A 57,671-nucleotide genomic window follows, 5' to 3' on the forward strand; every position below is an offset into this window, starting at 1 on the left:
TTGAGCTGGACGAACTCCGGGCCCATCTGGACCTTGGCCTTGATCCAGTCCGGCTTCCGCTCCACCGGGACAGCAGAGTTGCGCTGTTCAACGCGCAAAAGCTTCCGGCCTTCAGGTGCCAATGTCACAGTAGAGCTCCTTCGGGGGTAGCGATCAGGGCGTCTTCATTCTTGCGCAGTTCTTCGGTGATTCTGGAAACGAGGTCAGCCGGGGAGACGTCATAACCGGTTTCCTGGGCGATGGTTGTTACGCCGGCATCTGTTATGCCACAGGCAATGATCTGCGTGTACGGGGCGAGATCGTTGTTGCAGTTGATGGCGAACCCGTGCATGGTGACGCCCTCATGGACACGGATGCCGATGGCGGCAATCTTCCTGTCCGGGCCCTTCGCGTCTGCTGCGATCCACACCCCTGCCCGGCCCTTGATCCGCACGGCCTGGATGCCGTAGTCGGCAAGGACATTGATGATGACGGATTCGAGGCGTTCGACGTAGTCGCGAATCCCCGCCCGGTTCTTCAGCTTGATGATGGGATAGCCCACCAGCTGGCCGGGGCCATGCCACGTGAGCTTGCCGCCGCGGTCCACCGGGACCACCGGCGTGCCATCGAAGGGCCGTTCGTGATCCTCCGTCCGTTTACCGGCCGTATAGACCGGGGCGTGTTCGAGGAGGAGTACAGTGCTCGGGGCCTTTCCGGCGACGACGTCGTCGTGGAGTTCGCTCTGGATGGCCCAACCGCGGGTGTAGTCGACGAAGTCCGGAGCAAGACCCAGCTGTGAAAACTCAAGAGTCATGGCATCCAGCTTAGACCTTGGGCGCCCACGCACCCGGTTTAGTGCTTAAGCTCACCGTGCACTCCCGGGCCCTGGGGCAGGGCGCCTGGTGACCCTGTGGATAACTTCTGCGCGCCGCGCCGGATTCGACTAAACATGGGTCATGGAAGATTTGCAGGGGATAACGGCCTCCGGTTATGCCGTAGGGCGGTTGCTTGGCCGCGGCGGCAGTTCCTCTGTCTGGTTGGTTCGGGAGGAACGGAGCGGACGGGAGTTCGCCCTGAAGTACTTCCGTCCGCCCGCCCGCAGGTCGTCCCGGGGAACCGCGATGACGGAAGAAGGTATCCGGCGGGAGATCCGCATCCTGTCCGTCCTGGATCATCCGCACCTCATCAAGGCCTACGACACTGTGGCGTTGGCCGGCGCGGAAGGCCCTGCCGCACTGATCATGGACTACGCACCAGGCGGCTCCCTCGCAGGCCTGATCGCTGCCAGGGGAAAACTCAGCGTGGGGGAAACAGTGACGGTGCTGACGCCCATCGCCCAGGCCCTGGCGTATTTGCATGGTACGGGGTTCACCCATGCCGACGTAGCGCCGGGCAACGTCCTGTTCACCGCCCACGGCAAACCGATGTTGTCCGACGTCGGCATCGCCCGGATGCTGGGTGATCCCGGCTCCGCAGCCGGTGCAGGCACACCCGGATTTCTGGATCCCGCGCCGGTGGACGCGGTTCGGGCCGGCCTTCAGCCCGAACGTGACGTCTATTCAGTGGCCGCGCTCGGCTGGTTCTGCCTCACCGGCTTGCCTCCGCAGCGGACGGCGGACCGGCCGCCCTTGTCCCTCCTGCTTCCGGAGGTCCCACGGGAGCTCGCGGCCGCCTTGGAGTCCGGGCTGAACGAGGACCGGCGGCTCCGGCCTACCGCTGCCTCCCTCGCCACAGCCGTGTACCGGAGCGCATCACCCCTGCCGCTGGACCTGGCGCCTGCAGTCCACCCCACAGTCCTGCCGGAACTGGTAACCCGCCTGCAGGCACCAAATCCACGAGGGCTCGGAGAGCGGGTCAACGGGTTGCGGCGCCGGCTGACGACGTCGAAATGGTCAGGCCCGTTCGTTGCTGCGGGAAAGCTGCCCTTCAGTGAGTCGAAGGGAGTCATGCCTCCGGCCCACCCTGGGGACCAGGGGAAAGGACGGCACGCTTCGCCGCGGGGTAGGCGGCAGGTGCGGCGGACCGCTCTTGCCGGTGCCACCGCTGCGGCAGTTGCTGCAGCCTGGTGGCTGTCCGGTGCGGGGGTCACCGCCGCCGGACCAGATTCCCCTGCAGGAACGGCTGCCGGGGCAACCACAGCCGGCGTCCCCGAACTTTCTCCTGCGGAAACACCCCAGCAAGCCGAACCTGTGGAGGCAGCCAGGCAGCAGGCGGCATCACCCGTTCCCGCCGTGGCGGTCCACGGCCTCGCGGTGCTGAGGTCGCTGGCCCTCAGCACGGGCAAGCTGGAACTCATCGATGAGGTGAACCAGCATGGCTCGGCTGCGGCGGCAGCAGATAGTGCGATCAGCGGGCGGCTGCGTCAAACCGGCCGTGTCCTGTCCGGATTCTCCACCACCTTGTCACAAGTGCAGGCGGAGGAGGGCGGAACCGAAGCCGGCGCCCTGGTTGCCGTCACCTCGGCCTCGTCCGCCTATGAGGAAAAGGATGCCCAGGGCAATGTGACGGCAAGGGGAGAGGCCGGCGCCGAACAACGGCTTCGCCTGGTACTGGTCCTTGTAGACGGCAGATGGCGGATCAGCGACATCCTTCCCGGCACCTGATGCCCGGCGCTGAAGGGAAGGCAGGCAGGCTCCTACTCCTTGCCGGCAACCCACTGCGCGGCCTGGGCGAGCGTGGGATGCTGCCAGGTGAAACCGGCAGACGAGAGCAGATCGGGTTCCATGCGCTGGCTGGCGAGGAGCAGTTCGTCGGCAAGATCGCGCATCACCAGGCGCAGGACCGGGGCCGGAACCCTCAGCGCGGCGGGGCGGTGCAACGCCTTGGCCAGCGCAGCCACCAGGGCGTTCATGTCTGTCTCCTCGGGGGCGCAGAGGTTCACCGGCCCGGACAGCGGGGAGTTCAGCAGAAAAAGGAAAGCTGCCGAAACATCGGGCAAGGTTATCCAGGGCCAGTACTGGCGGCCGTTACCGAGCGGCCCGCCAACCCCCAGCCGGATCAAGGGGAGCAGCCTGCCCAGCGCACCGCCGGAACGGCTGAGGACCACCGCCGTCCGCGGCAGCACCACCCGAACACCCGGGGGAGCGGTGGCGGCTGCCGTTTCCCACTCCCCGCAGATCCGGGCGAGGGTGCCGGCTCCCTGCGGCGCGTTTTCCCGCAGTACCGTGTTGCCGGCGTCGCCGTAGTAATTTGCGCCGGACTGGCTGATGAAGACAGGGGGCGGGGAATCGAGTTGGCGCATGGCCCGGGTGAGCGTCCGCGTGGAGTCCAGCCGCGAGCTGAGAAGTTCATCAATGCGCCTGCGGGTCCACGGCCTGTCCCCGATGCCGGCTCCCGAGAGATTGACGACGGCGTCGGCTCCGGCCAATGCCTTCGGGTCAAGTTCTCCGGCGGCCGGGTTCCACCGGACTTCAGTTGACGATGCCGGCCCGCGCCGAACCAGGGACACGACGTCGTGGCCGGCATCGCGGAAGGCGGCCGACATGTGGGTACCGATCAGACCGGAGGCGCCGGCGATAACTATGCGCATGGGGTCCATCACACCACGGCGGACGCAGCGCAGGCACCTCCACCAGGGGTAACCGGGGGTTGACTATGATCAAACGATGACCTCTTCGAGCTACTTCCGTTACCCGCACCTGCACGGCGATCTGGTCACTTTTGTGGCCGAGGACGACGTGTGGATTGCGCCCCTGGGTGGAGGGCGCGCCTGGCGTGTCTCCTCGCTCCAGCTGCCCGCCCGCAATCCCCGCTTCACCCTGGACGGACAGAGGCTGGTATGGACAGTGGTGCAGGGAACAGCACCGGAGGTGGTGTCCGCGGCAGTGAACGGCGGCGACTACCGGCAGCTCACCTACTTCGGCCACAGCACCACCCGGGTAAAGGGCTTCACTGCTAAAGGCTCCGTCGTAGTCACCAGCGCCTTCCGCCAGGCTGAAAGCCGCCACACGCACGCCTACAGTGTCCCGCTTGAGGGCGGCTGGGCCGAGGAACTGCCCTTCGGCCCCGTGGAGTCGGTAGCCTTTGGCCCCGAAGTGGGCGATGAGCGCCCGGTAGTAGTGGGCAGCGTGCTGTCACGCGAACCCGCGTGGTGGAAGCGCTACCGCGGAGGCACCGCCGGGAAGCTCTGGCTGGACAACGACGGTAACGGTGAATTTGAACGCCTGCTGCCAGAGCTTGACGGCAACCTCGCTGATCCAATGTGGGTGGACGGCCGCATCGCATTCCTGTCCGACCACGAGGGGTACGGCAACCTGTACTCGGTCCTCCCGAATGGAAAGGACCTGCGCAGGCACACGGACCACGAGGATTTCTACGTTCGGCATGCCGCCTCCGACGGAAAGCGCATCATCTTTGAGTCCGCGGGTGAGCTCTGGGTTCTTGCCGATCCTGGTTCCGACCCCGTACGGCTGGACATCACGCTGGGCTCTGCTTCCCAGTCGCGGCGCCCGGCGCTGCTGAACACCAGCAAGCACCTTGCCGCGGCAGTCCCGGACGGCGCCGGGGCGGCCAGTGCGGTCGAAGCGCACGGCACCATCCACTGGCTGCGGCACAAGGACGGGCCTTCCCGCATCATCGAAGCAACACCGGGCGTCCGTGCCCGCCTCCCCAGGCCGCTCGGCAACGGGCGGCTGGCCTACGTGGCGGACCACGACGGCGTCGAGGCGCTGTACATCAAGGACGTTGCCGCGCCGGTGCCCGGCAGAACAACGGAAGCAGGCGTCGTCGGGACATCCACCCCCGCCGGAGAGCCGGGCAGCGGTACTGCTTCAGGACCCGGACAGGAGGAAGCCGCCGTCGCCTTGCCGCAGCCTGTTCCGGCCGCAGGGGCTGCGGTCCTGGCAGGAGCCGGTCCTGCTGCCGCCGTCAGGGATGACCAGCAGGCCGACGTCGCCCCGGAGGACGCACCCTCAGTTGCCGCGGCTTCGGCTCCCGCAGCAGCAACCCGGATCGCATTTCCCCGCCCCACCCGCACCAGCTCCCTCGAGGCCAGCCCGGACGGCGGGTGGCTCGCACTGGGTACGTCCTTCGGCGAGGTGTACGCGGCCAACACGCGGACCGGGGAACTGACACTGGTGGCCAGCATCGGTGAAGGCACCGTTACGGATCTGGCCTGGTCGGCGGACTCCCAATGGCTGGTCTGGTCCGAACCCGTGACCTCCTTCGGTTCCCGCAGCCGGCTGCGGCTGGCCAAGGTAACGGATCCCGGCTCCGGCCTGGTGGACGTTACCGATGGCCGCTTCTGCGACACCTCGCCGGCCTTCACCCCGGACGGCAAGTTCCTGGCGTTCCTCTCCAACCGCAGCTTCGACCCCGTCTACGACGGGCACTCCTTTGACCTTTCCTTCCCCAGCCCCATTAAGCCGTACCTGGTGGCGCTGGCCGCTGACACGCCGTCACCGTTCGGTCCCTCGGTTGATCCGGACGCGGGGGAGGACCAAGCGGGCGACACAGCCGGGGAACCGAAGCAGGAAGCTTCGGCAGCAGCGCCGGAGGTCAGGGTGGACCCGGAAGGACTCGCCCACCGTGTCATCGGCGTCCCCGTGCCCCAGGGCAACTACACGTCCCTGAAGGCAGCCGACGGCGCACTGCTGTGGCTCGATTGGGCCCTCGCCGGAGTCACCGGCGACGGCAAGGCCAGCCAGGACGACAAGGATGCCCGCCCCAGCCTTGCCCGCTTCGATCTCGCCCGGCGGAAACAATCCACGCTGGTGGAGTCGCTGGACAGCTTCCGGCTCTCCGGCGACCGCACCAAAGTAGTGCTGATTTCCGACAAGCAGGTCAGCGTTGTACCGGCGGACAAGAAGGCTGACGAGGAATCCGGCGAGCTGGTCAAGGTGGACCTTGGCCGGATCCGGGTGATGATGGACCCGCTCAGCGTGTGGGGCCAGGCCTTCGACGAGGCATGGCGCCTGCAGCGCGACTTCTTCTGGACTGAAGACATGGCAGGGCAGGACTGGGAGTCCATCTACAAGCGCTACCGTCCGCTCGTTGACCGGCTGGGTTCCCACGACGACCTGGTGGACCTGCTGTGGGAACTGCACGGTGAACTGGGCACCTCCCACGCGTACGTCCGGCCCGCACCCGTCACGGAGAACGGTAGCCATGGCCAGGGCCGGCTCGGGGCTGACCTTGTCCTGACAGCGGCTGGCTGGGAGATCACCCACATCCTGGCCGGCGAGTCATCCGATCCCCTCGCAACGTCGCCCCTGACCCGGCCGGGCGTCGGTGCCAAGGCCGGAGATATCCTGCTGGCAATTGATGGCGTTCCGTTGTCCGCGACTGTGACCCCGGCGATGCAGCTGGTGGGGGCGGCCGGCCGGCCGGTGGAGCTGACACTCCTCAATGGCGGAGCGCACGGCGACAGCGCCGGCAGGCAGCGGCGGGTCGCCGTCGTACCCGTCAAGGACGAGGAGCGCCTGCGGTACCAGGAATGGGTTGCCTCGAACCGACGGACCGTGCGGGAGGCCTCGGGAGGCACCTTCGGCTACCTTCATATCCCGGACATGATGGCGAACGGCTGGGCCCAGCTCCACCGCGACCTCGACACCGAAACCGCGCTGGACGGCCTCATCGTGGACGTGCGGCGCAACCGCGGCGGGCACACCTCCCAGCTTGTGGCTGAGCTGATCGGCCGTAAAGTCACCGGCTGGAGCATGCCGCGGGCAGAGAAGCCACGGACCTACCCGCACCACGCGCCGCGCGGACCGGTCATCATCCTTGCCGATGAGTTTGCCGGATCTGACGGCGATATCATCACCCAGGTGTCAAAGCTGCGCGGCATCGGTCCCGTGATCGGAACGCGCACCTGGGGCGGCGTGGTGGGCATCGACAACAGGTTTGCCCTGGCAGACGGCACGGGTGTCACCCAGCCGCGGTACGCCACCTGGTTCGGCGGCGGTGTGGGCTGGAGCGTCGAGAACTACGGGGTGGACCCGGACATTGAGGTCACCTATCCGCCGCACGCCTACGCTGCCGGACGCGATCCGCAACTGGAATACGGCATCGGGGCGCTCAAAGAGATGGTGCAGGAGCTTCCCACCGACCGCCCGCCGGCACGCGAAGGCTACCGCCGGCTGCGCCCTGCGCCGCTCCCACCGCGCGGACAGGGCAAGTAACCCCACCAGCACGAAAAAGCCCTGCCGGGCCGGAAATGGCCAGGCAGGGCTTTTTAGCGTCTGCGCCTCAAAGCGGATCAGGCTTCGAGCGTGGCGTCCAGGGTGATGTCGATGCTGGCAAGGGCGCCGGAAACGGGGCAGCCGACCTTGGCTTCGGCAGCGATCTTCTGGAACTCGTCTTCGGAAATTCCCGGGATCCGGGCGGACATGGTCAGGTGGCTGCCGGTGATGCCGGTGCCCGGCACGAAGGTGACGTCAGCCTTTGTGTTCACTTCCTCCGGCGCGTGGCCGGCCTGCGCAAGGGCGTGGCTGAAGGCCATGGAGAAGCAGGCTGAGTGGGCTGCCGCGATGAGTTCTTCCGGGCTGGTCTTGCCGCCGGCAGCCTCGGTGCGGGCCTTCCACGTGACGTCGTACGTACCCAGGCCGGAGCTGTCCAGCGTGGTGTTTCCGGAACCTGACATCAGGTCGCCGTTCCATACTGTGTGCGCGGTGCGTGTTGCTGCCATAACCACTCCTCAAGTCGATTTGAACCGGGGCAGGCTGCTGCCAGGACCCCGCCGCTACCCATCCTAGGGATTCGGCACTCCGGGTGCACGGGTTGTCCGCTGTCAGAGGATTGTGACCATGGCGTTAAAAGGCCGACGGCGACGCCCCCGCAGTGAGGGAGCGTCGCCGTCGTTAGGTCTCCAGCGGGGGAACTACTGCCAGATGGTGGCGATCGCGATGTTCAGGAGCGCGAGTCCGCCCACACCGTGCGCCAGGCCGGGGCTGACGGCCTCGCCCTTCTTGTACTTCCGGCGTCCGATGAAGGCCAGGACGCCGACAACCACGGCAATGACGAGCTTGATGCCCAGCTTTGCGTAGTTGGCGTCCATGTCCAGGGCCGGAATGAGGCCCATCAGGATGACACCGGTGAGCAACTGCGTCATGGCGCCGTCGAACTGGCGGGGGTGGACGGTGGGCTTTTTCATCTGCCCGATCCAGATACCCACGATCATGGCCGCGCCGACGATGTGCAGGAAAACCACAATGTTATAAACGATGTTCATGGGACCAGTGTAGCCAGAGGTTCTACAGCTTGTAGTAGTTTCAGGATCATCCGATGGCCTGGCGCCTCCATGGTTCTAAACGCATGGTTGTTAAACGCCGACGGCGGTGCAGGCCTTGCGCTGGTCTCCCACCGCAGCCTGCACCGCCGTCGAACGTTCTAGTGCGTTACAGCCCCAGGTCTGCCTCGAAGGCGCCTTCCTCAAGGCGCGCCTTCAGCGTCTGGAGGAACCGGCCCGCGTCGGCGCCGTCCACCAGGCGGTGGTCGTACGTCAGGGACAGGTACATCATGGAACGGATGGCGATCGAGTCGTCACCGTTCTCGTCGGCAACAACCACGGCGCGCTTCACGATGGCGCCGGTGCCCAGGATGCCCACCTGCGGCTGGTTGATGATCGGGGTGTCGAACAAGGCTCCCACCGAACCGATGTTGGTGATGCTGAACGTGCCGCCGGACAGCTCGTCAGGGCCGATCTTGCCGTCACGCGTGCGGCCTGCAACGTCGGCGATCTTGCCGGCCAGTCCGGCGAGGTTCAGGTTGCCGGCGTCGTTGATGACCGGGACCAGCAGGCCCTTGTCCGTGTCCACGGCGATCGCCAGGTGCTCGGCGTTGTGGTAGGTGATCTCCTGCTTGTCCTCGTCGTAGGCAGCGTTGAGCTTGGGGTGCTGCTTGAGTGCCTCGGCCACGGCCTTGGCGATGAACGGGAGGAAGGTCAGCTTGACGCCGTTCTGGGCCTGGAACGAGTTCTTGGCACGGGCACGGAGCTTGGCGACCTTGGTCATGTCCACTTCGTGGACCTGGGTCAGCTGGGTGGAGATCTCGAGGGATTCGCGCATGCGGCGGGCGATGACCTGGCGGATGCGCGGAGCCTTCTGCGTGGTGCCGCGCAGTGAGGAAACAGCGGCGTTGGACGCTGCCGGTGCCGATGCGGCGGGCGCTGCTGCAGGGGCTGCGGCGGGTGCAGCCTTGGCTTCGGCGGCTGCCATAACGTCCTGCTTGCGGATGCGTCCGCCCACGCCGGTGCCCGAGAGCGAAGCGATGTCCACGCCGTGCTGGTTGGCAAGCTTGCGGACCAGGGGAGTAACGTAGCCGGATTCGGATCCGCCGTTGGAGGCCGCGGCCTGCGCAGTGGCAGGCGCTGCGGCAGGCGCTGCCGCGGGGGCGGGTGCAGCCTGCGGTGCCGGTGCTGCCTTCGGGGCTTCCTGGGCCGGTGCAGCCTGCGGGGCAGGTGCGGGTGCTTCAGCCTTGGGGGCTTCCTGGACCGGTGCCTCGGTGGACGGTGCTTCGGCAGGGGCAGCGGCCGCGCCTGAACCGATAACAGCCAGGACGGAGCCGACCTCTGCCGTTTCGTCCTCGTTGACGCGGATTTCCTGAAGAGTACCGGCTACCGGGGACGGGATTTCGGTATCAACCTTGTCGGTGGAAACTTCCAGGAGCGGCTCGTCCACCTCTACGGAATCGCCCACGGCCTTCAGCCAGCGGGTGACGGTGCCTTCGGTGACGCTTTCGCCCAGCGCCGGGAGTGTGACTTCGTGCCCTTCGCCGCCGGCTGCAGGTGCCTCCTGGGCGGCTGCCGGTGCTTCCCGGGCGGGTGCTTCCTGTGCAGGAGCCTGCTCGGCCGGGGCGGCCGCTTCTTCTGCCGGAGCTGCTGCGGGTGCTTCTTCGGCGGGGGCGCCGCCACCGGAGCCGTCGCCGATGCGTACCAGGGGAGCGCCGACCTCGGCGGTCTCGTCCTCGGCAACCAGGATTTCCTCAATCACGCCAGCTACAGGAGAGGGGATTTCAGTGTCTACTTTGTCGGTGGATACCTCGAGCAGCGGCTCGTCCACCTCTACCCGGTCACCTACCTGCTTGAGCCAGCGGGTGACGGTTCCTTCGGTGACGCTCTCACCGAGGGCGGGCAAGTTAACGGATTCAGACATGTCGTCCCCGTTCTCCTTATTGATCTTTAGTGCGGATGATTGCTGCCTTGTTGGAAGCCTAGTGCACCCGGCATTCCGTGCCGGGTGCACCAGGCCCTGTGGTGCGTGGGGAAACTAGCCGTGAAGCGGCTTGCCCGCGAGTGCCAGGTGGGCTTCGCCCATGGCCTCGTTCTGGGTGGGGTGTGCGTGCACCAGCTGGGCCACATCCTCGGGGTAGGCTTCCCAGTTCACGATCAGCTGGGCTTCGCCGACCTGCTCGCCCATCCGGGCGCCGATCATGTGGACGCCCACCACGGGGCCGTCCTTCTGGCGGACCAGCTTGACCAGACCTGAGGTGCCCAGGATGGAGCTCTTGCCGTTGCCGGCCAGGTTGTATTCCTGGGTCTGCACCTGGTCCTCGCCGAACTTCTCCTTGGCAGCCTTTTCGGTGTAGCCAACGGTAGCGATTTCGGGATCCGAGTAGGTGACCTTGGGGATGTTGATGTCCTCAACGATCACCGGCTTCAGGCCGGCGATTTCCTCGGCCACGAAGATGCCCTGCTGGTAGCCGCGGTGGGCCAGCTGGACACCGGGGACGATGTCGCCGACGGCGTAGATGTTGCCGACGCCGGTGTGGAGGCGCTCATTGGTGATGACGAAGCCGCGGTCGATGGTGATGCCCGCTTCCTCGTAGCCGAGGTTAGCGGTGACGGGGCCACGGCCGACGGCGACGAGCAGCAGGTCCGCTTCGAAGGTCTTGCCGTCCACGAGGGTGACCTTGACGCCGTCGTTGTTCTGCTCAACGCCCTGGAAGAACACACCGGTGGAGAACTTGATGCCGCGCTTCTTGAAGGCGCGCTCGAAGTTCTTGACGATGGTGGCGTCCTCATTGGGAACCAGCGAGGGCAGGCCCTCCACGATGGTGACGTCCACGCCGAAGGACTTCCAGACGGAAGCGAACTCGACGCCGATGACGCCGCCGCCAAGGATGATGGCGCTCTTGGGGATGGAGTCCATGGTCAGGGCCTGGTCGGAGGTGATGACCTTGCCGCCGATTTCCAGGCCGGGGAGGGTGCGGGAGTAGGACCCGGTGGCCAGGATGATGTTCCTGCCCTTGTACGCGGTGCCGTTCACCACAACGGTGTCGGTGCCCTGCAGCTTGCCTTCACCCTCGATGACGGTGATGCCCTTGGACTTGATGAGGCCCTGGAGGCCCTTGTATTTGCCGGCGACGATGCCGTCCTTGTACGCGTTGACGGCAGTGATGTCGATGCCGTCAAGGGTGACGTTCACGCCGTACTTGGCGGAGTCACGGGCGTGGTCGGCGAGCTCTGCAGAGTGCAGCAGCGCCTTGGTGGGGATGCAGCCGTTGTGGAGGCAGGTGCCGCCCAGCTTTGCCTTCTCCACGAGGCCGACGGTAAGGCCAAGCTGTACGGCCCGCAGTGCGGCGGCGTATCCGCCGCTGCCTCCACCGAGTACCAGGATGTCGAATTCTTGCGCAGTTGCCTGATCGGCCACTTAAACGCTCCCTCGCGTGAACGATGACGCGTTCTCCGCGCATCATCTGGTCTTGGAACTTGCACTGCCGTGATTATGCCAGCAGGCCCGTTCTCTTGCATTTGTGACTACCGTGGTTCACCTTAGCGAACCACTTATCCATGCTCCACCTTGGCGCCGCGTTTGTGGAGCGCTTGTGTCCAGTGTCACGCGGCCCTGCGGCACAGGGAACATTCCCGTGCCGCAGGGCACCCGTGGCTGCCGGACTCACCGGTGGTATCAGGCCGCGGCGGCGAGAATGTCCTCTACATAGGCCACCAGGGTCCGGACGGTGCAGCCCGTTCCCTGCTTGTGGGTGTAGCCGTACGGGCTGCCGTTGTTGAAGGAAGGCCCGGCGATGTCGATGTGGGCCCAGGGGATCTGTTCCCCGTCCTTGCCCTTACCCACGAACTCGCGCAGGAAAACAGCGGCCGTCATCATGCCGCCGTGGCGTTCGCCGATGTTGGCCAGGTCCGCCACCTGCGAGTCGATGCTGGGGCGCAGTTCCTCGGGCAGCGGCATGGGCCATACCAGTTCTCCGGCCCGGTCGGCTGCTGCCTTGAGCGGGCCGGTCACGCTGTCGGAGCCCATGACGCCGGCCGTGCGGTTGCCGAGCGCGATCAGCTGCGCGCCCGTCAGGGTGGCGACGTCGATGATGGCGTCCGGGTACTCACGGCTGGCGGCCACGATGCCGTCTGCCATGACGAGCCTGCCTTCGGCGTCGGTGTTCAGGACCTCAACAGTCTTTCCGCCGTACATGGTGAGGACGTCCGCGGGACGTGAGGCAGCGCCGGAGGGCATGTTCTCGGCAATGCAGAGCCAGGCGGTCGCCTTGACCGGAAGGCCAAGTCCGGCGAGGGCGAGGACAGTGTTAAGGACGACGGCGGCGCCCGCCATGTCGGACTTCATGTCGCCCATGCCGAGGGCCGGCTTGATCGAGATGCCGCCGGTGTCGAAGGTGATGCCCTTGCCGACAAGGGCGATCTTTGAGGTTGCCTTCGCGGGGGAGTATTCCACCTTGACCAGGCGGGGCTGGCGGGCGGAGCCCTTGCCCACGCCCATGATGCCGCCGAAGCCTTCCTTTTCGAGCCGCTTTTCATCCCAGACGGTGACCTTCACGGGCAGGCCCTTGGCCAGCTCCTTCGCGGCCTCAGCAAAGGTTTCGGGGTAAAGGTGGCTTGGCGGCTGGTTGACCAGGGAACGGGTGGCGTTCACGGCCTTGCCGATCAGCCCGGCACGCCTCAGGGCGGCGTCCGTCTCCTTGTGGCCGGCGAACTCCGTGAAGATGACGGCGTTCCCGACCGGATCCTTCAGCCCGTCCTTCGAGGAACGGAACTCAGTGAAGGAATAGGCGCCGAGGGCGGCACCCTCGGCCACTGCCGCGACGTCGGCAACTGACGCCGTCGGAAGGGCAAGGACAACCGTTGCGAGGCCGGCAAGCTGGCGGACAGCGGAACCGGCCGCCCGGCGCAGGGCCTCTCCCGTGAGCGGCTCCGCAGCGGAGACCTTGCCGGTGCCGGCGAGGACCAGGATTCCGGCGCCCGTCTCCGGAAGGCCGGGGAGGCGGACGATCTGGTCTGCGGCGCCGGTGACGCCCAGGGACTTGAGGGACTGCGCCAGGGCTTCTGCACTCTTTGCGGTCAGCGGGTTGTCCAGGAGGACGGGCCCGTCAGTGCCCTTTCCCACGCCGATGACCACTGCGTCACTGGGGCTCTTCTTCAGGTCCCTTGAGAGGGTACTAAGGTTGATTTCAGTATTCTTGACCACAGGGATCAGTCCTCAATTCTCGAGAGATGCTCGGGCAGGATGCATGTTCGGCGCTCTGCCATGGATGCCCGGATGCTATCGTTCGGGACGCAGTCCGGGTGTCTGCAAGCCCGTCTGGCAGGCCAGTTCCGATCGTAGCCCGTCCCCGCCCGTGCCGGTGTATTTCCTGAGAGGTGCGCCACACCGGCAGCAGGAATGTGCGGCTGCCCTGCGGCGTTGTAGGAGATGTCCACCCGCACCTATGAAAGGAACATGCCGTGCTTGAACGGATCTCCGGCTCCCTGCTGGACCCTGACGCGCTCTACGCGAGCAACATTGAGCTGTTCCACAGCCCTGAACTCCGCGGGCTGGATTTGGTGATGGGCTTCACCGGGTTCGCCGATGCCGGTCACGTAGTGAAGCAAATCAACGCTGAACTGCTGGACACGCTCGACGCCGAGCCGGTTGCAGTCTTCGATGCCGACCAGCTCATCGACTACCGGTCGCGCAGGCCCCACGTGACATTCGTCGAGGACCACCTGCAGGATTACCAGGAGCCGACGCTCGCCCTCTACCGGCTTGTCGACGGCCTGGGCAATCCCTTCCTGCTGCTGGCAGGGTTCGAGCCCGACCTGCAGTGGGAACGGTTCGCGCGGGCAGTGGTGGGCATCGTGGAGAAGCTGGACGTCAACCTGGTCACCTGGATCCACTCGATTCCCATGCCTGTGCCCCACACGCGTCCGGTGGGCGTGACGGTGCACGGCAACAGGCCCGAACTGATCGAGGGCATCTCGGTCTGGAAGCCAACGGTGGAGGTCCCCGCAGCGGTGGGCCACATCCTGGAACTGCGCCTGGTGGAGGCCGGCCGCAACGTCGCCGGCTATGTCATCCACGTGCCGCACTACCTTGCCGAGGCGGAATACCCCACCGCCGCCGTCGCAGGACTCGAATACCTGGGTGCAGCCACCTCGCTGATGCTGCCCTCGGACAGGCTCCGCGAAGCCGGCCGCGAAGTCAGCCGCCAGATCGCCGAGCAGATTGATGCCTCGGAGGATGTCCAGCAGGTGGTGTCGCGCCTCGAATCCCGGTACGACGAAAAGGCCGAAGGCACGGTCCGCCGCTCGCTCCTTGCGGACGAAAATGACGAGCTTCCCAATGCGGATGTCCTCGGCGCTGCCGTCGAGGCCTACCTCGCCCGCGAGAACCCCGGCCAGTAGCGGAACCCGCTGCTGCCGGGGCGGCCACGGCTGTCCGGGCATAATGAAGGGGTGACTGCACCCCGCGCCTGGCTGATTTGGACCGTTGGTATCTTCGGGTACCTCGTGGCGGTTTCCCAGCGCACGTCCTTTGGCGTGGTGGGCCTGGAGGCCACCGAGCGTTTCCACGCCAGCGCGTCCGCCATCTCGTTCTTCACGGTCCTCCAACTGCTGGTCTATGCAGGACTCCAGATCCCCGTGGGCCTGCTCGTGGACCGGTTCGGCTCACGCGCCATGATCGCCGGCGGTGCCGTCCTGATGGGCCTGGGCCAGCTCCAGCTGGCGTTCGCCGACAGTATTCCCGGGGGTGTAGCCGGACGGGTCCTGGTGGGCGCCGGGGACGCGATGACTTTCATCTCGGTGATCCGGCTGATTCCGCTCTGGTTTGCGCCCGCCCGGGTGCCGCTCGTGACCCAGTTGACGGGTATGTCCGGCCAGCTGGGGCAGCTGTTCAGTGTCATTCCCTTCGCCTTCGTGCTGCACGCGGCGGGCTGGACCCCGGCGTTCCTGATGCTGGCCGGGATGTCGGGACTCGCCGTCGTCCTGGTCCTGCTGCTCCTGCAGGACGTGCCGCCCGGCACGCAGCGGCCGCAGGCACAGCAAGGCCTGAAGGCAACAGGGGCTTCACTGGCCCGCGCGTGGCGCCAGCCGGGGACCAGGCTGGGACTGTGGAGCCATTTCACCATCCAGTTCAGCGGTACTGTCTTCGCGATGACCTGGGGTTACCCGTTCCTCCTTTCCGGGCAGGGCCTCGACGCCGGAACGGTCGCCGCCCTGATGGCGCTCTACGTGGCAACGGCCATGGCAGTGGGACCGTTCATCGGCCGCTTCGTTTCCCGCCACCCGCTGCGGCGTTCAACCATGGTCCTGCTGATCGCCGCTGCCACCGCCGGAGCCTGGGCAGCCGTGCTGCTGACTCCGGGGCGTTCACCGTTGTGGCTGCTGGCCGGCCTGGTGGTGGTGCTCGCCATCGGCGGCCCCGGCTCGATGATCGGCTTCGACTTCGCCCGCACCTTCAACCCCGCGCACCGCATTGGCACCGCGACGGGCATCGTCAACGTGGGCGGCTTCATCGCCGCGCTGATCGCGATCTTCCTGATCGGACTGGTGCTGGACGTCCTGTACGCCAGCGGTTTCTCCAACGGAGTCCTGTACGGGCTGGACCCGTTCCGGATCGCACTCAGCGTTCAGTTCCTGCTGCTCGGTTTTGGGGCCGCAGCAATGCTGGTCTGCCGCCGGAAGGTACGGCGGCAGATGGCTGCCCAGGGCGTTGTGGTGCCGCCGCTGCGCAGCGCGCTGGCCCGCCAGCGGCGCGAACACCTGGCCCGGCGCAGCCGGGCGGCCGCTTCAGACGACTGACTGGTCCTCCACAGGGCGGGCCGCACAGCGGCGGTTTCCACATAGCTGCGTCCCTTACTGTCGAGCGGCCCCTTGGCCGGCGAATGCTGGAGCCATGACATCTCCAGAACGGCTCACAGTCCGCGGCCCGGAAGACATCCTGGGTTTCATTCCGCACTCGTTGGGATACTGGCCGGCGCAGAGCCTCGTGGCCATCACCTTGCAGGGCAAAAGGGTGGGGGCCACCTTGCGGCTGGATCTTCCCGGGCCGGACGTCCTTGCCAATCCGGCAAAATTCCTGCGGGCCGTCCGGCGCTATCTCGAGGCGGACAAGGAGGCTGACGGCACATTGCTGGCGATCTTCACCAGCAACGGCGGTGCGGCGTCGCCATCGCGGTACGACGGTTTGCTGGCCGGCCTGGACTCCATGCTGGAAAGGGCTGGGATGCCAGTCCGGGAAGCCTGGTACGTCGGGGATGATTTCTGGCGGGAGGTTTGGTGCCTGGATGTTTTATGCTGCCCGCTGCCAGGGCGTCCCATCCAGGAAATCCGCGACAGCCTGCTCAACACCGAGATGGTGTTCCGGGGAAGCAGCATCGGACCGGCACCGGAACAGCGGCAGCCGGCCGGCCCTGTTCCTGCCCTCCATCGCGCCGCTGTGCTGGAAGCAGAGGCTGAGTGGTCGGCCCAGCTGGACCGTCGCCGGCAGAGCCGGGCGCAGTTTGCCGCGGTGCTGGGCCAGTGGGAGGCGGTACTGGCCCGCCCGGCCGGGGACCTGCAACGCCCGTCTGTACACCGAGACGCTTTCCTGCGGGCCACGCTCCTGGTGCCCGCCTGGCGCGACGCGGTCCTCGTTATGGCGGCTGCGGGGAAAACAGCGGCTGCCGCCGGGGCCGAAGAGTTCGGGATCTTCAGCCAGGACGCACAGCTGGGGCCGATGGCACCCGGGGCAGAACAGGCCGGGCCGGAAGAAGTGCCATCCGCAGCGGATGGCACCGCTTTTCCGTCCTTCGCGGTACCGGACCAGTGCGGGGAAGGCTTCCCGATGTCCGGCGGCCAGGAGGGAACCCCCGGCTACGGAAACGTCCTGATGGGGCAGGAGCCGGCCGTTCCCCAATGGCACAGCCTTGACGCCCTCGACCTCCTCCTGGAGCACCTCGCCATGATGGGCGGGCCACCGGCCGCGGCTGCCTTGACGGGGAGGGGCTGGATCGCGTGGTGCCGCGGCCGGGGCTCGTACTCGGCGGCGTACCTGGCGGAGGCGCTCGAGATCGAACCCGGGTACCGGCTCGCAGAGCTGCTGCTTGAATTGGTCCGCCGGGGCACGTTGTGCGGCTGGGCGGCGCGGAAGGAGGCTGCCTGGCAGAAATTCGGACCGGAAGCCGCCTGAAGGCGAAGACGGCAGAAAATGGCGGGTTAGGCCCTATTCCGGGAAATCGTGAGACAATGGAGGCCGAGACCCGGTTGGGTCCGTGTATCGAGTGCTTGTAATGACCGCTGTATGGGAACATTACGGCCGCTCCGGCAGTTCTATTTATAGACTCTGCCGGCCGTGGTGGCGCTTGGTTTTCACCACGGACTTGACAGGGTCATAGTGGTGTTGCCCGTATGGTGATTCCACAGACCACCGCTAGAAAGGTTTTCTGTGACCCCGTCTTCCACGAAGAAGGACCCCGCCGCCCAGGACGAACTGTCCGCCGAGGAGAAGCAGGCTGCAACAAACGCCAAGCGGGCCGCCACGCGGGCAGCCAACAAGGCTTCTGCCGGTGAAGCTGGTGCGGACGGCAAGCGTGAGCCCAAGAAGCGCGGGCCCAAACCCGGCGCGAAGGCTGCCGCTGAGGCGGCCGGCAAATCGGCCGGTGACACGGACGCCGATGACGTCGAAGAAGTCGAGGAAGACCTCGATGAGATCGTCCTCGAAGGCCCTGATGTTGTTGAGGAGGACGCCGAGGCCGATCCCGTCAAGGGAGCCGCCGGCTCCGGCAAGGGCTTCGTCTACTCCGACGCAGATGACGACGACGCACCTGTCCAGCAGGTCATGTCCGCCGGGGCTACCGCCGACCCTGTTAAGGACTACCTGAAGCAGATTGGTAAGGTCGCACTGCTCAACGCCGAGCAGGAAGTGGACCTTGCGCTCCGGATTGAAGCCGGCTTGTTTGCAGAAGAGAAGATCGCTGCTGACGACGGCTCGATGGATCCGAAGTACAAGCGCGAGCTTGAATTCATCATCCATGACGGCAAGCGCGCCAAGAACCACCTGCTGGAAGCCAACCTCCGCCTCGTGGTCTCGCTGGCCAAGCGTTACACCGGGCGCGGCATGCTGTTCCTGGACCTGATCCAGGAAGGCAACCTCGGCCTGATCCGTGCAGTGGAGAAGTTCGACTACACCAAGGGCTTCAAGTTCTCCACGTACGCCACCTGGTGGATCCGCCAGGCGATCACGCGTGCCATGGCCGACCAGGCCCGCACCATCCGTATTCCGGTGCACATGGTTGAAGTCATCAACAAGCTGGCCCGCGTCCAGCGCCAGATGCTGCAGGATCTCGGCCGTGAACCTACGCCCGAAGAGCTGGCGCTCGAACTGGACATGACCCCCGAAAAGGTCGTCGAAGTCCAGAAGTACGGCCGCGAGCCCATCTCGCTCCACACGCCCCTGGGCGAGGACGGCGATTCCGAGTTCGGTGACCTGATCGAGGACTCCGAGGCTGTTGTCCCGGCGGACGCCGTGAGCTTTACGCTCCTGCAGGAGCAGCTTCATTCCGTGCTGGATACGCTCTCTGAACGCGAGGCCGGAGTGGTGGCCATGCGGTTCGGCCTCACCGACGGACAGCCGAAGACTTTAGACGAAATCGGCAAGGTCTACGGAGTCACGCGCGAGCGTATCCGCCAGATCGAATCCAAGACCATGTCCAAGCTCCGCCACCCCTCGCGGTCGCAGGTGCTGCGGGACTACCTGGACTAGAAGCAGCACTCACCACAAGCGGCCCGCCGGCTGCCGTGCCTGTAACGGGCGCGGCACCCGGCGGGCCGCTTTTGCTTGAATCAACTTAAAAAGATTGGGACCCCACCTTGCGGTGGGGTCCCAACAGCTTCAGCCAAGCTAGTCGATTTCTACGGCAGCCTTCTCGTGAAGCTTCCCCGTCTCATCGTGCCAGTCGGAGCTCAAGGGCTTGAGCGTTGCCTCAACTGCACGGGCGTGGTGGCCGCAGAAAAGAAGCTCACCACCGGAGGACTCCAGTACAACCCGGACATATGCCTGGGCTCCGCAACGATCGCACCTGTCCAGTGCGTTGAGTGTGCGGTCTGCCACTGCTGTTGTCATGTCGGCCTCCTTAGTAGATCAGTACGTCTATATAACCAGCATTCGTAACAAAACCATCGCAAGGATGGGGCAAGTTCGCTGTGCGCGTAGCCGCAAGAATGGATCAAGATCGCGCCGCAGCACCGCGCGAAGTGCCACGTGGCGTGGCGCACATGCTCCGGCAGGTGTGGCAGTCGGTACTGCCGGGCCGGGCCGACTACCCTTGGAGGAGCGATCCCAGCCCGCTGTTCCGTCCCTGAAGGAGTTCATCACCAGTGGCACCAAGTTCTGATTACACTGCCCGGCACCTGTCTGTACTGGAGGGCCTCGAGGCCGTCCGCAAGCGCCCGGGCATGTACATCGGTTCCACTGACTCCCGCGGCTTGATGCACTGCCTGTGGGAGATCATCGACAACTCGGTGGATGAGGCGCTGGCCGGATTCGGCCACGACATCAAGATCATCCTGCATGCGGACAACTCCGTGGAGATCCACGACGACGGCCGCGGCATCCCCATCGACAAGGAACCGAAAACAGGGCTCACCGGCGTCGAGGTGGTCTTTACGAAGCTCCATGCGGGCGGCAAGTTCGGCGGCGGTTCGTACACTGCTTCCGGCGGCCTGCACGGCGTGGGTGCCTCCGTGGTCAACGCACTGTCCTCCCGCCTCGATGTCGAGGTGGACCGGGGCGGAAAAACGTACAAAATGTCCTTTCGCCGGGGCGAGCCCGGGCGCTTCAAGGACACCGGGTCCAAGATTGATCCGGCCGCGCCGTTCACGGCGTTCGTGGATGACTCGGTGCTGGACGTGGTGGGCAAGGCCAAGCGTGGCGTCACCGGAACCAGGATCCGCTACTGGGCAGACCGGCAGATTTTTACCCCGGACGCAAAGTTTTCCTACGACGAACTCGCCGCGAGGGCCCGGCAGACGTCCTTCCTGGTGCCCGGCCTCAAACTGACGGTCCGCGACGAGCGCAAAGTCCCGGGGACGCCCGGTGAGTCCGGACCCCACGAGGAGGTCTTCCACCACGATGGCGGCATCTCCGAATTCGTTGAGTTCCTTGCCGCCGATCCCGCCGTCACCGATGTGTGGCGGCTGCACGGCTCCGGAAAGTTCAAGGAGACGGTTCCCGTGCTGGACGAACGGGGGCACAGCCAGCTCGCCGAGGTGGAGCGCGACTGTGAGGTCGACGTGGCGCTGCGGTGGGGGATCGGCTACGACAGCACGGTCCGGAGCTTCGTCAACATCATCTCCACACCGAAGGGCGGAACCCACCAGTCCGGCTTTGAGCAGGCCCTCGTCAAGACCTTCCGCAAGGCAGTGGAAAACAACGCCCGCAAACTCAAGGCCGGCAACGACAAAATCGAAAAGGACGATATCTTCGCCGGCCTCACCGCCGTCCTGACCGTCCGCCTCGCCGAGCCGCAGTTCGAAGGGCAGACCAAGGAGATCCTGGGCACCTCGGCCGTGCGGGCGATCGTGGCCAAGGTCGTCGAGCGCGAAGTCACCGCCAAGCTCACCTCCGCCAACAGGAACGACAAGGCACAATCCGCCCTGCTCCTGGAAAAAATCGTCAGCGAGATGAAATCCCGCATCTCGGCCCGCGTGCACAAGGAAACGCAGCGGCGCAAGAACGCGCTGGAAACCTCATCGATGCCCACCAAGCTCGCTGACTGCCGTACAGACGACGTCGAACGTTCCGAACTCTTTATTGTGGAAGGCGACTCGGCGCTGGGAACCGCCAAGCTGGCGAGGTCCTCGGACTTCCAGGCCCTGCTTCCCATCCGCGGCAAGATCCTGAATGTCCAGAAAGCCTCGGTGGGGGACATGCTCTCCAACGCCGAGTGCGCGGCCCTCATCCAGGTGGTGGGCGCAGGCTCGGGCCGCAGCTTCGACATCAGCGCCGCCCGCTACGGCAAGGTCATCCTGATGACGGACGCCGACGTGGACGGTGCCCACATCCGCACGCTGCTCCTCACCCTTTTCTTCCGCTACATGCGCCCAATGATCGACGAGGGCCGGGTCTTTGCCGCCGTCCCGCCGCTGCACCGCGTGGAAGTGGTCAACGCGGGCCAGAAGGCCAACGAAATGATCTACACCTACTCCGAAGCCGAGCTGCACGTGCTGCTCGCGAGGCTGGCGAAGGAGGGCAAGCGCTACAAGGAACCCATCCAGCGCTATAAGGGCCTGGGTGAGATGGACGCTGAACAGCTGGCCGAGACCACCATGGACCCCCGGCACCGTACCCTCCGCAAGGTGGGGATCGAGAACGCCAAGCAGGCGGAGGAGATCTTTGACCTGCTGATGGGCTCGGATGTTTCGCCGCGCAAGGATTTCATCATCGCCGGCGCCGCAAGCCTGGACCGGGAGCGCATCGACGCCTGACGGCACGTGGGGCCGCGGCCCCAGGCCCTTGCAGGAGGCTGTTTCAGGCAGTACGACGGCGGGCGTCAGCCCAGCAGGCCCGGCACTACCAGCAGGGCCGTCGGCAGGGCCAGCAGGAGGACACAGCCTGCCAGCACCAGGCTGCGGATGGCGGAGGGCAGCTCCGGCTGCGGGGAGAGCAGCCGGCTGACCCGTGACGCGGTGGTGCGGGCAGAGTCCGAGCCGGATGTTCCCCCAGCGGAATCCAACCCGGCCAGGGCCAGGCTTGGGGCGCCGGAACGGATTTCCACGTCACCGGCAGCCGCCGCCGAACCGCTGGCCACGATGGCGATGGCCTTGATCAGCGTGGCCTTGCTTTCGGTTTTGAGCGCGACGTCGTCGGCCAGCATTTCGATCAGGGAGTTGACTGACTCCTGGGCGAGGCGGGTGGTGGGCAGCCAGGGAAGTGCCTGGCGCCAGGCGGCGAACGCCCACAGCAGCAAGTGGTGCCGCTGGCTCAGGTGGGCGTTTTCGTGGATCAGCACTGCGCGGAGTTCAGCCGGCTCCAGGGCTGCCATTAGACCATCGGACAGCACGGTCACGGAGCGCGCGCCGCCGGGAAGGCAGTAAGCCACAGGTGAATCGTGGTTGATGACCAGCGTCCCGGTTCCTTCGGCGGACGGAGAAGCAAGGAGCGCGAGAAGCTCGCGGTGCCGGCGCCGCTGGCGTTCGATCTTGTAATACGTCAGCAACAGGGTGAACACCAGGTGGGCCGTCAGCAGGGCCGCGGCGGACAGCGCGAAGATATGCCAGAAGCCCAAGGCGGTGGTGGGGGCGTTGAAAAGCACCATCCCCGCCAGCGCCCGAAGACCGGCGATGAGGTTATCGCCGATGGGTTCCAGGCCGTACACCAGCATGGCGCCGATCATGGACAGCCCGCCGGCCAGTGCGATGGCCTGCCAGAGCAGCATGGCCGTAAAGGGGGAGCGCGCGGGCCACTGCGCCCTCGAGAGGAGGATAGGTACCGGCCACGCCAGGACTATCGCAAGGACCGCCAGCAGGTACGAGGCCCAGAACATGGTCCGTTAGGGGTGGCCAAGCAGTTTGCGCAGCGTCTCGGCTTCACCTTCGGAAACGGATCCGATGAAACGTGCCAGCACGGCCTCGCGGTCCGGAGCCGACCCCAGTACTTCGTGCATCAGCTCGGCGGTGTGGTCCTCGCGGCTTGAGACTGCCTGGTAGCGGTGTGGACGGGTGCCCCGCTCGCGTTCCACCAGGCCTTTTTTCTCCAGCCGGGACAACACGGTGAGCACCGTGGTGACGGCGAGTTCCTTGCCCTCGTGCCCGGCCGCACCATCCTGGCCGACCGACGTCTGCGCGAGTCGGTCCCGCAAGGTGTTCGCGGTGGCTGCTTCATGGCCCGCCCAGAGCAGGTCCATCACTGCCCGTTCCAGTTCACCAAGACTAGCCATTGCACTTTTCCTTTGTTTCCCCGCACCGCAACCGGAGGGCTGCGGTGACTTCATGCGTGTGTTCCAACTACAGAATCCAATTTACCCCGATTCCCCGCCACTTTCTACATTGGGTAGAACAGGAGGTCCGTACCTGCGCTGAAGGGCCGGCGGAGCGTGCCGCAGCGCGTTTTACTCTGCAGCCGGCGTTGTTCTACACTTTGTAGAAGTTAGAGTTTCTACAGAACGTAGAAAACCTGCACCGGCTGACAGTAGGGACCGCCTTGGACGCTTTGGACGCTCTGGAAATTGCACGCTGGCAATTCGGCATCACCACCGTTTACCACTTCATGATGGTCCCGCTGACCATCGGCCTGGGGCTGGTCGTGGCGGTGATCCAGACTGCCTGGCACCGCACCGGAAAACCTGAGTACCTCCGGATGACCAAGTTCTGGGGAAAGCTCTTCCTGATCAACTTCATCATGGGCGTGGCCACCGGCATCGTCCAGGAATTCCAGTTCGGAATGGCCTGGAGCGAGTACAGCCGATTTGTGGGCGACGTCTTCGGTGCGCCCCTGGCACTCGAGGCGCTCCTGGCCTTCTTTGTCGAATCCACCTTCCTGGGCCTGTGGATCTTCGGCTGGAAGCAGCTGAAGCCGGGCATCCACCTTGCGTGCCTCTGGATCGCAGTAGTGGGCTCGGTGTTCTCCGCGTACTTCATCATCGTGGCCAACAGCTGGATGCAGCACCCCGTAGGTGTGGAGATGATTGACGGCCGGCCCGTGATGACGGACGCCTGGGCAGTCTTCACCAACAACACCGCGCTCGTCGCAGTTCCCCACACGCTGTTCGGCGCCCTCGCCGTCGCCGGCGGCTTCCTGCTCGGCATCGCCTGGTACCACCTGTGGCGGAGGCGGCGCGACGGCGTCGACACCGTGGGTGCCGACGGCAAGGTGGTCCCCGGTGAGGCAGGGGACATCCCCGGCCGTGACAAGAATGACCACAAAGTCTGGATCCGATCCCTCCGCATCGGCGCAGTGGTGGCCATGATCTCCTTCGCCGGGACCGCCCTCACCGGCGACCTCCAGGGCAAGCTGATGTTCGAACAGCAGCCCATGAAAATGGCGGCGGCAGAAGCAGCCTGCCACGATGGCACCGGCTTCTCCGTCCTCAGCATCGGCAACCTCGGCTCCCAGAACTGCGATGACATCGTGGCCCTGATCGAGGTCCCCGGCATCCTTTCCTTCCTGGCCAAGGGAGACTTCACCACCGAAGTCCAGGGCGTCAACAGCCTCCTGCCCCAGTACAAGGAGGCCTACGGAACGCACCTGCCGGACGACCCCATGTATGGCGAACGTGCCGGCCAGGAAATCGACTACCTTCCGGTCATGGAGGTCACCTACTGGGGCTTCCGCATGATGATCGGGTTCGGCGGGCTCGCCGCCCTCGCGGCCCTGGTGGCCCTCTGGCTCACCCGCAACGGAACCGTCCCGGAATCCCGGTGGCTGATGCGCCTCGCCGTCTTCGGAATCCTCGCCCCCTTCGGAGCCAACGCAGCGGGCTGGATTTTCACCGAAATGGGCCGACAGCCGTTTGTGGTGGCGCCCAACCCCGATCCCAACGGCATCGACCAGGTCTTTATGTTCACCGCGGCTGCTGTCTCACCCGGTGTCACCGCCGGGGAACTGCTGGCGTCACTCATCACGCTCACGGCCATCTACGCGATGCTGCTGGTGGTGGAAGTGAAACTGCTGGTCAAGTACATCCGGGGCGGAGTGGTGTCGGCCATGCCGGAGCTGGTCCACGCACCCGTTGACGAAAACGAGGACGCCACCCCCGGCCCGGGCGGCCAGGGCGGCGGAAAATCCGCCGACGACGTCCTTGCCTTCGCCTACTAGTCCCCGCCAAAGAAGAGCAGAGGAAACGAAGAATGGAACTGCTGCCAACCATCTGGTTCATCGCCATTGCGGTGCTGTGGACCGGCTACCTCTTCCTTGAGGGCTTTGACCTGGGTGTGGGGATGCTGATGAAACTGTTCGCCCGGGACAACACCGAACGCCGCGTCCTGCTCAACACCGTAGGCCCGGTTTGGGACGGCAACGAGGTCTGGCTCCTGACCGCCGCCGGTGCAACCTTTGCCGCGTTCCCGCTATGGTACGCGTCCCTGTTCTCCGCCCTGTACCTTCCGCTGCTGGTGGTACTGGTTGCCCTGATCTTCCGGGCCGTGGCCTTCGAGTACCGCGGCAAGGTGGACACGGATCAGTGGCGGGCCAGGTGGGACTGGGCCATCGCGTTGGGATCCTTCTTCGCGGCCTTCGGCGTGGGTGCAGCCCTGGCCCTGACCACCACCGGCCTTCCCCTGAACGCCAACGGGGACCGTGAAGGCGGGCCGCTCGCCTGGTTCAACGTCTATGCGGTGCTGGGCGGTCTCGCCGTCGTCGGATTCTCGCTGGTACACGCCCTCGCCTTCCTGGCACTGAAGACCGACGGCGACGTGCGGCACCGTGCGCGGAAGTGGTTTGTCCGGCTGCTTCCCGTCCTGCTCCTGCCCATTGCAGGTTGGGCCGTGAGCATCCAGTTCCTCGACGGCAAGGCCTGGACCTGGGCGCTGGTGGTGCTGGCGGTTGCTGGGGCGGCTGCAGCCTGGGCCACGGCCCGCAAGGGGGCGGAAGGCAAGGCCTTCGTTGCCCTGGGAGCTTTCCTGGCGCTGGGTTCGGCGTCCATCTTCGGCGCTGTGTTCCCGGTGGTGCTGCCGTCCACGCTCAATGAAGCTTTTGACCTGACCATTTCCAACGCTTCCTCCTCCGACTACACTCTGGGCCTTATGAGTGTTGTGGCAGCGTTCGGCTTGCCCCTGGTCATTGCCTACCAGGCCTGGACCTACTGGGTGTTCCGGAGGCGGGTCAGTGCCGCGCACATACCGGAAGCCCACAGCTTCCTGCCGGCCATCGCCGCCAAGGCCTTCACCACCAAGGGCTGACATGCGTCCAACTTTCCCGCCCGGCCCCGCCACCCGTTTAGCCATCTACTGGCTGGGACTCCTCGCCGCCCTCAAGGCGTTGTCGCTGGTCCTGATCGGGCAGGCTGTCGCCTCGGCTCTCGCCGGCCTCGCGGCGGGAAACCCGGCCTGGGCGGACCAGCTGGCAGTTGGCATGGCGGGAGTGGTGCTGAGGTCCCTCACCGTGTGGGGGCAGGCAGTGGCATCCCGCCGCGCTGCCCTGGGCATCAAGGAGGAACTGCGCTCCGGGCTGCTGGAAAGGGCGCTGCGCAACGGCGTCCGCGGTACGGGCCCGGCCGACGGCGGACTGGCAGTGCTTGCCACCCGCGGACTGGATGCGCTGGACAGCTACTACACCCAGTTCCTGCCCGCACTCGTGAACTGCGCGGCCATCCCGCTCCTGGTGGGCGCGCGCATCCTCTTTGCCGACTGGGTGAGCGCAGTAGTCATCGTCCTGACCGTTCCGCTGGTGCCGCTGTTTATGGTGCTGATCGGCCGGTACACCGAGGACAACGTCCGCGAGGCACAGGCGTCCCTCGCCAGGCTCTCCACCCACATGCTCGAACTCGCCAAGGGACTTCCCGTCCTGGTGGGCCTGGGCCGCGCCACCGCCCAGCGCAGGGCACTCGAGGAAATCTCCGAGGAATACCGTGCCCGGACCATGGGAACACTGCGGACCGCATTCCTCTCGGCGCTGGCCCTTGAGCTCATCGCCACCATCTCCGTGGCCGTGGTGGCTGTTTTCATCGGTGTCCGACTCGTCCACGGCGATATGCCGCTGGAGGCCGGCCTGCTGGCCCTGATCCTCGCACCGGACTGCTACCTGCCGCTGCGCGAACTGGGCACCGCCCACCATGCCAGCGACGACGGCCGGGTGGCGCTCGCCGAAACAACTGCCGTGACTGATGCACCGGAGCCGCAGCCGCTACGGACAGCCCCGGCCGGCAGGCCTGGCGCGCCCATTACCGTCAGCGGCCTTACCGTGAGCTACGAAGGACGGTCCCTGCCCGCCGTCGGACCGCTCAGTTTCAGCGCACCGCAGAGCAGGATCACCGCGCTGGACGGACCCAGCGGCGCCGGCAAAAGCACGGTGCTGGGCATACTGGCCGGAACCGTCGGCCACGGAGCAGGCACCACGGTCAGCGGCACCATCACGGGCCTGGACCGCACCAAAATTGCCTGGGTTCCGCAGCATCCGGTCATGGTGGCGGAGACGGTACTCGACGAGATTGTGCTCTACCTGTCGGGCGGCGCCGACACTGAAACAGTCGAACACAGGCGCCAGGGAGCGGAAGCCGCAGCCCGCACCTGCCTGGTCCGGGCTGCGGCCGGACACCTTGCTGCGAAACACCCTGCGGAGCTGAGCCCGGGAGAGCTCCGCCGCGTAGCTCTGGCGCGCGGCCTGGCACGGATCGAGGCCGGCGCCACCGTGCTGCTGCTGGATGAGCCCACGGCGCACCTGGACGATGTATCGGCGGCACTGGTGGAAGACACCATCGGGAAGCTCCGGGGACAGGTGACTGTCATCCTGGTGGCGCACGAGGACCGCACCCGCGCCCTCGCGGAACACGTGGTGCCGGTGGGCGGGCAGGTGGGCGGTGGTCCTGGCCGCGCGGCCGCGGCTGCCGGGCACCCCGCGCATGGTGAGGAATCGCTCCCGCATAGTGTGAGCGGGAACGCGCCGGCTCGCGCTGTGCCCGATTTCCCTGCGGGGGATCAGCCGGACTCTGCAGAAGCTCCGGCTGCAAGCGGCAGAGAGCACGGCGCAGGCAAACACGGTGCCGGCCGGTTGCTGGCCGCACTCCTGGCGCCCGTGCGGGGCAAGTTCGCCGCTGCAGCCCTGGTGGGCACCCTGGCAGCGGTGTTCGCCGTCGCCCTGTCCGGGCTGTCCGGCTGGCTCATTATCCGCGCCAGCGAGCAGCCGCCCATCCTGTACCTGCTGACCGCGATCGTTGGGGTACGGTTCTTCGGAATCGGCCGCGCTGTGCTCCGGTACTGTGAGCGGCTCCTCCTGCACGACGCCGTGTTTGCTGCCCTCACGCAGTTGCGGGGCCGGCTGTGGGAGTCCCTGAGCCGGCGGGCCCTGCCGCTCCGCCGCCTGTTGCAGGGCGGGAACGTCCTCGGAACGGTGATTGACGACGTCGATACCGTCCGCGACCTCCTGCCGCGCGTTGTCCTGCCGCCGGTCACAGCGCTCGCGGTTTCAGTTCTGGCCCTGGTCACCACGTCCTTGCTGGTGCCTGCCGCGCTTCCTGTCGTGATCGCCGCCAGCGTGGCGGGCCTCCTGCTAGCTCCGGCAGCCGCACTCTGGGGCGACCGCAAGTCCGCCACCGCCGAACAGCTCCTCCGCTCCGGAGTCCTGCGCCGCGTGTCGGCAGCCCTTGACGCCCGTGCCGAACTCCACGCCAACGGCGCAGCTCCCCGCGTCCTCAACGGATTGCGGGCCCAGGACCGCGAGGCCACCAAGGCTTCCCAGCGTTCGGCTTGGGCAGACGGCCTGGGACAGGCCATCACCACCGCAGCGTGCGGTGCCGCCGCCCTCGGTGCCGCCCTGCTGGCGGGTCCGGCGGTGCTCGCCGGCCAGCTCGCGCCGGCGACCGCGGCCGTGGTGGTCCTGCTGCTCCTGGCTTTGGTGGAGCCGCTCGCAGCAATGACGACGGCGGTGCGCCAGTTCCCTGCGCTGCGGACCGTGATGCAGCGCCTGGCTGCGTCCGGGGCGCTGGAGACGGATACCCGGGACTCCAGCGTGCGGGACGATCCTCAGGGGGCCACTGGTGATGGCCTGCAGACTGTTCCTGCCCGCCCGGGAGGCCGTCCCGGCGTCGAACTGGCAGGCCTCTCAGCCGCCTGGCCCGGCGGCGCTCCCGTATTTTCCGGCCTGGACGCCGTGGCGGAACCGGGCAGGTGGCTGGCCGTCACCGGCCCATCGGGGTCGGGGAAGTCCACGCTGCTGTCGGTGCTGCTCGGCTTCCTGCCGGTTGCCGCCGGACGGGTGGGCGTGACCGGGCGGGCTGCCTGGTGCCCCCAGGAAGCGCACCTGTTTGATTCCACCATCCGGGGAAACCTGCTGCTGGGCCGGCCCGGCTCGGGTAACGGAACACCCGGAAGCGGGAAAGAAGCCGACAGCGACATGAGAGCTGCGCTGGCGTCGGTGGGCCTGGCCGCCCTTCTGGAACGGCTGCCGGCGGGCTTGGACACCAGAATCGGTCCGGGCGGGGCGTTCCTCAGCGGTGGGGAGCGGCAGCGCCTGGCCGTGGCCCGCACGCTGATGACCGGGGCCGAGGTGATCCTGCTGGATGAGCCAACGGCCCACTTGGATGCAGAGTCGGCCCGGGCCATGCTGGCGGATCTGCGGCAGGGACTGCGCCGCCGCACCGTGGTGCTGGTGACGCACAACCCGGCCGACATCCGGGCAGAGGATGCGCGCCTGGTGCTTGCGCCCGGTCCCGGAGAAGCAAGCGAAGGGGACGCCCGTTCAGAGCACCAGGGTGGCCACCTTGTGGCGTCGTTGGCGGGGGATCAGCCGTCCACGTCGTGAAGGTGATGGACTATGTCGTGCAGGAAGTACTGGGAAAGCGTCAGGACGGTGAACTCCGAGCCGTTGCTGCGCAGCCCCTTGCGTCCCCACTCCGATTCACGGACGGCGGCGAATGATTCCGCCGCCTGTTGTCCTTCAGCCGTAAGCTCGGCACTGACTACCGCGGGGTCGGCGCTGGCGTAGTCCTTGTCGATGGCGGTCTGGTCCTGGTCCCAGTTGTCGAACCGTGCGTCGTCCGAATCGAGCATGAGGTTCAGCCGCTGGTCGAAAAGGCTGAACACGTCGCGGACGTGGCAGGCGTACTCCAAAGCGGACCATGTGTGGTCGTCAGGACGCTCGGCCACGTCAGGCCGCCGGAGCACGGCGCGCCAGCGGGGGAGCAGGCTCCCGATACTGCCAGGGACGGTGGAAGGCGTGGCCGTGGAGGCATCGAACGAGCATTCCGGGCAAGGACGGGTGAGGACCCAGGTCCAGTCCTTTTCATCAGGCACGATAGGCATGAGAGCAGTCTAAGCGGGATCGGGCCAGGCCATGGCGGGGCCTACCACCTCGACCGGCTGGGACAGCGGGATCCCCGAACCGTCACGCCGGCCGTGCTCCTGCGGCAGGGACCGGGCCACGCCGGCCGCCGAGGAAGCCTTCGCGGGGCCGTGGCCGGCCCATGCCAGCAGCAGCGTATCCTCGCCCTTCAGGAAGCGGTGGGCCCGCACTCCCGCAGTCGCACGTCCCTTCGCGGGGTACTCGGAGAACGCCGTCACTTTGGCGGTACCCGGTGCCGTGCCCGGCAGCGCCCCCGTGGTGCCGGCGATGGTCACCACCACGGCGGACTCGTCCTTGGGCTGGACGGCGCCGAAGAAGAGAACGCGGTCATCCGCGGCCAGCTTGATTCCCGCCATTCCGCCGGCCGTGCGCCCCTGCGGCCGCACCACCCCGGCGCCGAACTTCAGGAGCTGGGCCTGGCTCGTCAGGAAGACGAGTTCAGTATCCTCCGCTCCCGCCGGCGCGACACCCACCACAAAGTCCTTGTCCTTGAGCGCAATGACTTCCCAGTCCTCGCGGTTCAGCGGATACTCCGGCTGCACCCGCTTCACCACTCCTTGGGCCGTGCCGATGGCCAGCACTTCGTCGAGCGGGGCAAATGCCACCAGGGTTTCCCCCTTCAGCAGGGTGATGAAGTCCTTGGCGGGAACGCCGCCGGCTAGGTTCGGCAGCCCGGAAACCGGCGGCAGGACGGGCATGTCCATCACCTGTAGGCGGAGCATGCGCCCCTGGGAGGTGACGGCGGCGATCTCGCCCCTGGCGGACGTCTTGACCACGGAGGTGTAGACGTCGTGCTTGGTCCTGGGTCCCGCCTCTGCCAGCGGTTCCCGGTTGCTGGTGCGCGCTATCTGGCCCGAGGCGGTCAGGATGGCCCAGCAGGGGTCGTCGGCGATTTCCAGCGCCAGCGGGACTGCCTTGCCCTTCTTCCCGTTGGTCAGGGCCAGGTCGGCCGCGACGGTGGGGGACACGGCCTCGGATTCGAGCAGCACGGTCCGCCGCGGGGTGCCGTGCTCTTCGGCGATGGCGCCAAGTTCGTCCGATACCAGGGTCCGGAGGCGTTCCTCTGAACCGAGGATGGCCTCGAGCTCAGCGATTTCACGGCGCAGCTCGTCCTGTTCCTTCTCCAGCTCAATCCGCGAGTACTTGGTCAGCTGGCGCAGCCGCAGCTCCAGGATGTAGTTCGCCTGGATTTCCGTGAGGTCGTAGATGGACATCAGCCGGGCCCGGGCGGCGGCGGCCTCGTCCGAGGACCGGATGATCTGGATGACCTCATCGATGTCCACGATGGCGATGAGGAGGCCTTCCACCAGGTGCAGGCGGTCCTTCTTCTTGCCCAGCCGGAAGACGGTCCGGCGGCGCACCACGTCGATCCGGTGGTTCACGTACACGGTCAGCAGCTGCACCAGGCCCAGGGTCTGCGGCTGGCCGTCCACCAGGGTGACGTTGTTGATGCCGAAGGAGTCCTCCATCGGCGAATAGCGGTAGAGCTGCTGGAGCACCGCGTTGGGGTTGAAGCCGTTCTTGAGTTCGATGACCAGGCGCAGGCCGTGCTTGCGGTCCGTCAGATCGACGATGTCACTGATGCCGGTCAGCTTTTTGGAGTTGACGGCGTCCTTGATCTTCTCGATGACCTTTTCGGGGCCCACCATGTAGGGGAGCTCGGTGACCACCAGGCCGGTGCGGCGCGCGGACAGCTGTTCAACTTCCACCTTGGCCCGCGTCTTGAAGGACCCGCGGCCGGTGGCGTAGGCGTCGCGGATGCCGTCCAGTCCCACAATCCGTCCGCCGCTGGGCAGGTCCGGCCCGGGAACGAAGCGCATGATGTCATCCAGCGTGGCGTCCGGGTTGGCGATCAGGTGCCGCGCGGCGGAGATGACCTCCACAAGGTTGTGCGGGGCCATGTTGGTGGCCATGCCGACGGCGATGCCCGTGGCGCCGTTGACCAGCAGGTTGGGGAACGCAGCCGGCAGGACGTCCGGCTGGGTGAGCTGGTTGTCATAGTTGGGGACAAAGTCCACCACGTCCTCATCGAGGTGGTCGGTGAGGGTGAGGGCAGCAGCCGCAAGCCGGGCCTCGGTGTACCGCGGGGCGGCAGGGCCGTCGTCGAGCGAGCCGAAGTTGCCGTGCCCGTCAATCAGCGGCAGCCGCAGCGAGAAGTCCTGGGCCATGCGCACCATGGCGTCATAGATGGCCGTATCGCCGTGCGGGTGCAGCTTGCCCATGACCTCGCCCACTACACGGGCGCTCTTGACGTGTCCCCGGTCCGGGCGCAGGCCCATGTCGCTCATCATGTACAGGATGCGGCGCTGTACCGGTTTGAGGCCGTCCCGGGCGTCCGGAAGCGCCCGCGAGTAGATCACCGAGTACGCATACTCCAGGAAGGAGCCTTCCATTTCGGAGGTTACATCGATGTCCACGATGTTCTCCGTGTAGGGGGTGGTGTCCACGGGAGGGGCTGAACTTTGGCGGCGGGCCATGGGGGTTGGTAAATCCTTCTTCGGTACTGTGCAGCTGACGGGGGTGTGCTGCGGGAGTTTTTGGCTAGGCTAAGCCTATGGTGGATCAGCCCGGGGACGGCGAATATCCGGAACATTGGGAAGCCGATGTCGTGCTGCGGGACGGCGGGACAGCCCACTTGAGGCCGATTCATCCCACCGATGCCGACGCTGTCCAGGCCTTCCACGTAGGGCAGTCGCAGGATTCAATCTACATGCGGTTCTTCGCCTTCAAGGCCAGGCTGTCCAGCAAAGAGCTCAAGCGCTTCACCGAGGTTGACTACAAGGACCGGGTAGCTTTCGTCATCACCATCCGCGGCGAGATCGTGGGCATTGGACGCTACGACCGGCTTGATGACCCCACCGAGGCGGAGGTGGCGTTCAATATTGCCGATTCCCATCAGGGACGGGGAATCGGCTCCATTCTGCTGGAACACCTGGCCGCCGCCGCCCACGAAAACGGGATCCGGCGCTTCAGCGCGGAGGTACTGCCGGAAAACCGCAAGATGCTGACGGTATTTTCCGAGGCCGGCTACGATGTCCGGCGGCATTTTGACGACGGCGTCGTCAGCCTCGAGTTCAACATCGACCCCACTGAGAAGTCGCGTGCCGTGATGGAATCCCGGGAGCACCGCGCGGAGGCGAGGAGCGTGCGGGACCTGCTGACGCCGTCGTCCATTGCCGTGATCGGTGCCAGCCGCAAGTGGGGGACCGTCGGCTACCAGCTTCTGGAGCACATCATCGAGGGCGGATTCAGCGGCCCCGTCTACGCCATCAACCCGGAAGCGCTGGAACTCGCCGGCATGATGTCCTTCGGCAAACTCTCCGAAGTCCCGGATCCCGTCCAGCTGGCCGTCGTCGCGGTCCCGTATGAAGAAGTCCCCGCCGTGGTTGCGGACTGCGCCGCCGCCGGCGTCAGGGGGCTGGTGGTCGCCTCTGCAGGCTTCGCGGACGACGGCGAACGCGGCCTGCTGCGCCAGCGGGACCTGGTGCGGCAGGCCCGGGCAAGCGGCATGCGGGTCATTGGACCGGCCTCGCTGGGAATCGTCAACACCAACCCAGACGTGTCATTGAACGCTTCGATGGCGCCCACCCTGCCGCTCCGGGGCGGGCTGGGCCTGTTCAGCCAGTCGGCAGCCATCGGCGTCTCGCTGTACGCCGCTTCCAGCCGGCGGCGGCTGGGCCTGTCCACGTTCCTGTCCGCAGGTAACCGGGCCGACGTGTCCGGCAACGACATGATGCAGTACTGGGAGGACGATCCCGATACCACAGCGGTCGGGCTCTACCTTGAATCCATCGGCAACCCGCGCAAGTTTTCCCGCCTCGCCCGGCGGCTGGCGCGCACCAGGCCCGTCATCGTGGCCAAGTCCGATGCCATGGGGCTGCGGCTGCCGCCCGGGCACGCCGTCCGGACAACCCAGGCTCCCGCCGGCGCCCTGGACGCGATGCTGCGCCAGTCCGGCGTCATCCGGGTGGAAACCATTGAGCAACTGGTGGATGTTGCCCAGGTGGTTTCGGCGCAGCCGCTCCCCGCCGGCCCGGGACTGGCCATCTTCAGCAACTCCCAGGCGCTGGGCAAAGTGGTGGCGGACAGCGCGTCTTCCCAGGGCCTCATCGTCGCGGAACTGGTCACCGGCGTGGACTTCGACGCCGGACAGTCGATTGCCCTGCCCGCCCTGCGGGCCAGCCTGCTCAAGACACTTGAGTCCGACGCCGTCCACTCGGCTGTTGCGGCGCTGCTCCCCGCCCGCGGGCTGACCGTGGACAGCATTGCAGAAGTACTGGCCGAATGCTCGGCAACAGCCGGAAAGCCGGTGGTGGCCGCCTTCACCGGCATCCTGGATCCTTCCATATCGGTGGAGGGGATGCTGGGGTCCCAGGAACGCGCCGTCCCCTGCTTTTCCAATCCGGGGGCTGCTGTGGCTGCGCTCGCTGCCGTGGCCCGCTACTCGGAATGGGTGTCCCGGGACCAGGGGCATTTCGTGGAACCCGAAGGGTGCAATCCAGAGCTTGCCCGGGCGGAAATCGAAGCGCTGCTCAGGGATGTCAAAGGTGAGCAGCTGAAGAAGCTGGACCCGGCAGCCGCGGCCTCACTGCTGGGGCACTACGGGATCAGGGTGCTGCCTTCGGTGGGCTTTGACAACCCCGACCAGGCCGTTGAGGCTGCGGATGCGCTGGGCTGGCCCGTGGTGTTGAAGACTACCGATCCCGCGCTCCGGCACCGGCTTGATCTCGGCGGGGTGCGCCTGGACATCCAGGATGCGGAATCGCTGCGCCAGAACGTGCTGCAGATGCGGCGCGTGCTCTCCCACTACGGGGACCCCGCGCTGGAAGTACAAAGCATGGCGCCGGTGGGGCAGGCCTGCACGTTCCGGGCCATCGAAGATCCGCTGCTGGGCCCGGTGATCTCCTTCGGGCTCGCCGGGGACGCCGTGAACCTGCTGGATGACTGGGCGCACCGCGTCCCGCCGCTCTCCGCCGCCGACGTGGACGATTTCATCCGCGCCCCGCGGGCGGCGCAGAACCTCTTTGGCTACCAGGGCCTGCCGGCCGTGGACGTCAAGGCGCTTGAGGACCTTGCCGGCCGCCTCGCCTGGCTCAAGGACAACCACCCCGAAATCGCCCTGGTGGAGCTCAACCCCGTCCTGTGCGGCACCTCGGGAGCCACCACCCTTGCTGCTGACGTGCGCATCGGCAACGCCGCCCAGCGGACGGACAGCGCGCGGCGGGCCATGCTGGGCTGACGCGGTTAGCAAGTGACCGGCCGATCTGTGAAAATGGGGGAATGAGCTCACAGCCTCCCGCGTCGGCGCCCGAAACGCCCGGCAATGAAACCCAGGCAGTCCGCCAGCACAGCTCACACAGCCACAGCGCCCAGGGCCAGAGCCTGGAAGGCGCCCTCCAGAAGGCGGGCTTCTACCCCCGCCTCGTGGCCGATGTCGTCGATGACGCCTTGGACGGCCGCGACTGTGTTGCCCACCTTGTGCACTTGGAAACCCACTTCGACCGGGCTGAGGTCCGGCGCCACATCACCGTTTTGGTGCTCACCGCGGACATGCTGGTGATCACCCATGTGGACGACCAGCAGCTGGACGAGGCCGGCGAGCAGATCGTGGCCCAAATCTCCACTGAATCCGTTCCCGTGGCCCAGATCCGGTCTGTCGTGCTGAGCTACATGTACTCCCAGCCGCAGAACTACAAACCCTCCGACCCCGTGCGCGAGGTAACGCTGTCCATCGCCTGGTCCGGCGGCCAGCGGCTGGACATGGGCCCTGCCAGCTGCGGGGATCCCCAGTGCGAAGCGGACCACGGCTACAGCGGGACCATTGCACAGGAGGACATCGTCCTGCGCATCAGCGCCGAGGCGGACGGCCTGCAGGCAGTGCAGGACGCCAAGCTCTTCGCCCGTGCACTTCGTGCCGTGAACACCGGTTCCCCCGCCCCGCAGCCCCACGTGCAGTCGATGCCGCCGCGGCCGCGCCCGGGAGTATTCGGCAACCGCCTCAGCCGCGGGCACCAGCAGCGCTGATGCCCGAAGACCGCCACCCGAACCCCGACGTTTCCGCCCGGCCCCAGGTTGTCCTGCCGCCAGCGCCAGCTTACGGGCAGCGCTCCATCGCCGACGTGCTCACCAGCGCCGCGGCAAGCCTGGGGGTGGACGGGTTTGAGAATACCCTTGGCCTGCCTGCCGCGTCGCGCGTGTGCGTGGTGCTGGCGGACGGCCTGGGCCGGAACCTGCTGAAGCAGAAATCTGCGCACACACCCTTCCTGCGTTCAGTCGTCCAGGCCGGGCAGGGCGCTGTTCCTGTCTGGCTGGATTCGGCATTCCCTTCCACCACCGCAGCCGCCCTGGCCAGTTTTGGCACGGGTCTCCCGCCGGGCCAGCACGGCATGGTGGGCTATGACGTGCTGGACCCGGAACAGGACAAGGTAGTCAACCTGCTCGGGAACTGGGATGCCGGCGTCGACCCCGCGACGTGGCAGCCCTTTCCCACCGTGCTGGAACGCGCCGAGGAACACGTGGACGTCACCACCGTCAGCCTGCCGCAATTCGGCGGCTCACCCATGACCCGGGCCGCCTTGCGGGGCGGCAAATTTATTTCGGCCACCACGGCGCACGCCCGCACGGAAGCCGCGGCCGAGGCCATGTCCGCCCCCAATCCCGCGCTGATGTACTTCTACCTGAACGAGCTGGACAAGGCCGGGCACCGCTACGGCTGCCAGTCCGAGCAGTGGGAGCACCAACTCGAAGAGCTCGATGCAACCGTGAAGCGGCTCAACGCTTCCCTGCCTGCCGGCACCACCATCCTGCTCACCGCGGACCATGGCATGCTTGACGTCCCTGAGCAGCAGCGCATCGATTTCTCCGCTGAGCCTGCCTTGGTGGAAGGGGTCCGGCATACCGCAGGGGAGCCCCGAATGGTCCATCTCTACCTTGAACACGGTGCGGGGGAGCACGTCCGGGACCGCCTGCTCTCGGCATGGCGGGCACGCTTCGGAGAGCAGGTCTGGGCATTCACCCGCGAGGAGGCACTCGCGGCGGGCCTGTTCGGCACGGTCCGTCCCGCCGTCGAGGGCCGGATCGGAGACATCATGATCGCGGCGAGGGACGCCGTCGCCCTGTACGACACACGCCGCGTCCGACCCAGCGCCATGGAAGTGGTGGGCCAGCACGGCTCGCTCACCAAAGCCGAGCGGGAGGTCCCCCTGCTCTGCTTCACGGCTGGCGGCAAGAGTTCCCGCCGTGGCTGAACTGGTCTTTTTCTCCGGCACCATGGACTGCGGAAAGTCGCCCCTGGCACTGCAAATGGACCACAACCACCGGGCCAGGGGGCGCGGCGGAGTGCGCTTCAGCCGCAACGACCGCGCCGGCGAATCGCGCATCTCCAGCCGGCTGGGCCTGCAGACTGACGCGGTGGAAGTAGTGGATGGCACCGACTTCTGGGAGGAAGTCATGCTGCGGCGCACGCAGGGGCAGCGGGTGGATTACCTGATCTGCGACGAGGCCCAGTTCTATACGCCCGAGCAGGTGGAACAGCTGGCGAAAGTCGTGGACGAGATCGACGTGGACGTCTTCGCGTTCGGTATTACTGCCGATTTCCGTACCCGGTTGTTTCCCGGTTCCCAGCGGCTCGTCGAACTCGCGGACCGGGTGCAGGTGCTGCAGGTGGAGGCGCTGTGCTGGTGCGGGCGGCGCGCCACCCACAATGCCCGGACGGTCGACGGCGTCATGGTCACCGAAGGCGCGCAGGTGGTGGTGGGCGACGTGGACATGGCGGGAGACTCCGCCGCCGCACCCGTGGCCGGCGACCACGTCCCCGTTGTGGGCTACGAGACGCTATGCCGCAGGCATTACATGCGGCGTGTCACCGCGCATGGCGCCGCCTTGATGGGCCAGCAGGACCCGCTACTGCCGTTCGAAGTGGACGCCTGCCTGTGGCGCGGATCGGGTGCAGCCGGGACTTAGAGCCGGCACTAGCCTGCGCTGCTCTGGGACCGGCCTGTGTTTCTAGAACCGCATGACGCGGTCCGACGTCACCTCCTGCCCGGTAGGAATTGCTGCGCTTTGGCATAGACACCGGACGCAGGTCTCGCGCCACCTGCTGCTCGGGGAGTTGCTGCTCCGGCACCGCGGCCATTTGCCGCTTGCTGCTCCTTCGTCGCTCTGACGCAAGCTACACAAATGACCCCGGCACCCTCGCTGGACTTCGGGCACCGAGGCCAGCTATCCACTCCGCGACGCGCGGTTACTGGCTGCCTTGACGTGCCGTTTCCATAAAAAATCCAAAAGTTTTTCCTGAGACCTGCGTAGGGGCCCTGTTTTGTCAGACCCCCTCGCCATGATGGGTGTATGGAAGCGAACCCGGCAGTGGTGCAAGCGGAGGCGGCCGTTGTGGCTGCTGTCGCAGCGTTCATGGCGGTGCTCGCTGGCCGCGATACAGCTGTTTCCGGGTCCGCGGTTGAGTTTGATGATCCGTTGCAGCGGGTTGCTGATGGGGCTTTGGATGTCCTGGCCGCGGTGGCACGGTCGGAAGCGAAACTGGCGGCGGTGAAGGCGGAGGCGGTCGCGGTGTTCGCCCGGGCCACGAAAGCGCTGAACGCTCCGGCACGATCGCCGTATGAGGCGACGGCGCAGGAGCGGAGCCTGGTGGCCGAGGTGGGGTGTGTGCTGGCGATTGGTGACCGGGCCGCCGGTGCCTTAATCGCCGATTCCCATGCCCTGACGACGTTCCTGCCATGGACCCTTTCGGCTTTGCATGCCGGGACGATGTCCTGGGCGCACGCCCGGAGCATGGTGGACCAAACCGCGAGCCTTGACCCTGCCGGAGCCGCGGCGTTGGAGGCGCACTTCCTGGACCCGGCCACGCCGAGACTGGCCGCAGCCGCCGCCGTTGGGGAGATGCCGGCGTACCGGTTCAAGGCCAAGGCCAGGGCCTGGCGGGAACGCCACCATCCGGAGAGCCTGGAGAAGCGGCACGCCAAGAGTGTGGCGGACCGGCGCGTCGAATTCTGGCCGGACATCGACGGGATGGGCTGGATCGCAGCGTGCCTGCCCGCAGACCAGGCCTCCGCGATCTGGGACCGGCTCACCACCCTCTCCCGGGAAATGCAGGGACCAGATGAACCCCGCACCCTGACCCAGCTCCGGGCCGACAACTTCGCCTCAGGGCTCCTCACCACCGGGCCCGGCATCAGCACCGGAAACAGTTCCAGCAACGGCGGAAATGGTTTTGGCAACGGCGGGGCCAACAGTGCCCGCAGCGCCGGTGGCGGCGGGGAGGAAACCGGCCCCGGGCAGGGATCTTCGATTCGGGCGCAGGTGCTGGTCACCGTGCCCGTGTTCTCGCTGCTGGGCCTGACCGACGAGCCGGCGGTGCTGGACGGGTCCGGCCCGATCCCGGCGTCGATGGCACGTGATTTGGTCGCGAACGGGGCAGGCTCGTTTTACCGGGTTTTGGTGGATCCGCGGGATGGGGCGCCGTTGGAGATGGGCCGGACCAGCTACCGGCTGACCAAAGCGATGCGGAACTGGCTGCGGCTGCGGGACGGCAAGTGCCCGTTCCCCGGCTGCAGCAACAACTCCGTGGATAACGAAGCGGACCACCTCCTCGCCTGGCACCAAGGCGGCACCACCGGCATCAGCAACCTCGGCCAACCCTGCCCCAAACACCACAAACTCCGGCACAGCGGCGGCTGGAAACCAACACCGGCCACCAAAACCGAACCACCCGGCTGGACCTCACCCACCGGGCGGCACTACAAAAGCGAACACCAGGACTGGGAACCACCAGTGTGGCCGGAATGGCTAGCGCCGGAGTGGGTGGCGGACGGGCAACACGCTGATGGCGCCGTTCAATTCCAACTAATGTCTCATCCTGCTTTGCCCCACCTGGACCAGTTGGACCTCGAGCTGTCCAATATGTGTGGCAAAAATCCAAGTCTGCCGGAACAAGGTATGCCTTCTTCTGAAACCGACTATGAGGACCCGCCTCTCGAGGACCTGCCGGACTTCGACATTCCTGAGGACCCCGGGATCCCCGAAGACGAACTGCCCGAAGACCCATTCGCCGAGTGGCATCTGATGCTGGCCTTAGCGGTCCACGCCTAGTCAGGAAACGCAGAACGAGTGTGAAGCCTCAGGCTCCGACGTTTTGCAGCTGGAGCGCTAGTCGCCCCGCGTACCGAAGACGATCTCGTCCCACGAAGGGACGCTGGAGCGCTTGGGCCTGCCCGGCTGGCGCTCAGGGGCGCCCGTCTCCGGAAGTTGGCCCGTAACGGGGGAGTTGTCATCGATCCGCGGAGCCGGCCGCCGAGGATTCCCGCCCAGCAGCTCGTTCAAGCCTCCGCCACTAACAGGACTGCCGTCGGTGTTGCCACTGCCGTTACTGTTGCCACTGCCGTTACTGTTGGCACCGCCATAGCTGTTGCCACTGCCATCACGGGTGCTGTTGGCGTCAGCGTTCCCGGCTTCGGGGGTGCTGCCGGAGGGCCGGCGGGGGGACGCCACGATGGTGATTTCGCGGGTATCGGTACTCACGCCGTCGTGCAGCTTTAAAGCGTCTTCCATGGCGTCCCGGTGCGGAGGAATGAGGCTAAGCCGGGACAGCATGGAAGGCCTGGCGTCGCGGCGGCGGGTAAAGGAGTTGGCCTGTGCGGCAGGGGCTTCGGGGGTGTCATCCTGCGACTGGTCGCCGGGCTCTTCCGGTTCAGGCGTTACTTCGGACGGCCTGGGGTGGGCAGCGGGAACGCCGTGGGTCAGGAGCAGGGCCAGGGCGTCGTCAGAATCCTCGTCGACCCCCAGGCGCTGTCCGCGGCGGGAGCGCAGCATGTCCAGGAGTCCGTCTGATTCTTTGCCGTCAGCCTGCTCGGCCTCGGGACCGGGACGCGGGGCAGGGCGGGCGGAGTCGGCGTCGGCTTCGAAGTCGAAGGGGCGATCGGAGACTGCAGAGAGCCTGCGGGCGGGGACGGGCCCATCCAAGGGCTCGAGCTCGCTGAGCTGCTGCGCCCACCGGTTTGCGTTCTGCAGGGACTTCCTGCCCGGGTTGAACGTCCATAGTGCCGGCGGCTCCTCGCCGATGCCGGCTTTTCCGCCGGTATTGGCCGCGAAGCTGGCCGAGACCGTCCAGGTTCCGTCCTGGCGCCGCCAGGAATCCCACTCCACGGTGGAGGGATCAATGCCGTGGGCGGACAGCCGGTGCGCCACCATGTCATTGAGCGACGCGGGATTGTCCCCAAAAGCAGACCGGTAGATGTCGTGACCTGGCGAGGGTGAAGCGACCTCGACCTTCCGTGCCTGCTGGGCGACGTACTCGCGCTCCGCCAGGACGGGTCCCTCGTAGCGTTCCACCTTGGCCAGCGGCAGGCCGGAGAGTTCCGCCACGTCCGCAGCAGTCGCACCTGCCCGGATCCGCGCCTGGATGTCCCTTGGAGACATGGGCACGGCAGACCGCTCGACAGGCGCCCTCCCGGCCGACCTGGTCGCGGTCCTCAGCGCTTCGTCGATCGGCAGCTGGAACATCTCGCCGCCGGCACCGCTCAACAGGAGATGCGCCCCGTCGTCGTGTACGCCTACAAGCCGTAGATCCTGCATACAAATCCTCCACCCTGGCATTACTATCAATCGAAACTCTGCCACCCGCTGATCCCGTTTTGGCTCAAGGGGCAGGGCGCGCCGCGATATTCCGGCCCGGGGTTGGGTATAGGGGCCTGTCCGGAAGGGACGGTCGCGCCGCGGCCGGGCACAAACCCGGGACATCCAGCGTTATGAGGGGGGTTGTTCACAGGCAGGCAAAAGGAAGAGGGATACGGCAACAATGGCCACCGATTACGATGCGCCGCGCAAGTCTGAGGAAGAGCTCGGAGAGGATTCCATTGAAGAGCTGAAGACCCGGCGCTCTGACAAGCCTGTTGCGGTGGTGGACGAAGACGAAAGTGATCTTGCCGCCGGCTACGAACTGCCCGGCGCAGACCTTTCCGGTGAAGAACTGACGGTTCAGGTGGTTCCCGCCCAGGCAGATGAGTTCACCTGTTCTTCCTGCTTCCTGGTCCGGCACCGCTCCCAAATCGCCCGGGAAAAAGATGGCCGCTTCTACTGCAAGGAGTGCGAAGGCTGATCCGTGGGCAGGATATAAGCAGCAGCCGGCACGTCGGGTGGGCCGGCGGGCCGGGGTGCAGTTATGACGACGGCGAGATGCGGCCGGGCGGGCGGGTCACCGGCGTGACAGCGCCGCAGTCAACTCATCCGGGTGCCGCGAGGAGGCCAGCCAGTAAGGCGTCTGGTCGGAGGGATCCGTAATTTCGATCTTGACCACGGGGTCGATCCAGCCGCGGATGCAGAGGTAGGCCAGGGCGTTCAGACCGGTCCCGCGTTCGGCTGTTGCTTCCGGACCCCGGAATGCCTCAACGGCGCCCACGAACCTGCGCTCGATGCTGGCCCGGCCCACCGTTAGGGAATCGTCGGTGACCACGATGGCCGGGGTGGACAGGATCAGGAGAACAGCCATGATGACAAAGAGCACGCCGGCGGCCGTGAAACCCGCTGCCGTGCTGATGGGCGCAAATACCAGGATGCCTGCTCCTGCCACACCCGCAGCGATGATCCAGATCCATACGTTGGGCCAGAGCTTCTCCCTATAGATCACCGCAGCCCCAGTGGACGGTTTTGGGGGAACGGGCGCAGGGGAGCTTGATTCGGGCATATGCCCAGCTTTCCATCTTTGTTCAGCTATTTCATCTTGGGGGAACCGTTCCTGTACCGCATCCCGTTCCCCGGCGCTGCAGTTCCGTGAGCTTGCCCTAGGACTGATTTGGGGGCGCGGGTTAGAGTGAGTGACTGTGACTGATCATCCCGCCACAGTAGATACTTTCCAGGTTGAAGCGAACGGAGCCGGCACCGCCGCGCCCGCCATGGCTTCAAGTGCTCCCACCCTGCAGGTCCAGCTGAAGATGCTGGATCCGGACCTGGAGGCCCCGTCCTATGCCCACCCGGGCGACGCCGGCGCAGACCTTCGTGCCCGCGTGGACGTTGTGCTCCAGCCGGGGGAGCGGAAGCTGGTCCCGACGGGCGTGGCCATAGCCCTTCCTGAAGGCTTCGTCGCACTGATCCATCCCCGTTCGGGCCTGGCCACAAAGCACGGACTTACGATCGTGAACGCTCCAGGAACCGTGGACGCCGGCTACCGCGGCGAGATCGCTGTCACCCTCCTGAACACGGATGCGACGCAAAGCATCGAACTTGGCCGCGGCGATAGAATTGCGCAGATGGTAATTCAGCGCGTCGAGTACGCGCAGTTCATCCCCGTCAACGAATTGAGCGAATCGGTACGTGGCACTGGAGGTTTCGGCTCCACCGGCGGCTTCAACCTGCCGGAAGCCTGACCCTTATCTCTTCCCTCACCCGTTTTGCCGCGTCGGCGCTTGCACGCCGGACGGCAACAAAGCACGACGGCGGGACCCCCACGGGCCGGACCGGCAAAACTTCACACATAAGGAGAAACCCCAATGGTCTTTGGGCTCGGCAGGAAAGCCAAGAAGGAACAAGCAGCCGAACCGGACGACGTGTCCGCTGAGGTGGAGACTGCGGAACAGGCAGTGGATAGTTCCGGACGCCGCTCGAACGGCCCTTTCGACGAATCCGAAATCAGCAGCCGCGATGGCTATGTTGACCTGGGCGCGCTCCTGATCACCCCGAGCGAGGGCCTCCAGCTCCGGCTCGAAGTGGAAGAGGCCACCCAGCGCGTCGTCGCGGTCACCCTGGACCTCAACGGCTCCAGCCTCCAGCTCCAAGCTTTCGCAGCACCCAAAAGCGAGGGGCTCTGGGACGAGATCCGCGAGCAGATCGGCCAGTCCGTGGGAGTCCAGGGCGGGCAGGTCGAGGAGGTCGAAGGCACCTTCGGAACCGAACTCGTTGCCAAGCTGCCCGCGGGACTGCCGGACGGCAGCCAAGGCTACCGGGTGGCGCGCTTCATTGGAGTGGACGGCCCCCGCTGGTTCCTGCGGGGCGTACTGGGTGGGGCAGCGGCACTGGAACGCCCTGCAGCGGAACCCCTCGAAGCGCTGTTCCGCCAAGTGGTTGTGATCCGCGGCGACAGCCCAATGCCGCCGCGCGACTTGCTGCAGCTCCGGCTGCCCAAGGACGCCACCACCACGCCGCCGCCTGCTGCACCCGCACTTCAGGAACCTGAACGTGGTCCTGAAATTACACAGATTGGCTGACAACGGGTCCGGGGGAGCTCCGCTGAACGAAAGCGACGATGTTCCCCTCAGCCGGCTGCCGGACAAAGGCAGGGTGGTCTGCCGGGGCCGCATCGAATCGGTAACCTATGTTCCGGCGGAGCAGACGGCGGCCTTCAGCGCCATGGTCTCTGACGCCGATCCCCGCGAATCAGGAGCCGGCGCCGCTGCCAGCCCCCGTGGGCGGCTTCGTGTGGTGTGGCTGGGACGGCGGCGCGTGCCGGGCATCGACGCCGGCACCGAAGTACGGCTCAAAGGGATGCTGTCCCGCGTCGACGGCCAGCCCACCATGTTCAATCCACGCTACGAAATACTGTCCCGCCAGGAGAACGAATGACTGCGTCCGAGCCCAACCCGTCCTCCGGTCCAACAGGCCCGAACGGCGCAGCGCCACAGGGCGCTGGTCCGCAAGGCGTTGACAAGGACAAACTGCCGGACGGTGTGGGCCAGGAGCCCTCCCCTGTAGCTGGCCTCGCGGCAGACTACGCCGCAAAAGCAGGGCTGCACCGGACCCATGACGGCCGCGTGGATGTGCTGCGCAGCGCCGGTGGTGTCCAGGGCATTGCCGAAAGCATCCTTCCGGGACTGTTGTTCCTCGTGACGTACACCATCACCCGGGACCTCACAGTTTCGCTCGTGGCCGCGCTGGCCATCGCCGCAGTATTCACTGTGGTCAGGCTGGTGCAGCGGCGTCCCCTGACACAGGCGCTGGCCGGCGTCGTCGGTGTGGGCATCTCCGCCTGGCTCGCCAACACCACCGGAAAAGCCGAGGACTTCTACCTTCCGGGCTTCTTCACCAACGCGGCCTACATCGTGGCAATGGTGATTTCGATCCTCGTGAAGTGGCCGGTGGCCGGGCTGCTCTTCGGGTTCATCCGCAACGAGGGCCTGGACTGGCGCAAGGACCCGGCCCGGCTCAAGGCGTACCGCCTCGGCACCTGGATCATCGTGGCAGTCCTGGTGCTCAGGCTTGTGGTGCAGGTTCCCCTCTACCTCCTGGGACCGGAAGGGTTTGCCGCGCTGGCCACCACCAGGCTCCTTATGGGTGCACCCCTGTACATCCTGGGAATTTGGATCGCATGGCTCGTCACCAAGCCTGCCCCGGTTGCCGAGGCGGCGGACGGCGCGCCTGCAGAAGGCTAGCCGCCTACCCGTCGAACCCGTCGTCCTCGGGGCCTTGCTGCTCCAGGTGCCCCGCTTCTTCCGCAGGCCTGGGCTGCGGAGATTCGAAGGAGTCGGGGGAGAGCAGCGCCCGCAGCTCGTCCTCGGCGGCGATGGTGGTGACGAAAAACAGCTCGTCACCGCCGTCAATCACGTCGTCCCGGCTCGGTGTGATCGGGGCATGGTCCCGAAGGATGGCCACCAGCGTGGAGTCCTCCGGCCAACGGATTTCCCCTACGGCCCGGCCGATCACGTGTGAATCATGCGGAACGGTGAACTCCACCAGTGCGGACACGCCCGTCTGGAGGGTGAGGAGCCGGACGAGGTCGCCGATCTCCACAGCTTCCTCCACCAGAGCCGTCATCAGCTGCGGAGTGTTGACCGCGACGTCCACGCCCCAGGAGTCGTTGAACATCCAGTCGTTCTTTGGATTGTTGACCCGGCCCACGGTTCGGCCAACGCCAAATTCGGTCTTGGCCAGCAACGAAACAACAAGGTTCACCTTGTCATCACCGGTGGCCGATACCACCACGTCCGCGTCCTCAACCCTGGCGCCCTGCAGCGTGCTCAGCTCGCACGCGTCGCCGACCAACCAATGGGCGCCGCGGAGTCCGCTCCGTCCAATAACCTCCGGCTTCAGGTCGATCAGGAGGATTTCATGTTTGTGCGCCAGCAATTCCCTGGCAATGGACGAACCGACACTGCCGGCCCCCACGATCACGACTTTCACTGAAACTCCTTGGCGGGGGCTTTGGACAGGATCTGGGCCACCTGGGCGCTGCGGTCAACCTGCAGCATGGCGTGCACGGTGTCGCCGTCCTGGAACGCGGTTCCGGCATCGGGCAATAATCCTTCGCCGAACCGGGTGAGATAGGCAATGCGGATGTTCGCCGCTTTTTCGATGCTGCTGATCCGGTGGCCGATCCAGCCGGCGTCGAGATCAAGCTCGGCGAGCACCAGGCGTCCGGATGGTTCCCGGAAATCACCGGCCAGGTGCTGTTCCGGAAGGATGCGGCGCAGCACCTGGTCCGCGCTCCAGCGGACTGCCGCCACCGTGGGAATTCCCAGGCGCTGGTAGATCTCGGCCCGGCCGGGATCGTAGATCCGGGCCACGACATGCGGCACGTGGAACGTCTCCCGGGCAACCCTGGTGGCCAAGATGTTGGAATTGTCGCCGCTGGAGACCGCGGCAAAGGCGTACGCGTCGGCCACGCCTGCCTGCTTCAGGGTGTCCCGGTCGAAACCGACCCCGGTCACCTTGCGCCCGGTGAAACCCTGGCGGAGCCTGCGGAAAGCGCGGTCGTCCTGGTCAATGATGGCCACGGAGTGCCCGGCGTCTTCGAGCGTATGCGCCAACGTCGCCCCCACGCGGCCACATCCCATGATCACGAAATGCGCCACCAGTATCTCCTCTGTATCTTTCCCCACGGTCCTGCCGCTAGAACTCTACCGTCAGCGTCCCGGTTCCGGCTGTCCACAGGCTGTCATGACACAGCCCGCGAATCAGACTAGCTTTGTGGGGTGCTGACAATATTGAACGCCGCGAAGCGCGTGCTCGTGGGCAGGCCGTTCCGGAACGACCGGATGGCCCATACGCTGCTTCCCAAGCGGATCGCACTTCCGGTCTACGCATCCGACGCCCTGTCCTCCGTCGCTTACGCGCCCGATGAGATCCTGCTCACCCTGGCGCTGGCAGGTGTCAGCGCAGTGGCGTTTTCACCCTGGGTGGGACTGGCCGTCATGGTGGTCCTGCTGACGGTCGTTGCCTCCTACCGGCAGAACGTCCACGCGTACCCTTCCGGGGGCGGGGACTATGAGATCGCCGGCGAAAATCTGGGGAAGTACGCGGGCCTCACCGTGGCATCGGCCCTGCTGGTGGACTACGTCCTTACCGTGGCCGTGTCCATGTCCTCAGCCGCCGCCTACGTGACCACAGCCATCCCGGCCCTGCACGGACAGCAGGCGGTCATCGCGACCATCGGCGTCGTCGTCCTTGCCTTGGTGAACCTGCGCGGCGTCAAGGAGGCCGGGAGCGTCTTCGCCGTCCCGACGTACATTTTTATGGCCTCGATCCTCGGTATGACGGCGGTGGGAATCTTCCAGGCGGCCACTGGCCAACTGGGGGAGGCCCCGTCAGCTGCCTTTACCATCGTGCCCGCGCCCGGCTTCGACGAAGGGCTGGTGGGGCTCGCAGGCGCCTTCCTCCTGCTGCGCGCCTTCTCCTCGGGTGCCGCCGCACTTACCGGCGTTGAAGCCATCAGCAACGGCGTGCCGAATTTCAAGCCGCCGAAAAGCAAGAACGCAGCCACCACGCTGCTGCTCCTGGGCGTGATCGGCGCATCCATGCTCGCAGGCATCATCTACCTGGCCAACGCCACCAAGGTCCACATCGTCCTGGACCCCGCCACCGAGTTCCTGCTGAACGGCAGCCCGCTCCCCGAGGGTTACATCCAGACCCCTGCCATCAGCCAGATCGCCCAGACCATCTTCGGCCCCGGATCCATCCTGTTCTACATCGTGGTGGCGGCCACCGGCGTCATCCTGGTGTTCGCGGCCAACACCGCCTTCAACGGCTTTCCGGTGCTCGGCTCCATCCTCGCCCAGGACGGCTACTTGCCGCGCCAGCTGCGGACCAGAGGCGACAGGCTGGCTTTCAGCAACGGCGTCCTGGCCCTCGCCGCGGGAGCGCTGGTGCTTATCCTCGCCTTCAACGCGGACGTCACCAAGCTCATCCAGCTGTACATCGTGGGCGTCTTCATCTCCTTCACGGCCAGCCAGCTGGGGATGATCCGGCACTGGGGCCGGCAGCTCAAGCTCGCCAGGGACAAGGGAGTCCGACGGCGGATGGCCAAGTCCCGTGCGATCAACAGCATCGGCTTCGGCATGACCGCCCTGGTCCTTGTCATTGTGCTGGTCACCAAGTTCGAGCAGGGGGCATGGATCGCGCTGCTCGCCATGTTCGTCCTCTTCCTGATCATGTGGAGCATCAGGGCCCACTACGACAACGTGGCCAGGGAGCTGGCAGTGGATGAGGACTCCTCCCCGCGTGCCCTGCCCACCCGGGTGCATGCCGTGCTGCTGGTGTCCCATGTGCGCAAGCCGGTCCTCAGGGCCCTGGCCTACGCGAGGGCGTCCAGGCCCTCAAGGCTGGATGCGGTGACCGTGGACATCGACCCCGAGGAAACCGCAGGCACGGTAGCCGACTGGGAGAAGCTTGACATTCCCGTGCCGCTGACGGTGCTGGCCAGCCCCTACCGTGAGACGGTGACCCCCATCATGGAGTACGTCAAGCAGATGCGGCGTGACTCCCCGCGGGACCTGATCGTGGTCTATATCCCCGAATACGTCGTGGGCAAGTGGTGGGAGCAGCTCGTCCATAACCAGACCGCGCTGCGCATCAAGACCCGGCTCCACTTCGAACCCGGCGTTATGGTGGCCAGCGTTCCCTGGCAGCTCAAATCATCCGAAGAAGCAAAGAACCTGCAGGACATCCAATGATTGCAAAGACACAAACCCAGCCGGCGCTGACCGGAGAAGCGGGCACGGAAGTAGTGCTGGACGTCGGACCGGTGGCGCACGGCGGCCATTGCGTCGCCAGGCACGAAGGACGCGTCATCTTTGTCCGGCACGCCATCCCGGGCGAAAAAGTGCGGGCGCGGCTGACGGACGCCGATGAAAAGGCGAAGTTCTGGCGCGCCGACGTGGTTGAGGTGCTCGAAGCCTCACCGGACCGCGTGGACCACTTCTGGCGCCCTGCAGATTCGCGCCGCGCCTGGGGCCACGGACATCCGCCAGTCGGCGGTGCGGAGTTCGGCCACATCACCCTTGCCCGGCAGCGCAGCCTCAAGGCAGACGTGCTTGCTGAACAACTCAAGCGGCTCGCCGGCGTCGAACAGCTGCCGGACGGCTGGGACGGATCGGTGGAAGCTGTGGGCGGCCCCACTCCGGCGCCGGATGCAGGTGCTGAGGCAACAGGTGACGGCGGGGACGGCCTCCGCTGGCGGACGCGGGCCAGTTTCTCGGTCACCCCCGGCGGCAAGCTCGGTATGCACGCCCACCGGTCGGGGCACATCATCCCCATCCATGAGATGCCGCTGGCCATCGATGCCATCAACAACCTCCGCTTGTGGGACCTCGACCTGCAGGGCGTTGACCGCGTGGAGGTGGCTGCACCGGCCAACGGGTCCAGGCCTCTGGTGCTGCTGGCCGCGGCCGAGGGAACCAAGCCCAAACGCCTGGCTGCCATCGCGGCCGCACTTCCCGCTGACGTCTCCGTTGCCGCCTTCGATCCCGCCACCGAGGAGGTGCAGCAGGTGCGGGGCCGGCTGTGGGTTCAGGAATCTGCCGCCGGGCACGAGTACCGGGTGACCGGCGCAGGGTTCTGGCAGATCCACCGCGACGCGCCCGGGACCCTTGTGGGGGCTGTCACAGAATTCCTGCAGGGCGGCGGCTTCCTCCACCCCGGCGCGGTGGTGGCCGACCTGTACGCTGGAGCCGGCCTCTTCACTGCCATCCTGGCCGACGCGGTGGGCGAGACGGGGTCCGTCCTCTCAGTGGAGGGCGCTCCCGGAACCAGCCGGGACGCACGCAAGAACCTGCATGCGGCACCCCAGGTGGAGATCGTCCAGGGCCGCGTCGAGCGGGTCCTCCGCCAGAAACCGCGGGACTTCGACGCCCTCATTCTTGATCCGCCCCGGGCCGGGGCCGGAAAGGCGGTAGTGGGCCAGCTTGTTGCGGCGGCCCCGCGTGCCATTGCCTACGTATCCTGCGATCCGGCGTCGTTCGCGCGGGACGTGGGGTACTTCCGGCAGGCCGGCTGGGAGCTTGCAGGCCTCCGGGCCTTCGACCTCTACCCCCACACCCACCACCTGGAGACAGTCGCGCTGCTGACACCGCGTCCCTGATACCGGAACCGGTATCGACTACTATGGCGGTAGTAGTCCCACGTCGCGCTCCGTAATCACGGCCGGCCGTGTGCAATTTTCGGGCCCCGCACTAATTAGGGCCTCCTAACTAGCAGGCGGTCAACCGCGCGACAAAGATGAAACTGTTGCGAGAGGAGTCCTGCGATGAGCACTGTGGACAGCTTCGGTTCAAAAGGCAAACTTAATGTAGCCGGAACCGATTACGAAATTTTCCGGTTGAACTCCGTTGAAGGTTCAGAAAACCTTCCGTTCAGCCTCAAGGTATTGCTTGAAAACCTGTTGAGGACCGAGGACGGCGCGAACATCACTGCCGATCACGTCCGCGCCTTGGCAGGCTGGGATCCCAACGCCCAGCCCGATACAGAAATCCAGTTCACGCCCGCCCGCGTGATCATGCAGGACTTCACCGGCGTTCCCTGCGTGGTTGACCTGGCTACGATGCGTGAAGCGGTCAAGGAACTGGGCGGCGACCCCAAGCGGGTGAACCCCCTGGCACCGGCCGAGATGGTAATCGACCACTCGGTCCAGATCGACGCCTTCGGCAACTCCGGCGCGCTGGAGCGCAACATGGAGATCGAATACCAGCGCAACGGGGAGCGTTACCAGTTCCTGCGCTGGGGCCAGACGGCGTTCGACGACTTCAAGGTGGTTCCCCCGGGAACCGGCATCGTGCACCAGGTCAACATCGAGTACCTGGCCCGCACCGTGATGACCCGCGAGGTTGACGGCGCCCTGCGCGCATACCCGGACACCTGCGTTGGTACCGACTCACACACCACCATGGTCAACGGCCTGGGTGTGCTCGGCTGGGGCGTCGGCGGCATCGAAGCCGAGGCGGCCATGCTGGGCCAGCCCGTCTCCATGCTGATCCCGCGCGTTGTGGGCTTCAAGCTGACCGGATCCATCCCTGCCGGTGCCACCGCAACCGACGTGGTGCTCACCATCACCGAGCAGCTCCGCAAGCACGGCGTTGTGGGCAAGTTCGTCGAGTTCTACGGCGAAGGCGTCGCCGCGGTGCCGCTGGCCAACCGCGCCACCATCGGCAACATGAGCCCGGAATTCGGTTCCACGGCTGCGATGTTCCCGATCGACGACGTCACCCTGGACTACCTGCGCCTCACGGGCCGCTCAGACCAGAACGTGGCCCTTGTTGAGGCCTACGCCAAGGAACAGGGCCTCTGGCACGATCCTTCCCGCGAGATCAAGTTCTCCGAGTACCTGGAACTGGACCTGTCCACGGTTGTTCCGTCCATCGCCGGCCCCAAGCGCCCGCAGGACCGGATCGAACTGACCGAGGCCAAGGACGAGTTCCGGCACGACCTGAAGAACTACGTCTCCCACGATGCCGACGCCGGTACCCTGGACGAATCGCTCGAGGAGACCTTCCCGGCCTCCGACTCGCCTTCCTTCACCGCCGGAACCACGCACATCTCCGACACCGACCGGGAGCCCCCGAAGTACTCGGCGGGCCACGGGGGAGCGGGACGCATCTCCCAGCCCGTTCCGGTCAAGATGGCTGACGGCCGCGAGTTCGAGCTGGACCACGGTGCAGTCACCATCGCCTCGATCACGTCCTGCACCAACACGTCCAACCCGTCGGTCATGCTGGCCGCCGCGGTCCTGGCCCGCAACGCCGTCGACAAGGGTCTCACGTCCAAGCCGTGGGTCAAGACCTCTGTTGCACCGGGCTCCAAGGTAGTCACCGACTACTACGAAAAGTCCGGCCTGACCCCCTACCTGGAGAAGCTTGGCTTCTACATCGTGGGCTACGGCTGCGCCACCTGCATCGGCAACTCCGGCCCGCTGGAAGCCGAAGTTTCGGAAGCCATCCAGGCGAACGACCTCGCCGTCGCGGCTGTCCTCTCGGGCAACCGCAACTTCGAAGGCCGCATCAACCCGGACGTCAAGATGAACTACCTGGCCTCCCCGCCGCTGGTCATCGCCTACGCCCTGGCCGGTTCCATGGACTTCGACTTCGAAACCGACGCCCTGGGCCAGGACCAGGCCGGCAACGATGTCTTCCTCAAGGACATCTGGCCGAACCCGGTTGAGGTTCAGCAGGTCATCGATTCCTCGATCGACAAGGAAATGTTCGCCAAGGGCTACGAGGGTGTCTTCGAGGGCGACGACCGCTGGAAGGCGCTCGACACGCCTGCCGGTGACACCTTCGCGTGGGATCCGAACTCCACCTACGTCCGGAAGCCCCCGTACTTCGAGGGCATGCAGGCACAGCCTGAGCCGGTCAAGGACATCACGGGCGCCCGCGTGCTCCTGAAGCTGGGCGATTCGGTCACCACCGACCACATCTCCCCGGCCGGTTCCTTCAAGTCCGACACCCCTGCCGGCCAGTACCTGCTGGCCAACGGCGTGGAGCGCAAGGATTTCAACTCCTACGGTTCCCGCCGCGGCAACCACGAGGTGATGATCCGCGGAACGTTCGCGAACATCCGCATCAAGAACCAGATCCTGGACGGCGTCGAAGGTGGCTTCACCCGCGACTTCACCCAGGAAGGCGGCCCGCAGGCCTACGTCTACGATGCTGCGCAGAACTACCAGGCAGCGGGCACCCCGCTGGTGGTCCTGGCGGGCAAGGAATACGGTTCCGGTTCCTCCCGTGACTGGGCTGCCAAGGGTACCGCCCTGCTGGGCGTCAAGGCTGTCATTGCCGAGAGCTACGAGCGCATCCACCGCTCCAACCTCATCGGCATGGGCGTCCTGCCGCTGCAGTTCCCGGCCGGCGAATCCGCTGCCACCCTGGGCCTGTCCGGCACGGAGACGTTCTCGGTTGAGGGTGTAACCGCCCTGAACGAGGGCACCACGCCGAAGACGCTCAAGGTCACCGCAACGGGCGAGGACGGCAGCTCGACGTCGTTCGACGCCGTACTGCGTATCGATACCCCGGGTGAAGCGGATTACTACCGCAACGGCGGCATCCTGCAGTACGTGCTGCGCCAGATCTCCGCGAACTAGCGGTAGCTGCCCAGCAGGCACCACCCTCCGAAGCCCCGGCCGGTCACCGACCAGCCGGGGCATCGGCTTTTCTGGTGCGTCTGGTCCTGCGGACCAAGGCGTTAGAGTTAAACGGCACGTCTACCACCCGAAGGAGGGGTCATTGGGAATCTTGGACACCATCCGGAATCCGCAGGACCTGAACGAGTTGTCCGAAGAACAGCTGAAACGGCTGGCTTCGGAGGTCAGGGATTTCCTGATCACGAACGTCTCCCAGACGGGCGGGCACCTCGGTCCCAACCTTGGCGTGGTGGAACTGACGCTTGCCGTGCACCGCACCTTCGACTCGCCCCGCGACAGCATCGTTTTTGACACCGGCCACCAGTCGTACGTCCACAAGCTGCTGACCGGCCGCCAGGATTTCAGCACCCTGCGCCAGGAGGGCGGCATCTCCGGCTATCCGTCCCGTGCCGAATCCGAGCACGACATCGTGGAAAGCTCGCACGCCTCCTCGTCGCTGTCCTGGGCCGACGGTATTTCCCGGGCCCGCCAGCTCACCGGTGAAGGCGACCGGCATGTCGTCGCCGTCGTCGGGGACGGTGCCCTCACCGGGGGCATGGCCTGGGAAGCGATCAACAACATCGCCGCGGACAAGCGGCGCCGCGTGGTCATCGTAGTGAATGACAACGGCCGCTCTTACGCCCCCACCGTGGGCGGCTTTGCCGATTACCTCGCGTCCCTGCGCCCCACCATTGATTCCTTCCGCACCACGCCGGCCTACGAACGGGCGCTGGACTGGTGGAAGAAGAAGCTGCAGAGAGGCGGCCCCGCGGGCCAGTTCACCTACAAGAGCCTGCATGCCATGAAGAAGGGCATCAAGGACTGGTGGGCTCCGCAGGGCATGTTCGAAGACCTCGGCATGAAGTACATCGGCCCGGTGGACGGCCACAACCTCCAGGCCATGGAGCACGCACTGGCAACGGCGAAGCACTACGCGGGGCCCGTGATCGTGCATGCCATGACCGAAAAGGGCCACGGCTACGCTCCGGCCCGCGCGCATGAGGCGGACCAGTTCCACGCCGTGGGCATCATCGACCCCGAAACCGGGGAACCGACCGGCACCGCCGGGGCCCAGTCCTGGACCTCCGTTTTCGCTGACGAGATCGCCGCGATCGCGGATGAGCGGAAGGACGTCGTCGGCATCACCGGCGCCATGCTCATTCCCGTGGGCCTGCACAAGTTCGCGGCCCGGCACCCTGACCGGGTGATCGACGTCGGCATCGCCGAACAGCACGCCCTGACGTCCGCGGCCGGCATGGCCTTCGGCGGCCTGCACCCGGTGGTTGCCGTCTACGCCACCTTCCTGAACCGTGCCTTCGACCAGCTCCTGATGGATGTTGCCCTGCACAAGGCCGGCGTCACCATCGTTTTGGACCGCGCAGGAGTCACCGGGCCGGACGGCGCCAGCCACCACGGCATGTGGGACATGTCCATGGTCCAGATTGTCCCGGGGCTGCACCTGGCCGCACCCCGTGACGCGAGCAGGCTGCGCGAGGAACTCCGCGAAGCCGTGGCCATCAGCGACGCTCCCACAGTGGTCCGCTTCTCCAAGGGATCCGTCGGCGCCGAAGTCGAAGCGCTGGAACGCCTCAGCGACGGCGTGGACATCCTGTCCCGCAGGCCCAGCGGTTCCACCGAGAATGATGTCCTGATCATCTCCGTGGGCGCCATGTCCGAGCTCGCCCTCGACGTAGCCAACCGGCTTGGCGCGCAGGGTATCAGCACCACTGTGGTGGACCCGCGCTGGGTTCTTCCCGTTCCGCGGTCCATCATCGCGCTGGCATCGCACCACCGCCTGGTCATCTGCATCGAGGACGGCGTGCGTGCCGGCGGCGTGGGTTCACGGATCCGCCAGGAGATGCGTGCAGCCGGCGTAGACACCGCCCTGAACGAGGTGGGCCTGCCGGTTGAATTCCTGGATCACGGCACCCGCAGCCAGGTCCTGGAACGTGTGGGCCTGACTGCGCAGCAGATAACGCACGACGTCGTTGCCCAGGTCCTCGGGACAAAGGTCCCCTTTGCGCGTCCCCTGCCGGGCCAGCAGCACCCCACCACCGGCAGCCTTCCGATCCTGTGAGGGGAGAGGACTTACTGAAGTATCCGGGTGTGGTGGCCGAGCCGGAAGCTGAGGACCAGGCCGGACCAAGCCGCGAACCGCGGCATCTTGAGCCCGGCCAGCTGGTGGTCGCCCGGAACCGGAAATGGAACGGCAAGGCGCACTGGGTGGTCCCCGGGCGCTACTTGGGCGAGGACCGCCACGGCTGGTGGATCTTCCAGGGAACCAATGAATTCTGCTCCCGCCCCGGAGCGGCCTTCTACACCAGGTCCGACGCCGTCCTCCTGGTCCCGCGCGAAGGTGACTGGGTAGCCACGTTCTATGACGACGCCCACCCCGGCGGTGTACGGATCTACATCGACCTGGCCGTGGCGCACGAATGGCACCGGATCCGGCCGGGCGTCACGGAGTTCCACGTTATCGACATGGACCTGGACGTGGTCCGGACAGCAGGCCGCGGCGTGTTCATCGATGACGAGGACGAGTTCGCCGAACACCGGGTGTCCATGGATTACCCCGCAGCCCTGGTGGAAACACTCGAGGCCTGCGCGGACCAGCTTTACCAGGCCGTCAAGGCACAGCAGGCACCCTTCGACGGCACCGACGTCGAATGGTTTACAAAGGGACGGTCATGAGCGGCATTGTCAGGGTCTATAAAGGCGACGAAGAGGGCACCCTCCATTTCCGGGAGGCCTGGTTCGATGAGGACTACAACCAGTTCGTGATGAATTACGGGGCTGTGGGGCACCAGAGCAAAACCGAGGAGACAGACGTACCGGACCCCGAGGCAGCCGAAGGCCTTTTGGACGCATTTGCAGTCCAGTGCGCCGAAGACGGCTACGCGGAAATTCCCGACGAGGAACAGTTCTGGGTTGTGGCCCAGTTCGCGCTGAAAACCCGGGAGGGCACCGACAGGGACCGCTACCTCGAAGAAAAGGCAACGGACGCGCTGATCAGCCATCTCGCCTGGCGCGGACTCGGCACAGTGGAACGCTCTGAATTCACCGACTACAAGCTCAACATCTTCTGTCTCTGCCCGGACGTCAACAAAGCAGTCGCCGCCATCAAGGTCTGCAGCCGCGGCGAGGACCTGGACTTCACCAAGCTCAGCATCGGTGCAGCACCCTACAGCGATCCGCAAAACTTCAAGCTCAAGCACTCAGCCAAGCCCGCCAACACCTTCAGCCTCTAGGAGCGTATGTGACCACCTACCGCCGCGTTGGAAAGTCAGGCCTGACCGTCTCCACCGTCGGCCTGGGCTGCAACAACCTGGGCCGTGCGAACACTGCCACCGAGACGCAGGAGGCCACGGACGCGGTGGTCCACGCGGCGGTGGATGCCGGAATCACCCTGTTCGACGTCGCCGACACCTACGGCCGGGAACCCGGCCTCAGCGAAACGATGCTCGGCAAGGCCCTCGGCAACCGGCGGGCCGACGTCGTCGTTGCCACCAAATTCGGCATGGACATGAAGGGGGCCAGCGGCCCCGACTTCGGTGCCCGCGGCTCGCGCCGCTACATTATGCAGGCAGTGGAGGCCTCGCTGCGGAGGCTGGGCACCGACTGGATCGACCTCTACCAGTTCCACACCCCGGATCCGCTCACCCCCATCGACGAAACCCTGTCCGCCCTGGATACCCTCGGCAGGAGCGGCAAGGTCCGCTACATCGGACACTCCAACCGGGCCGGCTGGCAGATTGCCCAGGCGGAATACGTGGCGCGCGAACTGGGAAGCGCCCGCTTCATCTCCTCCCAGAACCATTACAACCTCCTGGACCGGCGGGCCGAGCTTGAGGTGACACCGGCCGCAGAGGAATTCGGCCTGGGCGTGCTGCCGTATTTCCCCCTCGCCAATGGCCTGCTGACCGGAAAGTACGCGCCCGGCCACGCCCCGGACGGTTCCCGGCTCAGCCACACCCGCACACACCTCGTCCACGACGCCGACTGGGACCAGCTGGACAGCTTCAGCAGCTTTGCCCGGGAACGCGGGCTGAGCGAGATCCAGGTTGCCTTCTCCTGGCTGGCAGCACAGCCGGCCGTAGCCAGCGTCATCGCCGGCGCCACGAGGCCGGAACAGGTTCGGCAGAACGCGGAATCAGCGGACTGGCTCCCCACGGAAAAGGACCTCGCCGAGCTGGACGCTATCTTCCCTGCCGCCCCCAAGGTAGCTCTGTTCTAGG

43 protein-coding genes are annotated in these 57,671 nt (G+C 66.2%); 27 read left to right on the top strand and 16 right to left on the bottom strand.

Annotation, left to right across the window (positions count from 1 at the left end; translation table 11 throughout):
• Nucleotides 1-124 precede the first annotated feature (124 nt).
• A complete protein-coding gene (gene lipB, locus M8J71_RS08330; protein WP_256247463.1) occupies nucleotides 125-793 on the bottom strand; it encodes a lipoyl(octanoyl) transferase LipB in 669 nt (222 codons plus the stop codon).
• A gap of 142 nt (nucleotides 794-935) precedes the next feature.
• Here lipB and M8J71_RS08335 point away from each other — a divergent pair, with 142 nt between their 5' ends.
• A complete protein-coding gene (locus M8J71_RS08335) occupies nucleotides 936-2,582 on the top strand; it encodes a serine/threonine-protein kinase (RefSeq protein WP_256247464.1) in 1,647 nt (548 codons plus the stop codon).
• A gap of 32 nt (nucleotides 2,583-2,614) precedes the next feature.
• Here the strand turns inward: M8J71_RS08335 and M8J71_RS08340 are convergent, their stop codons facing one another.
• Nucleotides 2,615-3,508 (bottom strand): TIGR01777 family oxidoreductase, encoded by an 894-nt coding sequence (locus M8J71_RS08340; RefSeq protein ID WP_256247465.1) that lies wholly within the window; start codon nucleotides 3,506-3,508, stop codon nucleotides 2,615-2,617.
• A gap of 76 nt (nucleotides 3,509-3,584) precedes the next feature.
• On the opposite strand from M8J71_RS08340, the gene M8J71_RS08345 reads away from it, so the two are divergent.
• A complete protein-coding gene (locus M8J71_RS08345) occupies nucleotides 3,585-7,097 on the top strand; it encodes a S41 family peptidase (protein ID WP_256247466.1) in 3,513 nt (1,170 codons plus the stop codon).
• 77 nt (nucleotides 7,098-7,174) lie between these two features.
• Here the strand turns inward: M8J71_RS08345 and M8J71_RS08350 are convergent, their stop codons facing one another.
• The 5 genes from M8J71_RS08350 to M8J71_RS08370 form a co-directional block, all read right to left on the bottom strand.
• Complete coding sequence (locus M8J71_RS08350) at nucleotides 7,175-7,603, bottom strand: OsmC family protein (RefSeq protein ID WP_163163103.1); 429 nt, start codon at nucleotides 7,601-7,603, stop codon at nucleotides 7,175-7,177.
• A 192-nt stretch (nucleotides 7,604-7,795) separates the two neighbouring features.
• Nucleotides 7,796-8,146 carry a hypothetical protein gene (locus M8J71_RS08355; protein ID WP_163163105.1) on the bottom strand — a complete coding sequence of 117 codons (351 nt, stop codon included), beginning with the start codon at nucleotides 8,144-8,146 and terminating at the stop codon, nucleotides 7,796-7,798.
• A 166-nt stretch (nucleotides 8,147-8,312) separates the two neighbouring features.
• Entirely contained in the window at nucleotides 8,313-10,067 is a 1,755-nt protein-coding gene (gene sucB, locus M8J71_RS08360; RefSeq protein WP_256247467.1) for a 2-oxoglutarate dehydrogenase, E2 component, dihydrolipoamide succinyltransferase, read from the bottom strand.
• A 114-nt stretch (nucleotides 10,068-10,181) separates the two neighbouring features.
• Nucleotides 10,182-11,564: a dihydrolipoyl dehydrogenase gene (lpdA, locus tag M8J71_RS08365; protein WP_256247468.1), complete on the bottom strand. Its 1,383-nt coding sequence runs from the start codon at nucleotides 11,562-11,564 to the stop codon at nucleotides 10,182-10,184.
• Between the two features lie 258 nt (nucleotides 11,565-11,822).
• Nucleotides 11,823-13,349, bottom strand: coding sequence for a leucyl aminopeptidase (locus M8J71_RS08370; RefSeq protein WP_256247469.1), 1,527 nt, complete (start codon nucleotides 13,347-13,349; stop codon nucleotides 11,823-11,825).
• Between the two features lie 257 nt (nucleotides 13,350-13,606).
• Between M8J71_RS08370 and M8J71_RS08375 the strand changes: the two genes are divergently transcribed.
• The 4 genes from M8J71_RS08375 (at nucleotide 13,607) to M8J71_RS08390 (ending at nucleotide 18,884) form a co-directional block, all read left to right on the top strand.
• Nucleotides 13,607-14,545, top strand: coding sequence for a proteasome assembly chaperone family protein (locus tag M8J71_RS08375; protein ID WP_256247470.1), 939 nt, complete (start codon nucleotides 13,607-13,609; stop codon nucleotides 14,543-14,545).
• Between the two features lie 51 nt (nucleotides 14,546-14,596).
• Nucleotides 14,597-15,943: an MFS transporter gene (locus M8J71_RS08380; RefSeq protein ID WP_256247471.1), complete on the top strand. Its 1,347-nt coding sequence runs from the start codon at nucleotides 14,597-14,599 to the stop codon at nucleotides 15,941-15,943.
• A 94-nt stretch (nucleotides 15,944-16,037) separates the two neighbouring features.
• The gene (locus M8J71_RS08385; RefSeq protein WP_256247472.1) at nucleotides 16,038-17,312 is read left to right on the top strand and encodes a DUF4192 domain-containing protein; all 1,275 of its coding nucleotides are present in this window, start codon (nucleotides 16,038-16,040) and stop codon (nucleotides 17,310-17,312) included.
• Between the two features lie 255 nt (nucleotides 17,313-17,567).
• Nucleotides 17,568-18,884, top strand: a complete 1,317-nt coding sequence (locus M8J71_RS08390) for an RNA polymerase sigma factor (RefSeq protein ID WP_256247473.1) — start codon at nucleotides 17,568-17,570, stop codon at nucleotides 18,882-18,884.
• Nucleotides 18,885-19,022: 138 nt separating this feature from the next.
• Here the strand turns inward: M8J71_RS08390 and M8J71_RS08395 are convergent, their stop codons facing one another.
• Nucleotides 19,023-19,244 (bottom strand): DUF7455 domain-containing protein, encoded by a 222-nt coding sequence (locus M8J71_RS08395; protein ID WP_013600696.1) that lies wholly within the window; start codon nucleotides 19,242-19,244, stop codon nucleotides 19,023-19,025.
• Between the two features lie 254 nt (nucleotides 19,245-19,498).
• On the opposite strand from M8J71_RS08395, the gene M8J71_RS08400 reads away from it, so the two are divergent.
• Nucleotides 19,499-21,607: a DNA gyrase/topoisomerase IV subunit B gene (locus tag M8J71_RS08400; protein WP_256247474.1), complete on the top strand. Its 2,109-nt coding sequence runs from the start codon at nucleotides 19,499-19,501 to the stop codon at nucleotides 21,605-21,607.
• A 65-nt stretch (nucleotides 21,608-21,672) separates the two neighbouring features.
• Here the strand turns inward: M8J71_RS08400 and M8J71_RS08405 are convergent, their stop codons facing one another.
• Both M8J71_RS08405 and M8J71_RS08410 read right to left on the bottom strand, forming a co-directional pair.
• On the bottom strand, nucleotides 21,673-22,665 hold the full coding sequence (locus tag M8J71_RS08405) for a M56 family metallopeptidase (protein WP_256247475.1): 993 nt from the start codon (nucleotides 22,663-22,665) through the stop codon (nucleotides 21,673-21,675).
• A 6-nt stretch (nucleotides 22,666-22,671) separates the two neighbouring features.
• A complete protein-coding gene (locus M8J71_RS08410) occupies nucleotides 22,672-23,058 on the bottom strand; it encodes a BlaI/MecI/CopY family transcriptional regulator (protein ID WP_256247476.1) in 387 nt (128 codons plus the stop codon).
• Between the two features lie 272 nt (nucleotides 23,059-23,330).
• Here M8J71_RS08410 and M8J71_RS08415 point away from each other — a divergent pair, with 272 nt between their 5' ends.
• The 3 genes from M8J71_RS08415 to cydD are packed head-to-tail and all read left to right on the top strand — an operon-like array spanning nucleotide 23,331 to nucleotide 29,573.
• On the top strand, nucleotides 23,331-24,935 hold the full coding sequence (locus M8J71_RS08415) for a cytochrome ubiquinol oxidase subunit I (RefSeq protein WP_256247863.1): 1,605 nt from the start codon (nucleotides 23,331-23,333) through the stop codon (nucleotides 24,933-24,935).
• A gap of 32 nt (nucleotides 24,936-24,967) precedes the next feature.
• Nucleotides 24,968-26,017 (top strand): cytochrome d ubiquinol oxidase subunit II, encoded by a 1,050-nt coding sequence (gene cydB / locus M8J71_RS08420; RefSeq protein WP_256247477.1) that lies wholly within the window; start codon nucleotides 24,968-24,970, stop codon nucleotides 26,015-26,017.
• A 1-nt stretch (nucleotide 26,018) separates the two neighbouring features.
• Entirely contained in the window at nucleotides 26,019-29,573 is a 3,555-nt protein-coding gene (gene cydD, locus M8J71_RS08425; RefSeq protein WP_256247478.1) for a thiol reductant ABC exporter subunit CydD, read from the top strand.
• On the opposite strand, the gene M8J71_RS08430 is transcribed toward cydD, so the two are convergent.
• Nucleotides 29,555-30,073, bottom strand: a complete 519-nt coding sequence (locus tag M8J71_RS08430) for a DinB family protein (RefSeq protein WP_256247479.1) — start codon at nucleotides 30,071-30,073, stop codon at nucleotides 29,555-29,557. The two genes, cydD and M8J71_RS08430, sit on opposite strands and share 19 nt — an antisense overlap.
• A gap of 9 nt (nucleotides 30,074-30,082) precedes the next feature.
• Nucleotides 30,083-32,590, bottom strand: coding sequence for a DNA gyrase/topoisomerase IV subunit A (locus tag M8J71_RS08435; protein WP_256247480.1), 2,508 nt, complete (start codon nucleotides 32,588-32,590; stop codon nucleotides 30,083-30,085).
• A gap of 77 nt (nucleotides 32,591-32,667) precedes the next feature.
• On the opposite strand from M8J71_RS08435, the gene M8J71_RS08440 reads away from it, so the two are divergent.
• From M8J71_RS08440 to M8J71_RS08460, 5 genes are all read left to right on the top strand, one after another.
• Nucleotides 32,668-35,352, top strand: a complete 2,685-nt coding sequence (locus tag M8J71_RS08440) for a bifunctional acetate--CoA ligase family protein/GNAT family N-acetyltransferase (RefSeq protein ID WP_256247481.1) — start codon at nucleotides 32,668-32,670, stop codon at nucleotides 35,350-35,352.
• A gap of 41 nt (nucleotides 35,353-35,393) precedes the next feature.
• On the top strand, nucleotides 35,394-36,137 hold the full coding sequence (locus M8J71_RS08445; RefSeq protein WP_256247482.1) for a DUF5998 family protein: 744 nt from the start codon (nucleotides 35,394-35,396) through the stop codon (nucleotides 36,135-36,137).
• Entirely contained in the window at nucleotides 36,137-37,360 is a 1,224-nt protein-coding gene (locus tag M8J71_RS08450) for an alkaline phosphatase family protein (protein ID WP_256247483.1), read from the top strand. The genes M8J71_RS08445 and M8J71_RS08450 overlap by 1 nt, the downstream gene beginning before the upstream one ends.
• Nucleotides 37,353-38,075, top strand: coding sequence for a thymidine kinase (locus tag M8J71_RS08455; RefSeq protein WP_256247484.1), 723 nt, complete (start codon nucleotides 37,353-37,355; stop codon nucleotides 38,073-38,075). The genes M8J71_RS08450 and M8J71_RS08455 overlap by 8 nt, the downstream gene beginning before the upstream one ends.
• A gap of 384 nt (nucleotides 38,076-38,459) precedes the next feature.
• Nucleotides 38,460-40,217: an HNH endonuclease signature motif containing protein gene (locus M8J71_RS08460; RefSeq protein ID WP_256247485.1), complete on the top strand. Its 1,758-nt coding sequence runs from the start codon at nucleotides 38,460-38,462 to the stop codon at nucleotides 40,215-40,217.
• Nucleotides 40,218-40,274: 57 nt separating this feature from the next.
• Here M8J71_RS08460 and sepH read toward each other — a convergent pair whose 3' ends face one another.
• On the bottom strand, nucleotides 40,275-41,699 hold the full coding sequence (sepH, locus tag M8J71_RS08465) for a septation protein SepH (protein WP_256247486.1): 1,425 nt from the start codon (nucleotides 41,697-41,699) through the stop codon (nucleotides 40,275-40,277).
• Between the two features lie 223 nt (nucleotides 41,700-41,922).
• Here sepH and M8J71_RS08470 point away from each other — a divergent pair, with 223 nt between their 5' ends.
• Nucleotides 41,923-42,222 (top strand): DUF4193 domain-containing protein, encoded by a 300-nt coding sequence (locus tag M8J71_RS08470; RefSeq protein ID WP_163163146.1) that lies wholly within the window; start codon nucleotides 41,923-41,925, stop codon nucleotides 42,220-42,222.
• Nucleotides 42,223-42,318: 96 nt separating this feature from the next.
• On the opposite strand, the gene M8J71_RS08475 is transcribed toward M8J71_RS08470, so the two are convergent.
• A complete protein-coding gene (locus tag M8J71_RS08475; protein WP_256247487.1) occupies nucleotides 42,319-42,807 on the bottom strand; it encodes a DUF3093 domain-containing protein in 489 nt (162 codons plus the stop codon).
• 136 nt (nucleotides 42,808-42,943) lie between these two features.
• Here M8J71_RS08475 and dut point away from each other — a divergent pair, with 136 nt between their 5' ends.
• From dut to M8J71_RS08495, 4 genes are all read left to right on the top strand, one after another.
• Nucleotides 42,944-43,486 carry a dUTP diphosphatase gene (gene dut, locus M8J71_RS08480; RefSeq protein ID WP_374114825.1) on the top strand — a complete coding sequence of 181 codons (543 nt, stop codon included), beginning with the start codon at nucleotides 42,944-42,946 and terminating at the stop codon, nucleotides 43,484-43,486.
• 123 nt (nucleotides 43,487-43,609) lie between these two features.
• Entirely contained in the window at nucleotides 43,610-44,323 is a 714-nt protein-coding gene (locus M8J71_RS08485; protein ID WP_256247488.1) for a DUF3710 domain-containing protein, read from the top strand.
• Complete coding sequence (locus M8J71_RS08490) at nucleotides 44,316-44,678, top strand: hypothetical protein (RefSeq protein WP_256247489.1); 363 nt, start codon at nucleotides 44,316-44,318, stop codon at nucleotides 44,676-44,678. The genes M8J71_RS08485 and M8J71_RS08490 overlap by 8 nt, the downstream gene beginning before the upstream one ends.
• Nucleotides 44,675-45,484, top strand: a complete 810-nt coding sequence (locus M8J71_RS08495) for a DUF3159 domain-containing protein (RefSeq protein WP_256247490.1) — start codon at nucleotides 44,675-44,677, stop codon at nucleotides 45,482-45,484. Before M8J71_RS08490 ends, M8J71_RS08495 begins: the two co-directional genes overlap by 4 nt.
• 4 nt (nucleotides 45,485-45,488) lie before the next feature.
• Here M8J71_RS08495 and M8J71_RS08500 read toward each other — a convergent pair whose 3' ends face one another.
• A complete protein-coding gene (locus M8J71_RS08500) occupies nucleotides 45,489-46,232 on the bottom strand; it encodes a potassium channel family protein (protein WP_256247491.1) in 744 nt (247 codons plus the stop codon).
• The gene (locus M8J71_RS08505) at nucleotides 46,229-46,903 is read right to left on the bottom strand and encodes a potassium channel family protein (protein WP_256247492.1); all 675 of its coding nucleotides are present in this window, start codon (nucleotides 46,901-46,903) and stop codon (nucleotides 46,229-46,231) included. The genes M8J71_RS08500 and M8J71_RS08505 overlap by 4 nt, the downstream gene beginning before the upstream one ends.
• Nucleotides 46,904-47,023: 120 nt before the next feature.
• On the opposite strand from M8J71_RS08505, the gene M8J71_RS08510 reads away from it, so the two are divergent.
• From M8J71_RS08510 to M8J71_RS08540, 7 genes are all read left to right on the top strand, one after another.
• On the top strand, nucleotides 47,024-49,000 hold the full coding sequence (locus M8J71_RS08510) for an APC family permease (RefSeq protein ID WP_256247493.1): 1,977 nt from the start codon (nucleotides 47,024-47,026) through the stop codon (nucleotides 48,998-49,000).
• Nucleotides 48,997-50,406, top strand: a complete 1,410-nt coding sequence (locus M8J71_RS08515; protein ID WP_256247494.1) for a class I SAM-dependent RNA methyltransferase — start codon at nucleotides 48,997-48,999, stop codon at nucleotides 50,404-50,406. The genes M8J71_RS08510 and M8J71_RS08515 overlap by 4 nt, the downstream gene beginning before the upstream one ends.
• 165 nt (nucleotides 50,407-50,571) lie before the next feature.
• Nucleotides 50,572-53,397, top strand: coding sequence for an aconitate hydratase (locus tag M8J71_RS08520; RefSeq protein WP_256247495.1), 2,826 nt, complete (start codon nucleotides 50,572-50,574; stop codon nucleotides 53,395-53,397).
• Between the two features lie 142 nt (nucleotides 53,398-53,539).
• A complete protein-coding gene (dxs, locus tag M8J71_RS08525; protein WP_256247496.1) occupies nucleotides 53,540-55,513 on the top strand; it encodes a 1-deoxy-D-xylulose-5-phosphate synthase in 1,974 nt (657 codons plus the stop codon).
• Entirely contained in the window at nucleotides 55,510-56,127 is a 618-nt protein-coding gene (locus tag M8J71_RS08530) for a DUF402 domain-containing protein (RefSeq protein WP_374114826.1), read from the top strand. Before dxs ends, M8J71_RS08530 begins: the two co-directional genes overlap by 4 nt.
• The gene (locus M8J71_RS08535) at nucleotides 56,124-56,684 is read left to right on the top strand and encodes a hypothetical protein (RefSeq protein WP_256247498.1); all 561 of its coding nucleotides are present in this window, start codon (nucleotides 56,124-56,126) and stop codon (nucleotides 56,682-56,684) included. The genes M8J71_RS08530 and M8J71_RS08535 overlap by 4 nt, the downstream gene beginning before the upstream one ends.
• Before the next feature lie 8 nt (nucleotides 56,685-56,692).
• Nucleotides 56,693-57,670 (top strand): aldo/keto reductase, encoded by a 978-nt coding sequence (locus M8J71_RS08540; RefSeq protein ID WP_256247499.1) that lies wholly within the window; start codon nucleotides 56,693-56,695, stop codon nucleotides 57,668-57,670.
• Nucleotide 57,671: the final 1 nt, after the last annotated feature.

This window comes from Pseudarthrobacter sp. R1 (assembly GCF_024494415.1).
GTDB lineage: Bacteria > Actinomycetota > Actinomycetes > Actinomycetales > Micrococcaceae > Arthrobacter.

What these genes read in the sequence shown, in the direction of transcription:
- sucB (WP_256247467.1), bottom strand. Translation starts at nt 10,067, where the DNA reads ATGTCTGAATCCGTTAACTTGCCCGCCCTCGGTGAGAGCGTCACCGAA.
- M8J71_RS08450 (WP_256247483.1), top strand. Translation starts at nt 36,137, where the DNA reads ATGCCCGAAGACCGCCACCCGAACCCCGACGTTTCCGCCCGGCCCCAG.
- M8J71_RS08335 (WP_256247464.1), top strand. Translation starts at nt 936, where the DNA reads ATGGAAGATTTGCAGGGGATAACGGCCTCCGGTTATGCCGTAGGGCGG.
- M8J71_RS08430 (WP_256247479.1), bottom strand. Translation starts at nt 30,073, where the DNA reads ATGCCTATCGTGCCTGATGAAAAGGACTGGACCTGGGTCCTCACCCGT.
- M8J71_RS08520 (WP_256247495.1), top strand. Translation starts at nt 50,572, where the DNA reads ATGAGCACTGTGGACAGCTTCGGTTCAAAAGGCAAACTTAATGTAGCC.
- M8J71_RS08395 (WP_013600696.1), bottom strand. Translation starts at nt 19,244, where the DNA reads ATGACAACAGCAGTGGCAGACCGCACACTCAACGCACTGGACAGGTGC.
- sepH (WP_256247486.1), bottom strand. Translation starts at nt 41,699, where the DNA reads ATGCAGGATCTACGGCTTGTAGGCGTACACGACGACGGGGCGCATCTC.
- M8J71_RS08470 (WP_163163146.1), top strand. Translation starts at nt 41,923, where the DNA reads ATGGCCACCGATTACGATGCGCCGCGCAAGTCTGAGGAAGAGCTCGGA.
- M8J71_RS08340 (WP_256247465.1), bottom strand. Translation starts at nt 3,508, where the DNA reads ATGCGCATAGTTATCGCCGGCGCCTCCGGTCTGATCGGTACCCACATG.
- M8J71_RS08515 (WP_256247494.1), top strand. Translation starts at nt 48,997, where the DNA reads ATGATTGCAAAGACACAAACCCAGCCGGCGCTGACCGGAGAAGCGGGC.
- cydB (WP_256247477.1), top strand. Translation starts at nt 24,968, where the DNA reads ATGGAACTGCTGCCAACCATCTGGTTCATCGCCATTGCGGTGCTGTGG.
- M8J71_RS08355 (WP_163163105.1), bottom strand. Translation starts at nt 8,146, where the DNA reads ATGAACATCGTTTATAACATTGTGGTTTTCCTGCACATCGTCGGCGCG.
- M8J71_RS08385 (WP_256247472.1), top strand. Translation starts at nt 16,038, where the DNA reads ATGACATCTCCAGAACGGCTCACAGTCCGCGGCCCGGAAGACATCCTG.
- M8J71_RS08535 (WP_256247498.1), top strand. Translation starts at nt 56,124, where the DNA reads ATGAGCGGCATTGTCAGGGTCTATAAAGGCGACGAAGAGGGCACCCTC.
- M8J71_RS08345 (WP_256247466.1), top strand. Translation starts at nt 3,585, where the DNA reads ATGACCTCTTCGAGCTACTTCCGTTACCCGCACCTGCACGGCGATCTG.
- M8J71_RS08410 (WP_256247476.1), bottom strand. Translation starts at nt 23,058, where the DNA reads ATGGCTAGTCTTGGTGAACTGGAACGGGCAGTGATGGACCTGCTCTGG.
- M8J71_RS08495 (WP_256247490.1), top strand. Translation starts at nt 44,675, where the DNA reads ATGACTGCGTCCGAGCCCAACCCGTCCTCCGGTCCAACAGGCCCGAAC.
- M8J71_RS08435 (WP_256247480.1), bottom strand. Translation starts at nt 32,590, where the DNA reads ATGGCCCGCCGCCAAAGTTCAGCCCCTCCCGTGGACACCACCCCCTAC.
- M8J71_RS08445 (WP_256247482.1), top strand. Translation starts at nt 35,394, where the DNA reads ATGAGCTCACAGCCTCCCGCGTCGGCGCCCGAAACGCCCGGCAATGAA.
- M8J71_RS08460 (WP_256247485.1), top strand. Translation starts at nt 38,460, where the DNA reads ATGGAAGCGAACCCGGCAGTGGTGCAAGCGGAGGCGGCCGTTGTGGCT.
- M8J71_RS08405 (WP_256247475.1), bottom strand. Translation starts at nt 22,665, where the DNA reads ATGTTCTGGGCCTCGTACCTGCTGGCGGTCCTTGCGATAGTCCTGGCG.
- M8J71_RS08485 (WP_256247488.1), top strand. Translation starts at nt 43,610, where the DNA reads ATGGTCTTTGGGCTCGGCAGGAAAGCCAAGAAGGAACAAGCAGCCGAA.
- M8J71_RS08350 (WP_163163103.1), bottom strand. Translation starts at nt 7,603, where the DNA reads ATGGCAGCAACACGCACCGCGCACACAGTATGGAACGGCGACCTGATG.
- M8J71_RS08475 (WP_256247487.1), bottom strand. Translation starts at nt 42,807, where the DNA reads ATGCCCGAATCAAGCTCCCCTGCGCCCGTTCCCCCAAAACCGTCCACT.
- M8J71_RS08440 (WP_256247481.1), top strand. Translation starts at nt 32,668, where the DNA reads ATGGTGGATCAGCCCGGGGACGGCGAATATCCGGAACATTGGGAAGCC.
- lipB (WP_256247463.1), bottom strand. Translation starts at nt 793, where the DNA reads ATGACTCTTGAGTTTTCACAGCTGGGTCTTGCTCCGGACTTCGTCGAC.
- cydD (WP_256247478.1), top strand. Translation starts at nt 26,019, where the DNA reads ATGCGTCCAACTTTCCCGCCCGGCCCCGCCACCCGTTTAGCCATCTAC.